Genomic DNA, 45,472 nt, shown 5'->3' with positions numbered 1-45,472 from the left:
CCTGTCATCAGGCGCCCGCAAGCAAGCGGAGCCGACGCCGCCGGACAGAAAACTCAATCCTGTCCCCGCAACCAATCTGCGGTAATCAAACGGCCCGCCTGGCACAAAGAACAAAGCCCGCGGGCCGTTTTGATGTTCGGCTGGGCTGGCCATCGATTGCCCCGGATCAGGCGCCCGCAACAAGGCGAAGCCCAAGCTGCGGGACAAAAAACCCAATCCCGTCCCCCGCAAACCAATCTGCACCAAACAACAGTCCCCCAGGCACCAGCCAGCGGGCCGTTCGCATTCGGGGGACTGCCGAAGCTTCTCGGAATACGCCGGATGGTCCGAAGGCTGCCGTAAGCCGACGCAGCAGCAGACTTCTTGGCTAAGCGACATGGAGAGCGTCACGCCGCGCCCGGAATAGATGCTATCAAAGACAAGATCGTGGCTTCACGCGATAAAGACGCGGCCGGCGGGAGGGCACCACGCGAGCTCCTGGGTGCCGATACTCTAACCACACTCTCCGCGGTTCGCGGCCAAAGGCCGGAAAGGCCCTGCCTAGCCCGTACGGCACCTTGGCGGCCCGCGACCAGCTTCGTCGATCGGAGCCCCGAAGGAGGTCGTGAAATATATTTCAATATGTGAATTATATTGACAACATGCGCCGAGGCTGTAATGTCCCGATCGTCGGCTTTCGGAGGAAGGTCGGCATCATCAAATCCATACGGCAGCGCTCGCTGAGCGTCTGCGACGGTCATTGAGGATGGCTTCGGCCAAGGGAGGAAACTTGCGCAAATTTCTGAGCACGCTCGCAATCGCGGCGGCTGCATCGACCTGCTTTGGGTCGATGCAGGTACGCGCCGAAACCCCCAACCCGTTCAAATGCGAGCCGGGTGAAAAATACGTCATGAACGTCATGGTCTCGGGCGTCGAATACTGGTTCCCGGTCTATGAAATGTTCAAGCAGGCCGGCCAGCAGTTCGGCTGCGAGACCGCCTATACGGGTACGCCGGAATACGACGTCAACAAGCAGATCGCGACCTTCGACCAGGCGCTGGCGCAGAAGCCTGCCGGCATACTGGTACACCCGATGAATTCCGATCCGTTCATCGAGCCGATCAATCGCGCCATCGAACAGGGCACCGCGGTGGTGACCTTCGCCGCCGACTCGCCGAATTCCAAGCGCGTCTCCTACATCACCTCCGACAACAATGCCGAAGGCACCTATGCCGCCGACGCCGTTGCCAAGGCGATGGACGGCAAGGGCGAATATGCGGTGCTGGAGAATCCCGGCCAGGACAACCACGACAAGCGCGTCAACGCGTTCGTTGCCCGCATGGAAGCCAAATGGCCTGACATGAAGCTCGTCGGCCGCGCTGCTTCGAACCAGGATCCGACCAAGGCCTATCAGGCGGTTCTGAGCCTGGCGCAGGCGCATCCTGACCTTGGCGCCGTGTTCATGCCGGAGGCCAACTCGGCCATCGGCGCTGCCCAGGCCGCCAAGGAAGGCGGTGGCAAGATCCGCGTCATGCTCGCCGACGTTAATGCCAAGATCCTCGACATGATCAAGGCCGGCGAGATCTTCGGCTCGGTCAATCCAAACCAGGGCATGCAGGGCTATATGGGCTTCATGCTGTTGTGGATGGCCAAGCATCCCGGCCTGATCGACCCGATGAACGACGCCAAGCGTTCGGGCTTCAACCCGATGAGCGTGCCCTTCGTCGACAATGGCTTCTCCATCGTCTCCAAGGACAATGCGGACGACTTCTACTGGGACAAGTACCTCAAGCGTCGCGGCACCAAGGGCATCGAGGAATAGGCTCGATCCCGCTGCCCGGCCTCGGCATGGCCGGATTAACCGGGAAGGAGGCTTCGGCCTCCTTCCTCCCCCTCAGGTTCATCGCAGGAGCACGGCGTGACCCAGGCGCCCATTCTTGAAATCCGTGGCCTGTCCAAGGCGTTCGGCCCGGTCAAGGCGCTGAGCGACGTACGGTTCGAGCTGCGGCGCGGCGAAATCCATGCACTGTGCGGAGAGAACGGCGCCGGCAAGTCGACGCTGATGAACATGATCGCCGGTGTATTGCAGCCCGACGAGGGCGACATCCTGATCGATGGTGAGCGCATTTCGATCCACTCGCCCGCGGCCGCCCAACGCCTCGGCATTGCGCTTGTCCACCAGGAAATCGCGCTCTGTCAGGACGCGACGGTTGCCGAAAACATCTACATGGCCGCGATCAACAGCCGGCGCGCGCCGCTGATGAATTTCCAAAAGCTCTACGCCGACGCCCAGAAGGTGATGGACCTGCTCGCGCCCATTCCGGTGCGCACCAGGGTTGCCGATCTCTCCATTTCCAACCAGCAGCTTGTCGAGATCGCCAAGGCGCTGACGCTCGACTGCAAGGTGCTGATGCTTGATGAGCCGACCGCGGCGCTGACCGAAAGCGAAGCGCAGCGCCTGTTCTCGATCGTGCGCGGGCTCAAGGAGCGTGGCATTTCGGTGGTCTATATCAGCCACCGCATGGCCGAGATCTTCTCGCTGTGCGACCGCGTCACCGTCTTCCGAGACGGCCGCTACGTGGCGACCGATCAGGTCGCCGCCGTTTCACCTGACGATGTCGTGCGCAAGATGGTCGGCCGCGAAATCACCCAGCTCTATCCCGACAAGCTGGCGCTGCAGGAGCCTGGGCGCCTGCTCCTCTCGGTCGAGGGGCTTTCCGATGGTCGCCGCTTCGCCGACGTCGATCTTCAGCTTCGCGCCGGCGAAATCCTGGGCATTGGCGGCCTGATCGGCGCCGGTCGCAGCGAGATCGCACAGACGGTCTGCGGCCTCAGGCCAATCACCTCTGGAACCGTCGCGCTCGACGGAAAACAGCTCCGGCTACGCGGCTATGGCGATGCGGTCAAGGCGGGACTGGTCTATCTCTCTGAGGATCGCAAAGGCTCCGGCGTATTCCTCGACCTGCCGATCGCGGCGAACATCTCCGCGCTCGACCTTGGCCGGCTCACCGGGCGCCTCGGCCTGCTCGACCGCAAGGCCGAGGATCGTCAGGCGCGGGAACTGACCGGCAGGCTCGGCGTGCGCATGGCCGGCATCGAGGCCGCTGTCTCGACGCTGAGCGGTGGCAACCAGCAGAAGGTCGCCATCGCCAGGCAGTTGTCCGTCAGTCCCAAGGTCATCATCATGGACGAGCCGACGCGCGGGATCGATGTCGGCGCCAAGGTCGAGATCCACCGGCTGCTGCGCCAGCTTGCCGGCAGTGGTGTCGGCGTCATCGTCATCTCGTCGGAACTGCCGGAGCTGATTGGCTTGTGCGACCGCGTTCTCGTGGTGCGCGAAGGCAGGATCGCCGGCGAACTCACCGCCGACGAGCTCGGCGAGGAAGCCATCATCATGCTCGCCTCTGGCGTTCAGGATAGTTCAAATCAAAGGCAGGCCCAGAATGTCGCCTAGGGAATCAGGAGAAGCGCTCGTGCACGCCGAGATCAAGGCCGCCGGGCGGCGCATCAATTTCGCTCAGCTCGCCTCGATGCGCGAGGCCGGGCTGATCGTCATCATCCTGGCGCTGTGCATCGCCATGAGCTTCGCCTCGCCGCACTTCCTGACATGGGGCAATTTCCGCGCCATGCTGATGAGCTTCTCCATCGAAGGGATCGTCGTCGTCGGCATGACGATCCTGCTCATCGTCGGCGGCATCGACCTTTCCGTCGGCTCGGTCGTATGTTTCTCGATGGTGGTCTCGGGTGCGCTGTTCCTCGCCGGCCTCGACCCCTGGACGGCAAGCCTGATCGGCATAGGCGTCAGCGCGCTGATCGGCGCGGCGATGGGCTTCTTCGTGACCGTGATAGGCCTCAATCATTTCATCACGTCGCTGGCGGCCATGGTCATCGTGCGGGGCATGTGCCTGGTGGTCACCGAGGGCACGCCGCTGTCGCTGTTCACACTGCCGCCGGCCTTCAAGGCCATCGGCCAGGGCAGCTTCAACAACATCCCCTATGTCATCCTGATCTTCATCGTCGTGGTGGCGATCTTCGACTTCCTGCTGCGCCGCGCCACCGCCTTCCGCAAGGTTTTCTACACCGGCTCCAACGAGAAGGCCGCGCAGTTCTCCGGCATCAGGACGAATCAGGTGAAGTTCTGGGTCACGGTGCTGTGCTCGACCCTCGCCGGCCTGGCCGGTGTGATCTACATGGCGCGCTTTGGCGCGGCGACGCCGACCTTCGGCGCCGGCATGGAGCTCAACATCATCGCCGCGGCCGTCATCGGCGGCGCCTCGCTGAATGGCGGCTCGGGCACCATCTTCGGAGCGATCCTCGGCATGGCGTTGCTGTCGGTGGTGACGAGCTCGCTTATCCTGCTCGATGTCTCGGTCTATTGGCAGGACATGATCAAGGGATGCATCCTGCTGGCGGCGGTGTCGATCGATCACTTCCTGCACCGCAAGAAGTCCTGAACCTCAAAGGCGGCGAAGCAAGACCATGGCCCCTCCCAACACCCGAGACGACATCGCCGCTGTTCGTCAGATGCACCAGGCGCTTGTCCTGCATTATATCGAAGGCAAGACCCAGGCCGAGATCGCCGGGGAACTCGGCCTCTCGCACGCGACGGTCAACCGGCTGATCAAGCGCGGCCACCAGCTCGGCCTCGTCGAGATCAAGATCAAGTCGCCGATCGACCATCTGGTCGACCTGGAAGCGCGGCTGGTTGCGCTGGGCGGCATCGAGCGGGCGATGGTGGTGCCGTCGGTTTCCGAAAATCCGCACACGGCCCTGCAGCGGGTCGGCGAGGCGGCGGCTGGGCTGCTGCTCGACACCATCAAGGACGGCGACACGATCTCGATCACCGGCGGCAAGGGCGTCAGCGCGCTGGTCGCCGGTCTCAAGCCGGGGCGCCGATACGACGTCGAGATCATTCCCGCAACCGGCCTGGTGCAGGGCAAGCACTATACCGACGTCAACCACGTCGCCTCGCTGATGGCCGACAAGCTCGGCGGCCGCGCTTACCAGATCCATGCGCCGCTGTTTGCCGACACCGCGCAGCAGCGCGAAATGCTGATGGGCATCAGCTCCGTCGCCGACGTGTTTCGCAAGGCGCGCGAGGCGGATGTCGCGGTGGTGGGTGTCGGCTCCATCCTGACCGACGATTCCAGCTACTACGACCTGCATCCGTCCTCGAATGCCGATCGCCAGGCGATCGAGAAGTCCGGGGCGACAGGCGAGCTGCTCGCTCATCTCATCGACCGCCAGGGCAAGCTTTGCAACTACTCGCTCAACCGTTCGCTGGTCTCGTTGACGCTTGACGAGTTCGCGACCATCCCGCGCTCGATCGGCATTGCAAGCGGCCCCAGCAAGGTCGCGCCGATCCTCGCCGCCCTGCGCGGCAACCATCTCGACACCATCGTCACGGACGAGGCCACGGGGCTCCAGATCCTCGAGCTGGCCGAACAGGAGGTAGCATGAATTCTCGACAGATCCAGCGGCAGATCGGCAAGTCCGGCATATCGGCGTCGGCTGTAGGCCTGGGCACCTGGGCGATTGGCGGGTGGATGTGGGGCGGCACCGACGAGAAGGAGTCGGTCAAGGCGATCGAAGCCTCGATCGATGCCGGCCTCAGCCTGATCGACACAGCGCCGGCCTACGGTCTTGGCCGCAGCGAGGCGATCGTCGGCACCGCCATCAAGGGCAAGCGCGACAAAGTGGTGATCGCGACCAAATGCGGGTTGAACTGGCATTCGGGCAAGGGCGGCCATTTCTTCGATCAGGACGACAAGCCTGTGCATCGCTATCTCGGCGCCGATGGCATCGCCTATGAGGTCGAGCAGAGCCTGCGGCGTCTGGGCACCGACTACATCGACCTCTACATCACCCATTGGCAGGATCCGACGACCCCGATCGCCGAGACGATGGCGGCGCTGGAAAAGCTCAAGGCGGCCGGCAAGATCCGCGCCATTGGCGCCAGCAACATCAGCGCCGAGGATCTTGGCCAGTATATCGATGCCGGCCAGCTCGATGCGATCCAGGAGCGCTATTCGATGATCGACCGCGACATCGAGAGCAGCCTGCTGCCGATCACCCGCCGCCATGACATTGCCACCCTCAGCTACTCGTCGCTGGGGTTGGGGCTACTTACCGGCACGGTCGACCCTGAGCGCACATTCGGCGGCGACGACCAACGCAAGGACAACCCACGCTTCTCCACGGCCAACCGGCAGAAGGTCGCAAAGCTGAAAGAGGCAATCGCCCCGATCGCGGAAAGCCACCAGGCGTCGATGGCGCAGATCGTCATCGCCTGGACGCTCGCCCAGCCGGGCATCACCTTCGCCCTGTGCGGCGCACGCAATCCTGAGCAGGCGCTCGACAATGCACGGGCCGGGGAGATCACGCTTGCCGCAAGCGAGCTTGCGGCAATCGACGCCGCGGCAGCCGCACATCTCACCGCGATGGATGCCTGAGAAAAAGGCAACAGCCCCGATGAAGCGTAGTCATACAATCGCCGGTCTGCGCGACCGGCCGGACATTACCGTGCTCGTCATTGGTGGCGGCATCAACGGCATCAGCGTCTTTCGCGAACTGGCCTTGCAAGGGGTCGATGTCGTGCTGGCGGAAAAGGGCGACTATTGCAGTGGTGCCAGTGCCGCCCTGTCGCGCATGGTGCATGGCGGCCTGCGCTACCTCGAAAACGGCGAATTCAAACTGGTGCGCGAATCGCTGCTCGAACGCGACCGGCTGCTGAGGAATGCGCCGCACTATGTGGCTCCGCTGCCGACGACGGTGCCGGTCTTCGACATTTTCTCCGGTCTCGCCAACGGTGCGGTGCGTTTCCTGGGGCTGACGCGGCGGCCCAGCCGGCGCGGGGCGCTGGTCATCAAAGCCGGGCTTGCCATGTATGACCTTTTCACCGCTGCACGGCGTTTGATGCCGACGCACCGGTTCAGGGGCCGCGCCGAAACCCTGAAGACATGGCCGGCGATCAACCCGGCGATCCGCAATTCGGCGACCTATTACGACGCCTGGGTGAGCCGGCCCGAGCGCCTCGGCCTGGAGATGCTGCTGGACGCCACGACGAGCGGGGCGAACGCGCGCGCCCTGAACTACGCTCAGGCGTCGTCGACCGGCGACGGCCTTGCCATTACCGACACGTTGACCGGCGAGAAGTTGCCGGTGCGGGCGCAACTGGTCATCAACGCCACCGGTGGCTGGATCGACCTGACCAACAAGGCCATCGGGGCGACGGCGCAGACGATGATGGGCGGTACCAAGGGCTCGCATCTGATCGTCGACAACAGCGAACTGTTCGACGCGCTCGGCGGCCACATGGTCTATTACGAAAACGAGGACGGTCGCATCTGCATCCTGTTTCCCTATCTGGGCAAGGTGCTGATTGGCTCGACCGACATCCGGGTCGATGATCCAGACCTAGTCCGTTGCGAGGAGGACGAGCAGCGCTACATCCTGCAGTCGCTCGCTTTCGTCTTTCCCTCGATCAAGGTTACCGAAAACCAGATCGTGTTCCGCTTCGCCGGCGTGCGCCCTTTGCCGGCCAGCGAGGACAGTTTTACGAGCCGCATACCGCGCGATCATTTTTGCGAGTTCGTGGAAGCGAGCGGGCATCTGCCGGCGACGTTGTGCATGATCGGCGGCAAGTGGACCACCTTCCGTTCGTTTGGAGCGCTGGCCGCCGACATGGCGCTGAAGCGGCTCGGCCTCGCGCGCAGCCAGGGAACGCAGGACATGGCCATCGGTGGCGGCCGCGATTTTCCCACCGATCCGGACGCCTGGTGCGCATCATTCGCTGCCGAGCATGGCCTGCCGGTCGAGCGCGCGCACACACTTCTGCAACGCTATGGCACGTCGGCCAGGGATTTCGTTTCGCACCCGGCGGGCGAACAGATGCTGCCGCGGTCGGACTATTCGGCAAGCGAGATAGGGCGCATCATCGAGCGCGAGCAGGTCGAGTGCCTCGCCGACCTGTTCCTGCGCCGCACCACCATCGCCATTTCGGGCGGTCTCAGCTTCGACCTCGTCAATGCCGTTCTCGACATGCTGGCGGCGCACAAGGGCTGGAGCGCCAGCGAGGCCGCCATTGAGCGCTCGACCTTCCTCACCTTGCTGGCCTACCGGCACGGCATCGATCTCCAGACGCATCAAAGGAGCGCCCTATGCGCGTAAACAAGAAAGTCCGCATGAACCGTCTGTTCGGCGGCGGCCGCTGTCTCGACGTCGCCATCGATCACGGCGTCTGCAACGAGCCGAGTTTCCTTGCCGGGCTGGAAGACATGGCCAGCGTCGTCAACCAACTGGTCAAGGCCGGCCCCGACGCCATCCAGATGAACTACGGCCAGGCCGACCTGCTGCAGGCCGTGCCTGGCAAGGACAAGCCGGCGCTGGTGATGCGCATCGACATGGGCAATCCCTACAACAGGATACGCCACCGAGCGATGTGGGCGGTGCTGCAGAACGAAGCCGAGCCCTTGCTTGGCGCCATCGAGATGGATGCGGCTTGCGTCGTGGTCAATCTGTTCATGCTGCCCGACGAGCCGGACCTGTTCCGGCAATGCGTGCAGAACATCGCCCGCGTGCGCGCCGATTGCGAGAAATACGGCCTGCCGCTGATGATCGAGCCGCTGGCCATGCTGCCGGTCGCAGAGCATGGCGGCTACATGGTCGACGGCGATGCCGAAAAGATCGTCACCTTGACCCGGCTTGCCCGCGAGATGGGTGCCGATATCGTCAAGGCCGATCCGACCACCGATCCCAACGACTTCCACCGCGTCGTCGAGGCGGCGCGCTGCCCGGTGCTGGTGCGCGGCGGCGGCAAGGAGGATCTGCGTGCCGTGTTCGACAAGTCGGCTGCCTTGATGGCACAGGGTGCGCTTGGCATGGTCTATGGCCGCAACATCTACCAGCATGCCAACCCGAGCGCCGTCGTGCGCGGGCTGATGGCGATCATTCATGACGATGCCAATGGCGGCGTGGCCTGGGATCTGTACAACCAGGCATAGGCTGCGGCCTCGGGAGGCGCCAATGGCAAGCTACATCCTCGGCCTCGATGCCGGCAACACCGTCATCAAGGCCATCCTCTTCGACTTGTCCGGCCGCGAGCTGGCATTCGCCGCCCGTGACGGCCGCTCGTCCATGCCAAAGCCCGGACATGTCGAACGCGACCTCGACGAACTCTGGCGCAACGCGGTTTCGGTCATCGGTCAATGCATTGCTGAAGCCGGTATCGACGCCGGCGAGATTGTTGCCATCGGCTGCGCCGGTCATGGCAACGGGCTCTACGCGCTCGATCGCGATGGTGCGCCATTGATCGGCATCCAGTCGCTCGACACACGCGCGGTCGGCATCGTTGCCGAATGGGCAAAAGAGAATGTCGGCGACCGCACCTATACACATTGCCTGCAACGGCCGTGGGCGGCGCAGACACCGACCCTGCTTGCCTGGCTCAAGCGCTTTTCGCCGGCCTTGTTCGCCAGCATCGGCACCGTCTTCCTGTGCAAGGATTTCGTCGTCAACCGCCTGACAGGTGCGCGCAGCAGCGATACCTCCGACATGTCGGGCTGCGGCCTGCTGCAGATGCGGGATCGGCGTTACGAGCCGGACCTGCTTGCCGCCTATGGGCTCGGCGACTGCGCGGACCTGCTGCCGCCAGTGCTGGAATCGGCCGACATTGCCGGTCATGTCAGCGAGGACGTGGCGGCCCTGACGGGACTGCGCGCCGGCACGCCTGTCGTCGCCGGGCTGTTCGATGTCGTCGCCAGCGCGGTCGGTTCGGGCGTGACCAGAACCGGTGCCGCCTCGGTCATCGCCGGAACCTGGAGCATCAATCAGGTCATCACCGACGAACCGATCCGCGACCCTTCGATCTTCATGCTGTCGACTTTCGATCGCCAGCGCTATCTGGCGATCGAATCCAGTGCCACCTCGGCCGCCAATCTCGAATGGATCGTTCGCGAATTCCTCGAACATGGCGGCGAAGCCGGCAAGTCGCCGTTCGAATTGTGCAGCGAACTGGTGGCGTCAGTCGATCCTAACAGTGACATCCCGATCTATCATCCCTTCCTCTACGGCTCGCAGCAGAATGGCCATGCGCGCGCCGGCTTCTACGGTATCGCCGGCTGGCACAGCCGAGCACATCTGCTTCGTGCGCTGTTCGAGGGCGTCGCCTTCGAGCACAAGCGCCATGTCGAGACCTTGCACAAAGCGGGCGCCGATTTCGACCAGGTGGTGCTGTCTGGCGGCGGCTCGCGCAGCAGCGTCTGGCCGCAGATATTCGCCGATGTGCTCGGCGTGCCCGTCACTGTGGCGCGCAGCCGCGAAACCGGCGCGCTGGGAGCGGCGATCGCGGCGGGCACCGGGGTCGGCATCTTCGCGGACTACAGCGCAGGTGCCGCCGCCATGACTGCGGCCGCTCGACACTTTGTGCCTGACGAGGCGGTTGCCGACGCGTATGCACGGCGGTATCGACTGTACGGCGAGATCAACCAGGCGATGACCCCGATGTGGGAGCGCATCGCCGGACAGCAGGCGCGCACGTGACCGAAGCTCCACCGTCCCCGTTCGGCAGTTACGACTACGTCATCGTCGGGGCCGGCTCCGCCGGCTGCGTGCTCGCCAACCGGCTCTCCGCCGATCCGCGCAACAATGTGCTGCTGCTCGAGGCCGGGGGCAGCGACCGCTATCACTGGGTCGATATCCCGATCGGCTATCTCTTCTGCATGGGCAACCCGCGCACCGACTGGATGATGAAGACCGAGCCGGAAGCCGGTCTCAATGGACGCAGCCTCAACTATCCGCGCGGCAAGGTGCTCGGCGGCTGTTCATCGATCAACGGCATGATCTACATGCGAGGCCAGGCTGCCGACTATGATGGTTGGCGGCAGGCCGGCAATGCCGGCTGGGGCTGGGACGACGTGTTGCCCTATTTCCTCAAATCGGAAGACTATCACGGCGGCAAGAGTGCCATGCACGGCGGTGGCGGCGAGTGGCGGGTCGAACGGCAGCGGCTGTCGTGGCCGATCCTAGACGCCTTTCGGGACGCTGCCGAGGAACTCGGCATTCCGCGCACCGAAGACTTCAACACCGGCACCAATGAAGGCTCGGGTTATTTCGAGGTCAACCAAAGGAAGGGCGTGCGCTGGAACACGTCGAAGGCGTTTTTGCGCGGCATCGCGGGGCGCAAGAACCTGCGCGTGGTGCTCGGCGCGGAGACCGAACGGCTCGAATTCGACGGCCGGCGCGTCACCGGACTGGTTTTCCGCCAAGGCGGCCGCCTACACCAGATCCGCGCTGGACAGACGATCCTTGCGGCCGGTGCCATCAACTCGCCGAAGCTGCTCGAACTGTCGGGGGTGGGCCGCCCCGACCTGCTTTCGAGCATCGGCCTGGATGTTCGTCATGCCTTGCCGGGCGTTGGAGAAAACCTGCAGGACCATTTGCAGATTCGCACCGTCTTCAAGGTCGCCAACACCGCCACGCTCAACCAGCGCTACCACAATCTGGTCAGCCGTGCGTCGATGGGGCTGGAATACGCGCTCAAGCGCAGCGGGCCACTGTCGATGGCGCCGAGCCAGCTCGGCATCTTCGCCAGGAGCGATCCACGCCTCGCAACGCCCGATCTCGAATATCACGTGCAGCCGCTGAGCACCGACCGTCTGGGCGAGCCGCTGCATCGTTTTCCCGCGGTCACCGTCTCGGTCTGCAATCTGCGTCCGGAAAGCCGGGGCAGCGTGCACATGGGTTCAGCCGATGCGCGGGAGGCGGCGAAGATCCGCCCGAACTATCTTTCCACCGAGGGGGACCGCAGCGTGGCCGTCGCGTCGTTGCGCCATGTCCGCAGTCTGATGAAGGCAAAAGCGGTGGCGCGCTTTGCGCCGGAAGAGATGCTGCCCGGCACGCAGTATGACAGCGACGAAGAGCTCATCCGCAAGGCCGGCGATATCGGCACGACGATTTTCCACCCCGTCGGCACCTGCAAGATGGGTTCGGATACGATGGCGGTGGTCGACGAGGCCCTGCGTGTTCACGGGCTTGGCGGGCTGCGCGTGGTCGATGCCTCGATCATGCCGACAATCGTCTCGGGCAACACCAACTCGCCGGTCGTCATGATCGCGGAAAAGGCAGCCGAGATGATCCTGCAAGAGGCCCGCTGACCGCCATCGGCTTCAGGCCGCGGCAACACCGCGCGATCGCCGTCTCTCGGCCGCCGCGAGCAGATCGACGAAGGTGCGCACCTTGGCGGGCCGGAACCTGGCCGGCGGAAAGACCGCGTGGATGCCGCCTGACGGCAGGCTCCAGTCGGCAAACACCGGCACCAGTCGCCCCTCGGCGATATCGTCGCTGACGCTGTAGTCCGGAAAGACGCCGAGCCCGATGCCGGCGAGCACACAAGCCAGGGCGGCGGGGCTCTTGTCGCACATGACGACCGGATTGAGTTCGGTCAGCACCGTTTCGCCGTCCCTGGAAAACAGCCATTGGCCGATGCCGCGCAACTGGGTGTTGCCGACCCAGGCCAGCGATCTTGCCTGGCGCGGCGTCACGTCGGGCGGCAGGCTCGCCGCGAAGCCAGGGCTCGCCACCACGATCTGCCGGATCGTCCCCAGGCGCCGCGCCTGGTTCGAGGAATCGGTGAGCCAGCCGACGCGGATGCCGAGATCGATCTGCTCGTCCACCAGATTGCTGACGGCGTCGTCGAAGATCGCCTCGACGCGCATATGCGGATAGGTTCTGAGATAGGCCGCCATGACCGGAGCCACCATCTTGGTGCCGTAGTCGAGTGGCGCCGTGAGCCTCAGCGTTCCGCTCGGTTCGACGGCTCCGCGCGAGATTTCGCCATAGGCCGCCTCCGCTTCGCGCAGGATGATCATCGCGCGGTCATAAAAGAGGCGACCCTCTTCGGTCGGCGTGACACGCCGGGTCGTGCGCTGCAGCAGCGTTGCGCCCAGCTCCTCTTCGAGCTTGCCGATCTGATGGCTGACCACGGCCTTGGCGACGCCAAGCCGGTCGGCCGCGGCAGTGAACGAGCCGGTTTCCATCACCGTGGTGAAATAAGCCAGCCGATTGAGGTTCAGAAGTTCGGCCAAGCTGGCTGCCCTTTGTATGATCAGATCAGACAGTTTGTATAATTGGGCGCCATTTATCGCAAGGCCGCCGTCTGCCACATACGAGCGACGGCCTCGATGAGTCCGGTGGCCGGACAGGAATGGCAGCGACTATGAGCAATTCAGAAGTGACCTATCTTTTCGATCCGCTCTGCGGCTGGTGCTATGGCGCCACCCCGATGCTCGACCGGTTGCCGGCCGCCGGCCTGAACGTCGAACTGCTGCCGACCGGCCTGTTCTCCGGCGCCGGCGCGCGTCCGATGGATGAAGGTTTTGCCGCCCATGCCTGGGCGAACGACCAGCGCATCGAGCGCCTGACCGGACAAGTGTTCACACCGGCCTACCGGCACAATGTCCTTGGCGTCCGCGGAACCCTGCTCGACTCGCATGCCGCCACGCTCGGTATCAGTGCCGCCGGCCTGGAAGATCCCAGCCGCCGGCTTGCCGCGCTGAAGACGATCCAGCGGGCGCGCTACGTGGATGGACGCGATGTCGTGACGATCGGCGGTGTGGCCGAGGTGCTCGCCGCCGCCGGCATGGCGGACGCCGCCGAGATGCTCAAGGCGCCGACCGAAACATTGCTGACGGCCTACCGCGAGATGGTCGGCCGCGGCCGCGCGCTGTTACAGCGCCTGCATGCCGATGGCGTGCCTTCGCTGGCGGTCATCCGCAACGATGCGCCCCGGCTCATCGGTTCGAACGCACTGTTCGGCAGCTTCGACAATCTCGTCGCCCATATCGCGGCGGCGTGATCCCCAGCAAATCTTCAACAAGGGAACTGAAAGACATGGCAAAAGTCGCTCTCATTGGTGCATCCGGCGCAGTTGGTTCGCGCCTTCTCAAAGAACTCTCCGATCGCGGCCACACCGTCACCGGCATTGCGCGCAACCCGGAAAAGATCGCGGCGCTGCCACGCGTGACGGCCAGGAAGGGCGACGTCTTCGACGAGCAGGGTCTTGCCGATCTGATCCGCGGCCATGATGTGGTGATCAGCACGGTGCATTTTCTGGACAGCGACGCCGACACGCTGATTGCCGCTGTGCGGGCCTCCGGCGTGAAGCGCTATCTCGTCGTCGGCGGCGCCGGCAGTCTCGAAGCCGCACCGGGCAAGCGGCTGGTCGATAGCCCCGACTTCCCGGCGATCTACAAGGCAGAAGCGCAGAAGGGCGCCGACTTTCTCGACAGATTGAAGACGGTCAGCGACCTCGATTGGACGTTCCTGTCGCCATCCGCGATGTTCGTGCCGGGCGAGCGCACCGGCAAATTCCGCCTCGGCAAGGACACGCTTCTCGCCTCCGACAAGGGGAGCAGCATTTCCTTCGAGGACTACGCGATCGTCATGGTCGATGAGATCGAGAAGCCGGCCCACATCAGGCAGCGCTTCACCGTCGGCTATTGAGCGAACGGGTGGTGGCGGCCGGAACTCAATCGAGGCCGGCCGACGCCAGCCGCATCAAGATTTCGCGGGCGGCGACGCCCCGGTAGGTCATCGGTGCCGACGCCATCCCGTCTCGGTGCCTTGGGCAAAGCAAATGCTGGGCTGTCATGCCTGCGATCTCACTTTTCGGGATCATGGTCCGGCCCGGTTCAATCTTGGCGCGGCCGCCACCAGCGCCTTGCCGATGGCTGATTGCGGCGCGCCGATGACGGTTTGGGCATCGCCGTTTTCGGCAATTCGGCCGGCGTCGAGAAGGATGACGCGGTGGGCGACCGACCTGATGACGCCGAGATCATGTGAAATGAAGAGATAGGCGATCTTTTCCTGGCGTTGCAGGTCGAGCAAAAGCTCGAGGATCTCCCCGCGCACGGAGACGTCAAGCGCCGACACCGCCTCGTCGAGCACGATCAGCGACGGCTTCGTGACGATGGCGCGGGCAATGGCGACACGCTGCCGCTGGCCGCCGGAGATTTCATGAATGGCGCGCGGCGCGAGATTAGCCGTCAGCCCGACGCGCTCCAGCAACGCGGCGATGCGGCGCGGGCGCTCGGCGCGGGAGGCGATGCCATGGATGCGCAAGGGATCGTCGAGCACACGCGCCACCGTGGCGCGAGGGTTGAAGGCGGCCAATGGATCCTGGAACACCATTTGCAGGCGTGCGCGGCGTGCTCGCAGCGCGGCGCCGCTCAAGGCCAGGAAATCGTCGCTTTCGAATTCGATGCGTCCGTCGTCCGGCTCGATCAATCGCAGCACCAACCGCGCGATCGTCGACTTGCCGCTGCCCGAAGGTCCGGCCAACGCCAGCGTCTCACCGGGGTCGATGTGAAAGGAGACATCGTCGACGGCAGCGATGGTCTTGCCGCCGCGACGGTAGCGCTTGGTGAGGTTGGACACCGCCAGCAGGCTCATGCGTGGAGCCTGGCTCGGTTCAGCAACGGCCTGGTGTCGAGGCCTATATGGGCGTCGAGCAATGCACGCGTATAGGGCTGGGCCGGGGCGCCGACAATCTGCGCCGTCATGCCAAGCTCGACCAACTGGCCATGACGGAAAACGGCGATGCGCTCGGCAAGCTCGGCCGCCAGCGCGATGTCATGGCTGATGAACAGCAGCGTCATGCCGTCCTCGTTCACCAGTCGTCTGATCAAGGCGACGATCTCGGCCTGCACGATGGTATCGAGCGCGCTGGTCGCTTCGTCGGCGATCAGCAACTTCGGACCGGCCGCAATGGCGGCGGCGATCGCCACACGCTGCTTCTGGCCGCCGGAGAGCTGATGCGGGAAGGCGCGCAAGGCCGAGTCCGGATCTGGCAGGCGGACGCGCTCGAGCAGGCTTTTGGCCCTGGCATAGGACTGGGACCAGGTGAGGCCGAGATGCGTGCGCGCCACTTCGGCGATTTGCTTGCCGATGGTCATCACCGGATCGAGGCTGGCGCACGGGTCCTGGAAGACGAAGCCGATGTCGCGGCCGAGGCGGGGGATTTTGTTGAGTTCGGGTTTGAAAGGCTGGCGTTCCGTCACACCCCCCTCTGTCCTGCCGGACATCTCCCCCGCAAGGGGGGAGATCAGCAGCTTCGCCGACCGCTCCCCTTCCGCGACATTGGTGATTGGCGAAGGCAGAGGTGAGAGCGTAATCTCCCCCCTTGCGGGGGAGATGTCCGGCAGGACAGAGGGGGGTGCCTTGGCGCCCGATGAGGACAAAAACCAATCGATGCGACCTCCAACCTTGGCAGAAGCCGGCAGCAGCCCGGCAATGGCCAGTGCCAGCGTGCTCTTGCCCGAGCCGCTTTCGCCGATGATGGCGAGGCGTTCGCCAGCGGCGATGTCGAGGCTGACGCTCTTCAGTGCCGCCACCTCGCTGCCGTCGCGGCGGTAGGTCACCGTCAGGTCGCGGATCGTAGCCAGGGCGGTCACGAAAGGCCTCTCCTGACTGCCGTCGTCTCGACGATGCCTTCACCAGCGAGATAGACGCCGAGCACGGTCAGAACCAACGCTATGCCCGGGACGATCGACAGGAAGGGCGCGGTGCGCAGCACGGCGCGGCCTTCTGCTATCATGCCGCCCCAGGTGACCCGGTTGGGGTCGCCCAAGCCGAGGAAAGACAAGGCCGCTTCGGTGAGGATCGCGGCGGCGACGATCACCGACGACATCGCCAGCACCGGTGGCAAGGCGTTGGGCAGCACCTCGCGAAAGGCGATCGCCAGCGGGTGCATGCCGATGACCCTGGCCCCGGCGACATAATCGCGTTCGCGAATGGAGAGGACTTCAGCGCGGGCTACTCTAGCCGGTCCGGTCCAGGTGCCGAGAGCGATGGCAATCACGACGACGCCGAGCGACGGTCCGACGACGCTGACGAAGGCCAGCGCCAACAGGAAGCTCGGCACGGTCTGAAAGGCGTCGGTGACGCGCATCAGCACCTCGTCGACGAGGCCGCCGGCAAAGCCGGCCAATGTGCCGACCACCGCGCCGACGACAAGTGCCGCCGCCGCGGCCGCGAGCCCGACGGCCAGCGACGTGCGGGCGCCATGAAAAAGCTCGGCCAGCACGTTGCGGCCAAGCCGGTCGGTGCCGAGCGGCAGCGACCAGTCCTGGAACGGCGGCAGCAGTGCGGGGCCGGCGATGGCTTGGGGATCGCCTGGGAACAGCAGCGACGCCGACAGCGCCATGGCAATCAGCGCCGCGAGGAGGATGGCACCGGCAACCGCCTCAGGCACGCGCAGAAAGCGGCGGAGCGGGCTCATGCGCGGGCCTCGCTCGCGCCGACGCGCGGATCGAGGAAGGCGTAGGCGATGTCGACGAGCAAATTGATAACGATGACCAGGACGGCGCTGGTGAGGATAATGCCGAGCAGAAGCGGGGTGTCGCGGGAGGCGACCGCCTCCTGCGCCAGCCGGCCGAGGCCGGGCACGGAAAAGACGCTCTCGATGACGACGCTGCCGCCGAGCATCTGCGCCGACTGCAGGCCGAGCATGGTGACCAGCGGCAGCAGCGCATTGCGGGCGACGTGGGCGAGCACGATGCGACGGCGTGACAACCCTTTGGCGCGTGCGGCCAGGACGAAATCCTGCCGCCAGACCTCGGCCATGCCGGCGCGCATCATGCGCAGATAGAGCGCCAGATAGATGAAGCCGAGGGCGGAAACGGGCAGGATAAGATGGACAGCGATGTCGGCGACGCGATCAAGGCCGGTCTTGTCAGAGGCCAACGTCTCGATGCCGCCGATCGGCAGCCAGCGCAGATCGACGGCAAAGACGACGATCAGCACCAGTCCGAGCCAGAACCCAGGCACGGCATAAAGCGCCAGCGAACCGATCGACAGGAAGCGATCGCGAAAACTGCCCGGCCGCGCGCCGGCATAGATGCCGAGTGCCGAGCCGAGCCCGAAGGAAAGCGCGGTGGCGCTGACCATCAACAGCAGCGTGTTGGGCAGGCGCTCGAGGATGACGTCGCGGATCGGCCGGGAGAAGGTCACCGACTGGCCGAGGTCGAGATGCAGCAGCGCCCAGAGATAGTTGGCCAGCCGCGTCAGTTCCGACTGGTCGAGGCCCCAGCGATGGCGCAACAGCTCGATCATGCCGGCGTCGCCGCCGGTCGAGACGATATAGGCGTCGACCGCGTCGCCGGGGGCAGCTTCGAGCAGCAGGAAGGTGCCGATGACGACGATCAGCAGCACGAAGATGCTGCCGACGAGGCGACGGCGGATGAGGGTGAGGGGGCGGGTCATGGGAAAAGGACGCCGGCCTGATCGTGAGAGGTGCGGTGTCTGGGCACCCCCCTCTGTCCTGCCGGACATCTCCCCCGCAAGGGGGGAGATTGGATGTCACCGACGGTTTCGCCAATTTCCGAGGTTGCATAATTGGCGGGGCGGACAAATAGCCGATCTCCCCCCTTGCGGGGGAGATGTCCGGTAGGACAGAGGGGGGTGTGAAGGAACTCGGCCTTCGGCCAAATTCCCCTTTTCTCGCAAACTCTCATCCGCGCAATTCTGTCACGATTCCAAATACGTGTCCGCCCAGTTCGACACCGCCCAGCGCGGGTTGTTGGCGATGTTGCCGACAGTGTCGCGCGCGACGCTGATAAAACTCCATTCGGCGACGTTGATCAGCGGCAGGTCGGTGGCCACCTCCTTCTGGAATTCCTTGTAGAGGTCGGTGCGGGCTGATGCGTCGAGCGTCTCCGATGCCTTGGCGATGAGCGCGTCGAGCGCGTCGTTCTTGTAGCCGCCCTGGTTGGAGAACGGCACGCCGTCCGGAATGCCGCTCTGCACCAGGATGGTGGTGGAAATCGCCGGGTCGCCGCGGAACACCGGCGGGCCGACAGCGAGGTCGAAGGCGTGATCGGTGTAGACCGCCTTGATATGCGCGGCCGAGTCGTTGTTGACGAGCTCTGCGTCGATGCCGATGGCGGCGAGCGCCTGGCGCAGATAGTCGCCGAACTGCTTGGTCTCGTTGAAATAGGGCGCAGGCAGCAGTTTTAGCGTGAAGCGCTTGCCGTCCGGACCTTTCTTGTAGCCGGCCTCGTCGAGCAGCGCGTTGGCCTTGGCGACGTCGAAGGCATAGGTCGGCACATCGGCGGTGTAGAATTGCGGATCGTTCTTCGGCACCGGACCGGTGGCCGTGGCGGCATAGCCGAGGAACACCGTCTTGATGACGAAATCCTTGTCGATGGCATGCGCGATCGCCTGGCGTACTTTCAGGTCGGCCAGTTCCTTGCGGCGATGGTTGATCTCGACGACAAGCTGATAGGTCAGCCCTTCGTAACCCTTGGAGATCACCTTCAGGCCCGGCACTTTCGAGATGCGGTCGAGGTCGGCCAGCGGCACGGCGGAAAAGGCTGCGAGCTGGATCTCCTCGGCCTCCAGCGCGCTCGCCGCTGACGTGCGATCCGGCAGCACCTGATAGATGATCTCGTCGAGATAGGGCTCGTCCTTGCCCCAGTAATCCGTGTTCTTCGTCAGCCGGTAATATTGGCCGGCCTTGTACTCGCCGAATTTGAACGGCCCGGTACCGATCGGCGCGTTGTTGGCCGGGTTGTCCTCGATCTTGCCGACCTCGTAGATGTGCTTCGGCACCACGCTGCTCAGCGCCGGCAGCGCGTTGCGGATCAGCTGGAACGGCGTCGGCTTGGCGAATTTGAAGATGGCGGTGAGATCGTCGGGCGTGTCGACGCTGGCCAGATCCTTGAACACAGTGCGGCCGAGATTCTGCAGCGGCTTCCAGATCTGCAGCGCCGAAAAGGCGACGTCGGCCGAAGTGAACGGCTTGCCGTCATGCCATTTGACGCCGTCGCGCAGTTTGAACGTCGCCGAGAGCCCGTCGGCGGCACCTTCCCAGCTCAGCGCCAGCCGTGGTGCAAGCCCGTCCTTGCCGTCGAAGGAGGCTTCGGCCAGCGTTTCGACGATCTTGCTGGAGATGAAGAACACGCCGTTGGAGGCGACAATCGCCGGGTTGAGGTTGCGCGGTTCGGAATCGGCGGCAAGCACCAGCCGCCCGCCCTTCTTTGGCGTCTGCGCCCAGCCCGGTGCCGGCATTGCGGTGGAGGCCAGCAGCATTGCCGAACCGGCAAGCATCGTGCGTCTGGAAATCGTGAAACCTGACATGATCGAACTCCGTCCTCTCCGCGACCCGGTCGGGTGCGCCAATACCCCTCGGACGCCGGCAAGCCCGCCAGCATCCCTTGCGGCGGCAATTATGAGCTTTGCCGAGGGTTTCGCCAGAGACGGAATTGGCGCATCCTCGCTTGGCTTTGAAATTTTCGTCCGCTGGACCAGTTTGGAGGGCGTGGCTCAGTTCGATCAATCTGGTAAGACCAGATTGATTGAATGTGCGACGAATGACAACATAGAGACGTAGAGAGGCGACATTTCATCTCTTTCTGGCTGGACCAGAATGGGCAAAATGGTGCAGATTTGACCACTGCCAAGGGATCGGGAGCGGAACTGCGGCGATCCGGCTATTCAGGGAGAGAGAGATGAACATTGCTCCGGGCAAGAATGCCGTCGGCAATATTCCGTTCGACCAGGCAAGGGTCGACCGGCTGATGGAGGAGGCCGGCATCGATGTGCTGCTCGCCACCTCCAAGCACAACACGCAATATCTTCTGGGCGGCTACAAGTTCATCTTCTTCGCCGCCATGGATGCGATCGGCCACAGCCGATACCTGCCGATCGTCGTCTACGAAAAGGGTGGGCCGGACCATGCCGCCTATATCGGCAACCGCATGGAAGGCGGCGAACATCAGAACAACCCGTTCTGGACGCCGACGCTGCACGCCGCCTGCTGGGGCACGCTCGACGCCGCCAACCTTGCGGTCGAGCATCTGCAGAAGATCGGCAAGGCCGGCGCCCGCATCGGCATCGAGCCTGGCTTCCTGCCGTCGGACGCCTATACGCTGATCCGCAAGGCGTTGCCGGATGCCAGGCTGATCGACGCGACCGACATGCTGGAGCGCATGCGCGCCATCAAGACCGATGCGGAACTGGAGAAGCTGCGCACGGCCTCCGAACTGATCACCGATTCCATGCTGGCGACCATTGCCTGGGCGCGCGAAGGCACGACCAAGGGCGAGATGATCGAACAACTGCGGCGCGAGGAAACCAATCGCGGCATTCATTTCGAATATTGCCTGCTGACGCTGGGCTCCAGCCACAACCGCGCCGCTTCACCGCAGGCGTGGAAAAAAGGCGAGGTGCTGTCAATCGATTCCGGCGGCAATTATCACGGCTATATCGGCGACCTCTGCCGCATGGGCATCCTCGGCGAACTGGATGCCGAACTTAGAGATTTGCTGGCCGAGGTCGAGACGGTGCAGCAGGCGGCCTTCTCCAAGGTCAAAGCGGGCACGCTGGGCGGCGACATGATTTCCCATGCCGAGGGCGTGCTGAAGGCCTCGAAGGTCGCGCCCTACACGGATTTCTTCGCCCATGGCATGGGCCTGATCACACATGAGGCGCCGTTCCTGATGACCAACCACCCGGTGACCTATGAAGGCACCTATGCGGCCAAGCCGCTGGAGAAGAACATGGTGCTGTCGGTGGAGACAACCATGCTCCACCCGACGCGCGGCTTCATCAAGCTGGAGGACACGCTGGCGGTTACCGACACCGGCTATGTGATGTTCGGTGATCGTGGCAGGGGATGGAACAGGGGTGGTGCGGCCTAGCTGGTACTGAAGGGCGCTGCCCCCTCACTCGGATTGCCCCGAATTGCGAAGAGCAATTCGGGGCAATCCGACCTCTCCCCGAGGGAGAGGAGGGAGCCGGCGATGATGCTCGTCTCTTCTCCCCTCGGGGAGAAGGTGGCCGCGAAGCGGCCGGATGAGGGGGCCTCCCAGCAAACGCGGGACGGAGGAAAGATCACTGCCCCGCCGGAAGCAGCCTGAAGTCCGGTAATTCCCGCAAAACCAGTTCGGGCCCTGCCGGCGAATAGACGACGAAAAGCTGCATCGGCCCGTCGCCGGTGTTGAGCGTCGAATGAAAGCGGCTTTCCGGGACATAGATGGTGCAGCCCGGGCCGACTTTTGCGACTACAGGATTGCCCTGCTCGTCCTCGACCATCTGCTCGCCGTTGCCGGAGATGACGAAGATGATTTCCTCGGCACCGGGATGATTGTGGCGTGTGTGGCCCTTGCCGGACGGCAGGTCGACGACGCCGCCGGAAAAGCGGGTCGCGCCATTCACCTCGGGCGCCACGTCAACGCCAGCCTACCCCAGTCGAAGGCGAAGGCGCTGACTTCCTCCGGGTACACGAACACTTTGCTTTTGTCGGTCATCTCTCATCATCCCTTCTTTTTCTTCGTGGTCTTCTCGCCACCAAACGTCACCGATTTGAAATCAGCGGTCTGTCTGGCGATCGCAGCTTCCGCCGGCAGCCGTTCCATCGAGCTTGCGCCATAGAAGCCGTGCAGGCCCTTGCAGCGGTCGAGAATGTAGCGGGCGTCGTCCGGCATAGAGATCGGGCCGCCATGGCAAAGCAGGATGACATCCTTGCGCACCGAGCGGGCCGCGTTGGCAATGGCGTCGATCTCGACAACGCAGTCGTCGAGCGACTTGGCCGACGTCGCGCCGATCGAACCGCCGGTCGTCACACCCATATGAGCGACGACGATGTCGGCGCCGGCTTTGGTCATGGCGCGCGCTTCGTCGGGGTTGAAGACATAGGGCGTGGTCAAGAGATCGAGCTTGTGCGCCGAGGCGATCATGTCGACCTCGAGGCCGAAGCCCATGCCGGTTTCCTCGAAGCTTTGCCGCATGCTTCCGTCGAACAGACCGATGGTGGGAAAGTTCTGCACGCCGGAAAAGCCCATGGTCTTCAGCTCGGCCAACAGCAGCGGCATGATGACGAACGGGTCGGTGCCGTTGACGCCGGCAAGCACAGGCGTGTGTCTGACCACCGGCAGCACCTCGTAGGCCATTTCCTTGACGATCTCGTTGGCGTTGCCATAGGCGAGCAGGCCGGCGGCCGAGCCGCGCCCGGCCATCCGGTAGCGGCCGGAATTGTAGATGATGATGAGGTCGATGCCGCCGGCTTCCTCGGCTTTCGCCGACAGGCCGGTGCCGGCGCCGCCGCCGACGATCGGCACGCCCTTGTCGATCATTCCCCTGAATTTCTTCAATATGTCCTTGCGCGGTATGCCGGGCATTTTTTGGATCTCTCACTGTCTGGCGATGTCGAGGAAGGCTGATGTTGCAGCCTTTGCGAATTCGGGATCGTTGATGTGCAGCGGCAGGCGCGTCACGCGGCGCTTGCTGTTGGGCTTGATGGTGCGCTCGATGGCATCGAACAGAACGGCGTCGGCTTCCGGGTCGAAGAAGGCGCCGCCTTCGATGTCGAGCGCCGAGACGCCTTTTTCCGGGATGAGAAAATGCACCGGCCCCCCGCAGCGGGCGAGCCTGGTGCCGATCCACTCGCCGATCGCACGGCATTCGTCCGCCGTGGTGCGCATCAGCGTGACATTCGGATTGTGTTCGTAGAACAGCCGATCGCGATAGTGCTCCGGGATGGTCGAAGGCGCCCAGAAGTTCACCATGTCGAGCGCGCCGACGGAGCCGACATAGGGCAGCCCCGTGCGAGCGATGGCGCCGAAACGATCGTCAGTCGCCGGCAGCACACCGCCGAATAGCAGGTCGCAGACTTCGGTCGTGGTGATGTCTACGACGCCGGACAGCAAGCCGCTGTCGGCCAGCTTTTCCATGCTGCGGCCGCCTGTGCCGGTGGCGTGGAAGACCATGCAGTCATATCTAGAACGGAGCTGCTCGGCGATGGCGGTCACGCAAGGCGTGGTGACGCCGAACATGGTGAGGCCGATCGACGGCCGGCCGTCGGGCGGTGGCGCCGGCCTTGCCGCCATGCCCGATATCGCCTGGGCGGCATTGTGCAGCACGACACGGGAGAGCCGGTTCAGTCCGGCCATGTCGGTCACAGCAGGCATCATGATGATGTCGGAAACGTCGACGTAAGGCGCGGTATCGCCGGAAGCGAGCGTCGAGACCATGATCTTGGGCAGGCCGAGCGGCAGGGCGCGCATGCCCGACGTGATGATCGATGTGCCGCCACCGCCGCCGATGCCGATCATGGCTGCGATGTCGTTGTGCGATTGGGCAAAGCGGGCGAAGGCGATGCCCATCGCGGCGACCGCGGCGCCACGATCATTGCCGCCGAGCACGGCGTCACGGCCGCCGGGATGATGGTCGGCGATTTCCCTCGCGCTGATATCGACGGGGATGGTTGCATCGCGCGTTCCGACATCGACACGACAAACGATGGCGCCCGCAGCAGCGATCGCATCGGCCAGGAAGTCGAGTTCCTCGCCCTTGGTGTCCGCGGTACCCACCACATAGATACGCTTCATTGCGCTCCCCCAATCCTGGCAGGCGCGATGCCGCCTCCATCGCTCATTGCCCGGGCTGCTCGACGATGCGGACGCCATTGCAAATTTTTGAGACGCGCGTATCGTATTGGCATGAATGTCTCACGTCAACAATCCGCTGCGAGCGACGACGCTGAACGGGCAACCGGTCCAGTGCCCGAACGTGGGCCGCGCGCGCGGACGAAACGGCTGATGCTGGAGACGGCAACAAGGCTGATGCAGGCGGGCGTCACACCTTCGGTCAGCGAGGTCGCCGAGGCCGCCGAGGTTTCCCGCGCTACCGCCTATCGTTACTTCCCGAGCCAGGCGGTGCTGGTGCAAGCGGTGGTCGACGAGGGGCTGGGGCCGATCCTCACCTGGCAATCGACCTCCGCCAATGCCGAGCGCCGGGTCGCCGATCTGTTCGATACGGCCATGCCGCGCATCGAGGCCTTCGAAGCCACGTTCAAGGCAGCACTGAAGCTGTCGCTCGATCAATGGGCGCGACGTCAGGCCGGCACGCTGGGCGGTGAGCCCGCCTTTACGCGCGGCCATCGCATCGACTTGCTGAAAGATGCGATCGCGCCGCTCAAGGGCCGTTTGCCGCCGCGCGACTTCAAGCGGCTGGCGCAGGCGCTGTCGCTGATCTTCGGCGTCGAGGTGCTGATCGTGCTCAAGGATATCTGGGGGTTGGACAGCCGCCGGACGATGTCGGTCGCACAGTGGGCGGCAGGCGCGCTGGTGCGTGCGGCAGTCGCGGAATCGGTCGATGAAGGAGGCAGCCTCGATCCGAGGCCAGCCATGAAATAGGCCCTAACTGGTTCGACCAGATTGGCATGCACACTACCGATATTAGTCGTTGGGTGGGGTATCGGACAATACCCGATCATATCACTGAGTAGGAAAATCTTGGTAAAACAGGCAGATAAAGTAGGAATCCGATAGTAATGGCCACGTGAGGCCGCCAAGAAAGGGCTTGACGTGCATGCAAAATTGGTAATACCAGATTGGATCAGAAATGCGGATCGAAAGTGAGGGCTGCGATCCATTTTCCGGCGGGGCGAGGAGGCTCGAAACCGGAAAGGTGCGATCACGGGAGGAACTACCAGGGCCGGCCACGTTGCCGGCTCGCACGATAAGGTAGAACGCGCACAAGGGAGGAAATCATTATGCGCAAGTTAGTGACCAGCGTACTTGCTGGTATCGGCTTAACGCTTGCCTGCGGAACGTCCGTTTACGCGCAGGAAAAGTCACTCACCATCTTCTGGGCTGAATGGGATCCCGCAAACTATCTGCAGGAACTCGGCAACGAGTACGAGAAGCAAACCGGCGTCAAGATCACGGTGGAAACCACCCCGTGGGCCGATTTCCAGACCAAGGCCTTCACCGAGTTCAACGCCAAGGGCAGCGCCTATGACCTGGTCGTCGGCGACTCGCAATGGCTTGGTGCCGCCTCCGAGGGCGGTCACTATGTCGACCTCACGGACTTCGTCAAAGAGAACCAGGTTCTCGACAAGATGGCTCCGGCGACGGTCAAGTTCTACTCCGAATATCCCGGCAACAGCGGCAAATACTGGTCTATCCCGGCCGAGGGCGACGCAGTGGGCTGGGCCTACCGCAAGGACTGGTTCGAGGACCCGAAGGAAATGGAAGCGTTCAAGGCCAAGTATGGCTACGAACTTGCCGTTCCCAAGACCTTCAAGGAAATGACCGACATCGCGGAGTTCTTCAATAGGCCCGACCAGAACCGCTACGGCATCGCCATCTACACCCAGAACCAGTATGACGGCCTGGCGATGGGCTTCGAGAACGCGCTGTTCTCGTATGGCGGTGAGCTCGGCGACTTCGGCACTTACAAGGTCGACGGCATCATCAACTCGGACAAGGCGGTAGCCGCGGCAGAAAACTACCGCAAGCTGTTCGGCTTCACGCCTCCGGGCTGGACCAACGCCTTTTTCGTCGAGAACAACCAGGCCATCACCGAAGGCCTGGCGGCGATGAGCATGAACTACTTCGCCTTCTTCCCCTCGTTGATCAACGAGGCGTCGAACCCGCATGCCAAGAACACCGGCTTCTTCGCCAACCCGGCAGGTCCAGGTGGTGAGCAATTCGCCGCGCTCGGCGGCCAGGGCATTTCCGTCGTCTCCTATTCCAACAACAAGGAAGAGGCGATGAAATTCCTGAAGTGGTTCATCCAGGACGATACGCAGAAGAAGTGGGCAGCCCTCGGCGGCTACACCTGCAACAAGGCCGTGCTGGAATCGGCCGAGTTCCAGAACGCCACGCCCTACAACAAGGCCTTCTACGACACGATGTTCAAGGTCAAGGACTTCTGGGCGGTGCCGGAATATGCGGAACTGCTGCAGCAGCTCAACCAGCGTGTCTATCCGTACATCGTAAACGGCGATGGTACGGCCAAGGATATGCTGGATGCGCTGGCGAAGGATTGGGACGCCACGTTCAAGAAATACGGCCGCGGCCAATAACCGACATGTAGTGCGGAGGAGGCCTGTGCCTCCTCCGTTTTCTTTTTCAGGAATGGGAGCAGGTCTTGGCGACCACAATGATCACACCGCTGAATACCTCCTCCAGAGCCGCCTCTCGCGGCCTCAGCGACATTTCGATACGCAACCTCTTCATCATCCCGACGATCGTGTTCCTGATCGTCTTCAACATCTTTCCGTTGATCTATTCGCTCGGCTATTCCTTCACCGACTTCCGCGCATCGACCAATGCGCCGGCCAATTTCGTCGGACTGAAGAACTATCGCGAGCTCCTCAGCGACCCTTACATCTGGAACAATTTCGCGGTGACCGCGAAATACGTCATCGTCTCGGTTGTCGGTCAGGTTGTCGTCGGCTTTGGAACGGCGATGCTGCTCAATCGTACCATTCCGCTCAAGGGCCTGATCACGACATTGCTGCTCTTGCCGATGATGCTTTCGATGGCGGTGGTCGGCCTGTTCTGGAAACTGCTCTACGATCCGTCCTGGGGTGTCATCAACTACGTGCTCGACCTCGGCAAATTCCAATGGCTCGGCGATCCGAAGATGGCGCTCTACGCGGTCGCGTTCACAGACATCTGGATGTGGTCGCCCTTCGTCATGCTGTTGTCGCTCGCCGGGCTTTCGGCGGTGCCGAAGCATCTTTATGAAGCTGCCGCGATCGACCGCGCCGGGCCGTTCTATACCTTCTTCCGCATCACGCTGCCGCTGGTCGCGCCGATCCTGATGATCGCGGTCATCTTCCGCACCATGGAAGCCTTCAAGACTTTCGATCTTGCCTATGTGCTGTCGACGCAGCCGAGCACCGAGGTGATTTCCATCCGTCTCTACAAGATGGCTTTCCAGGAATGGCAGACAGGGCGCTCCTGCGCGCTTGCCTATATCGTGCTGATCATGGTGCTGGCGATCACCAACATCTATGTGAAATACCTCAACAAAGTTAAGGAGCGCTGAGATGGCGGCCGTCCAGACTTCGGGTGAACGGGCGCTCAACAAGGTCGCTATTGTCGCCGTTCTTTTGGTGACGATCATCTTCCTGGCGCCGATCTACTGGATCGTGGCGACCTCGTTCAAGCCACGCAACCTGGCCACGACGATCCCGCCGACCGTGATGTTCGAGCCGACCATCTCGCCTTTCGTCAAACTTTTCACAAAGCGCTCACAGTTGCGCAGCCCGCCGTCGGCCGAAGAATATGCCGCCGCCCCGTGGTGGGAGCGCGTCGTGTTCGACGGCGGCGAGAAGATCGTGCGCGACGGCAAGGGCCAGGTGCAATGGTCGGGATATCCGAGCCGCTTCCTGAATTCGCTCATCATCGCCATCACCTCGACGGTGTTGGCGGTCGGCATGGGGACATTCACCGCCTATGGCTTCTCGCGTTTCAAGGTGAAAGGGGAGGCGGACCTGCTCTTCTTCATCCTGTCGACGCGCATGTTGCCGGCGGTGGTGGTCGCCATTCCGATGTTCCTGATGTACCGGGCAGTCGGGCTCAACGACACGCATCTGGGCCTGATCATTCTCTACACCGCCTTCAACCTGTCCTTCTCCGTTTGGCTGATGAAGGGTTTCATGGACGAGATCCCGAAGGAGTATGAGGAGGCAGCGCTTGTCGACGGCTACACGCGCATGGAGGCGTTCTTCAAGATCGTGCTGCCGGAGGCCGCCACGGGCATCGCCGCCACCGCCGTGTTCTGTTTCATCACCGCGTGGAACGAATACGCCTTTGCGCTGATCATGACCAACCGCCGCGCCCAGACCGCGCCTCCTTTCATCCCGAGCCAGGTCGGTTCGGGCCTGCCGGACTGGACGGTGATCGCCTCCGGAACCTTCCTGTTCCTGCTGCCGGTCGCCATCTTCACCTTCCTGCTTCGCAACCATCTGTTGCGCGGCATGTCCTTCGGAGCGATCCGCAAATGAGTTTTCGCGCCATCAACCAGAAATACCTCGAGCCCGGATCGCAGATCCTGATGGTGCTCGGCATCATCGCGCTCTGCCAGCCCTGGAGCATGCTGCTGCACACCTATGGCCTGACCATCATCCTGATCGGACTCGTCGGCTTCAACGTAACCTCCAAGATCGCGCCCGAGGAAAAGGCCGGCACCGGCCAGGTGCGCAATCCGGGAGCACAGCATTGACCCAGATCGAGCTTCGCGGCGTCCAGAAATTCTTCGGCGCCGTCCAGGTCATCAAGGACCTTAACCTCAAGATCGCCGACAACGAGTTCATCGTGCTGCTCGGCCAGTCGGGCTGCGGCAAGACGACAACGCTGCGCGCCATCGCCGGGCTGGAAACCATCGACGAGGGCGACATCTTCATCGACGGCAAGCCGGTACAGCATTTGAAGGCCGCCGACCGCGACATCGCCATGGTGTTCCAGTCGTTCTCGCTCTATCCGCATATGAGCGTCTACGAGAACATCGCCTTCCCCTTGCGTGCCACGCGCAAGAGCAAGACGGAGATCGACAGCGAGGTTCGCTCCGTGGCCAAGACGCTGCAGATCACCGATCTGCTGGACAAGAAGCCGTCGGCCCTCTCGGGTGGCGACATGCAGCGCGTCGCCATCGGCCGGGCGCTGGTGCGGCGGCCGAAGGCCATGCTGATGGACGAGCCGATCGGCGCGCTCGACGCCAAGCTGCGCGAGGAGATGCGCGCGGAAATCAAGCGGCTGCACATCAAGCAGGGCTCGACCACCATCTATGTCACGCACGACCAGATCGAGGCCATGAGCCTGGCCGACCGCATCGTCATCATGCACGCAGGCGTCTTGCAGCAGGTCGGCACGCCGGACGAGGTCTATTCGCAGCCGGCAAATCTGTTCGTGGCGCAATTCGTCGGCAGCCCGGTGATGAATGTCACCGATGCCGCAGTCGCCGAGACCGGATCCGCGGTCTCGGTAACGGTCGGCGGCGCGGCTTCCGGCTTCGAATTTCCGCAGGCATTGCTGTCGAAGCTCAACGGCCATGCCGGGCGGCAGCTCGCGCTGGGCATCCGCCCGGAGGGCGTGCTCATTCGGCGCGAGGCAACCGAGGGCTTCGTGCCTGTCGACACGCATATCGTCGAGCCGCTCGGCTCCTTCGACATCGTCGATCTCAAGGTGGGAACCGAGTTGCTGCGGGCCCGCACCAAGAGCGGCTTCGTTGCCGGACCCGGTGAAAGGGTCTTCGCCAGGATCGACCCGACCCAGGCGCACTTCTTCGACAAGGCAAGCGGCAAGTCGCTTGAGGTGAGACTCTGATGGCCCATATCCAGCTCAAGAACATCTCGAAGACCTTCGGCAACCACACTGCGCTCACCGGGCTCGATCTTGATATTGCCGATGGCGAGTTCTTCGTGCTGCTGGGCGAGACGGGCGCCGGCAAGACGACGACGCTGCGGCTTATCGCCGGCCTGGAAAAGCCGAGCGAAGGCCAGGTCTTCATCGACGGCGTCGACGTCGCCGACTGGGGTGCGGCCGAGCGTGACGTGGCGCTGGTGCTGCAGCAATACTCGCTTTATCCGCGCTACACGGTGCGCGAAAATCTAGAATTCCCGCTCAAGCCGAAAATCCGCCGGCTGCCCGACGCCGAGATCAAGGATCGCGTCGACCGTGCCGCCCGTACGCTGCGGATCGAGCATCTGCTCGACCGCAAGACGGATCGGCTGTCCGGCGGCGAGATGCAGCGCGTCTCGATCGGCCGCGCCATCGTGCGCAAGCCGCGTGTGTTTCTGATGGACGAGCCGCTGTCGGCGCTCGACGCAAAGCTGCGCGAGGCGCTGCGGACTGAACTGAAGAACCTGCAGATGCAGCTCGGCGCCACCTTCCTGTTCGTCACCCACGACCAGATCGAGGCGATGTCGATGGGCGACAAGGTGGGCGTGCTCAACCATGGCCGCATCGTCCAGACCGGTACGCCGCACGAGATCTACAACAACCCGCGCGACACCTATGTGGCAAGCTTCGTCGGCTCGCCGCCGATGAACCTCATCGACGGCAAGCTTGTGAACGGCCGCGCGGTGATGGCTCCGTTGAACTTCGAACTGCCTTTTTCGCAGGGCGCCAAGACTTTTGGGGGGCTAAAGGCGGGTGCGGCGACCGACGGTCGCCCGCTCGTCTTCGGCATTCGTCCCGAGGACGTCTATCTCGAGAGCGGCGCGCCGGTCGAGGCGCGCGTCCACGACGTCGAGAATCACGGCGTCGAAAAGATCCTGACGCTGCGCGTCGGCGACGCGACGCTGCGTGCCACCGTGCCGGCCAGGACTGACGTCGCCATCGAGCAGGCGGTGCGCTTTGCCTGGAACCCCGACAAGGTGGTGCTGTTCGACAAGGGCAGCGGCGTCAGCTTGCGACACGCCTCATAGGCTGCATCCCAGCCTATTTCTGGAAGTAGGTTTCGTAGGGTGTGTCGTTGATTAGCAGGATCACGCATTCCGTGTCGGAGACGCAGGCGTCGTCATGCATCTCATCGGCCTTCTGGGTCCAATAGGATCCAGGAGGCAGTTCGACCTTGGTCGCCTCGCCGCCATCCATCTGCCAGTGCGCCCACAGCCCCTTTATAACCACCGCGCGATAATCCGCGGTGTGCGCATGGACCGGTGCACGCCAGTTGCCGGGAACCTTCAGCAACGTGCCTGCCGGGCCCTTGGCCCGCTCGCCCCACAATGGGCCAAGACGATGCGGCTGGTCGGGTACTTCCGCCACATAGGGGATCTTGTCGGCCGGCAGGTAGCTGTCCTCGAGGGCAAAGGCGCGCCCGGGAACCGCAAGCATGACGGCGAGTGCGATGACCTTCGGATAATTTGGCATTGGTTCTCCTCTTCGGACCGACTGGACGCCGGCCTCTCGCTGCTTGGTTCTGGCAAGCTATTACATGCGGGTGGCCCGGCAATGGCATTGCGTCCGGAAGGCTTGGCAATTCATCCAGACCCGGCAATTCATCCAGACCCGGCAATCCACGGCCGCGGATCCGGGATCGCCTCAGCGGTTTTCGGAGGTGCCGTCGACAGTGCGCAGGTGGCTGGGCGCGATGCCTATGATGCGCTTGAACGCCCGGCTGAACGACGCTTCGGAATCGTAACCCAGTCTGGCGGCGACCACTGATACCCGCATCCGATCGTCGATCAGCCATTGCCGCGCCTGGTGCATGCGTATGTGGGCGACATATCTCGCCGGTGTTTCGCCGACGATGGCCGTGAAGCGTTCGGCGAAGGCCGATCGCGAGGCGCCCATTTCGCGCGCGAGCGCTTCGACGGTCCAGTTCCTGTCGGGTTGCAGATGAATGGCGGCAAGTACGCGGCCGATGTCGCGATCCTTGATCGCCGCGATCCAGCCTCTGGTGTCGCCGCCACTGTTTTCTACCCAGGAACGGATGATGCTTGCAGCCAGCACGTCGGCCAGTCGCGCCAGCATGCCGCCAGAGCCGGCCCGGTTCATGGTGATTTCGGCGGCCATGGCTTCCAGCAGATGCGGAATACCTGGCTCGCCAGCCATCAATTCCTTGGCGCGCATCATGTCCGGCATCATGCCAGCAAGGGGTGCGACCCGTTCAGGTTGAAGTGCATGCTGCCGCAAAACAGCAAGGTTTTCGGGCCGTGGCCGCCGTTGGAGACATTGAAGACATTGTCCTGCAAAGGCTCGACAGTGTAGCTTTCGATCGGCACGGCCGGAATGCCAGGCGCGCTGGCAACGACATGCTCGGCACCGCGCGGCAAGAGCAATGCATCGCCGGGTGTCAGCTCAATCCATTCCCCGGCTGGCGAAAACAGCCAACATTGGCGGCGGCCGATAAAGTGAAACCTTGCTGCCTTCTGGGCAGGAAACAACACGGCCCATGGGTCTGAAAGTTCGCAGCGGCCATAGTCGACGCCATCAAGCCGCAATCCGCGCAAGATGTCGGTTAGCGGACCGTCCGAGGCCGGGAAGGCAGTCTTGGGCGAGGTGAAAACCATGCTGATTTCTCTAGCCTGGAATCACCAGTCCGTCACGGCCTCCATGCGTCAGCTCAGGGGCAACAAACTCGGGCCAACGGGTTCCTCCGCCGGGGCGTCGGCTGACGTAGCATCAAACGCAAAACCCACCTGTGCGGCGGGTCACTGGCGCAAATCAGCACCATGGGCAAAAATGTAGCATAGCTGAGGTCACCGAGTCAAGAAAAAATTCCTATCGCGAAAAGCTGCCGGCAAAAAAACTGCCGGGACCGCCGAACTGGGTGCTGCCTTTGTCAAGCTGAGTTCGGAACCCTGTGCGTCAGCTGGCCTGGCGGATATCGGCCTGTTCCTCGGCCCGGAGATGGCTGGGCGCCGAGCCGATGACGCGCTTGAAGGCGCGGCTGAAGGCGGCGTCCGATTCATAGCCGAGACGCGCCGCAACGACGGAGATCTTAATCCGGTCGCGGACCAGCCATTGCCGTGCCTGATGCATTCTGACCTGGGTGACATATTTTGCCGGGGTTTCGCCGACGATGGTGGCGAAGCGATCGGCAAATCCCGATCGCGAGGCGCCCATCATCCTGGCCAGCGACTCGACCGTCCAGTCATGGTTTGGCTCGAGATGGATGGCGGCCAGCACGCGGCCGATTTCCGGGTCCCTGACGGCGGCGATCCAGCCGGAGGCGTCGCCGCAGCCGCGCTCGACCCATGAGCGGATGACGGTGGCGGCCAGTACGTCGGCCAGCCGCGCCAGGATGCCGCCGGAGCCGACGCGCTCCATCGTCACCTCACGCTCCATCGATTCCAGCAGATGCGGAATGCCGGGCTCATAGGCTTCCAACTCATGCGTGCGCATCACATCCGGCATCATGCCGAGCAGGGGGTGCAGGCCATCGAGATTGAAGTACATGCTGCCGCAAAACAACAGGGTTCCCGGCCGGCAGCATTCCGACATGCCTTCGTTCGACGTGCAGTAGACGTCCTTGCAGACCTCCTCGACTTCGTAGCCGTGGATCGGCCAAGCCTGGGCGCCGGGCTCGCTGGCCAGCACGTGCGCCGCACCGCGCGGCAGCAGCACCGCGTCGCCTGCCTTGAGTTCCACCCATTCGCCGGATGGCTGCTTCAGCCAGCAGCCTTTGCGGCCGATGAAATGAAACCGCGCCGCTGGCTGGGCTGGAAACTGAATGCCCCAGGGTTCCTTCAGTTCGAAGCGGCCGTATTCGACGCCATCGAGGCGCAAGCCACGCAAAATGTCGGTGAGCGGGTCGCCAGTGATCGGAATTTTGGACGAATTGTCAAGCATGATGGGGTTTCTAGCATGGAAGCTCCAGGTGGTCACTCCCTATGTTGCGTTGCAGCCAAATGCTGCGCTGCAAAACAACTCGGAGACTGACCATGGCCGAACAGGCGACAGGCGTCATCGAGGCCACACTTTTGAACCCTGCGGACTCCGACGAACGAACCGAGCCGGCCTGGGGCGCCGTTGTTTCGCTGGCACTTGGTGTTTTTGGCCTCGTCACCGCTGAATTTCTCCCCGCCAGCCTGCTGACGCCGATGGCGCGTGATCTCGGCGTCAGCGAAGGCGTGGCCGGACAGGCGGTGACGGCAACCGCGATCGTCGGAGCCATTGCCGCACCCACCATGGCCATCATCACCAGGCGTATGGATCGCAGGCTGGTGATGTGGATGCTGACCGTATTCCTGATCCTGTCCAATCTTCTGGCCACCTTTGCCTCATCGCTGCCCGTGCTTCTGCTTGCCCGTGTCGTGCTCGGCGTAGCACTTGGCGGCTTCTGGGCGATGTCGGCAGCGATGGCGCTGCGGCTGGTGCCGATGCGATTGATGCCGCGCGCCATGTCGATCATCCTGACCGGCGTCTCGCTGGCGACCGTCTGCGCGGCGCCGGTCGGCGCTTACGTTGGTGACATCTGGGGCTGGCGCACGGCATTCATGATTGCGACCGTCGTCGCCGCCCTGGCGCTGCTGGTGCAGCTGGCCACCATTCCGAAATTGCCCCCCGTGGGTGTTGCAAGCTTCCGCACCTTGCTCGACGTGCTGAAGCGTCCGTCGATCAGGGTGGCGCTGCTGGTCGTGCTGCTGGTCGCTTCTGGACACTTTGCCGGCTTCACCTATGTCCGTCCCTTCCTCGAGAAGGTCCCCGTGCTCGACATCGAGACGATCTCGCTGGTGCTGCTGGCCTATGGCATTGGCGGTTTCTTCGGCAATGTCGCCGGCGGTATCCTGGCCGAGCGCAGCCTCAAGGCAGCCGTTGCGCTGGCGCCGTTGCTGATCGCACTGGCCGCCGCCTCGATGCTGGGTTTCGGGGCTTCGCCGACGATCGCCGCTGCCGCCGTCGCGGTCTGGGGCTTTGCTTTCGGCGCGGTGCCGGTCGGGCTGCAGAGCTGGCTGGTGCGGGCCGCGCCCGATCAGGCCGAAAGCGCCGGCGGGCTGATGGTGGCGACGTTCCAGGTGGCGATTGCGCTCGGCGCAGTCTTCGGCGGTCTGCTGGTCGACCATACCGGCGTGGCCAGCGCCTTCGCCTATTGCGGCGCGGCGACACTGCTGGCGGCCATCGTGGTGTTCCTGCGCGGCCCGAAGCGCGCCGAGTAGCCTGGACGCGATCAGGCTTCCCTGACACTGCGCGTCGGCCTGAGAACTGTCACGGTTCTCGGGCCGCTGCCGTTGTGATGGCAGGGGCGAACAAACTCAGGCCGACCGCCCGTCGAAATCGAAAACCGACAGGGTCGAGGGGTCGAGATCGGCCACGCAGTTGATGTTGATGTAGGCACTGCGTTCGCTGCCTTCGCGGACATCCTCCGCAAAGGGATGGATGCCGCAGGCCCGGCAGAACCGGTGCGCGATGGCATGATTGCCGAATGTGTAGGTGCCGAGATCGTCGCCCCAGGCCAGGACCTGCAAGGTCCCGTGCGGGATGGCACACAACAGGGCGCCCTTGCGCGAGCAGATCGAGCAATTGCACCGCAAGGCGCCCGTCAGTTCGGCCTTGAATTCGAAGGCGACCTTGCCGCAGTGGCAGCTGCCTTTGTAGAGCATCGGATTTTCCTCGCATTAGACAGGGTGCAAAACCGCCTGCGCCGGGTTAAGTCTCGGCAAGCCATGCCCCAAGGACGTTCAAGGCGTTCGGAGTCCGACACCGAAAATGCAATCCGTTCGTGATCATCTGGAAACCATTCTCGCGCGCCTCGCCGCCCGTGCCGGCGAAGAGCGCGTGTTCACGAAGCTCTATGCCGAAGCCGCACGGGCCGCGGCTGATGCCAGCGATGCCCGCAAGCGGGCAAGTGTGACGCTAGGGCCGCTCGACGGCACCATCGTCTCGATCAAGGATTTGTTCGATGTCGCCGGCGAGCCAACCACGGCTGGCTCGCTGATGCTTAGGACCGCAGCACCTCCGCTGCGCGATGCCGTGATCGTCAGCCGGCTGCGGCAAGCCGGCGCGGTCATTATCGGCAAGACCAACATGACCGAATTCGCCTTCACCGCGATCGGCGACAACCAGCACTATGGCACGCCCGGCAATGCCGTGGACACCAGCCGCATTCCGGGCGGTTCATCCTCAGGCGCCGGCGTCTCGGTCGGTGAGGCGACGAGCGAAATATCGATCGGTTCCGACACCGGCGGTTCGATACGCATTCCGGCTTCACTCAACGGTGTCGTCGGCTTCAAGCCGACTGCGCGGCGCGTGCCTCTTGCCGGCGCGTTCCCGCTGTCCGCCACGCTGGACTCGATCGGTCCGCTTGCCCGAACCGTCGCCCAATGTGCCGCCGCCGACGCCGTAATGGCCGGTGAAGTGCCGACCGCGCTGACGCCGATTGCCCTTGCAGGGCTTCGCGTCGGCATTCCGCGCGGCATTCTTTTCGAAGAGATGGAAGACGAGGTGGCGACCGCGTTCGACCGCTGCCTTGGCAAGATCGAACAGACGGGCGCGCGGATCGCGGGCTTATCGATCGATGATCTGCTTGCCGATTTGCGGGCCGCCACCAAGCATGGCTCGATTGCTGCCATGGAAGGGGCCGAAGTGCATGCCGACTGGCTGGCGGCTGGGGCTTCGGTGCCGGTCGACCCGCATGTCAGCGGACCTTTGTCGCGGGCGGCAATGCTGCCGACGCCTGTCTACATCAGGGCAATGCGCCGCCGCACAGCGCTCGTTGCCGCCATGGACGAGCGGCTGGCATCGGTCGATGTGCTGGCTCTGCCGACCACGCCGGTGACGGCGCCGACCATCGTTTCGATGTCTGACGATGCCGAGTTGCGCGACCGCACCGAAGGCCTGCTGCTGCGCAACACGCAGGTCGCCAACCAGTTCGATCTCTGCGCAATCTCGCTGCCGATGCCGGGCACTCCGCTGCCCGCCGGATTGATGCTGGTGGCGCGCAACGGGCATGACCGGCGCCTGCTGCGGATTGCGGCTGAAGTGGAGCGGCTGCTTGGCGCGTGACCAGGGCTGAACCGACTATTAATGCGACGAACAGTGCTTGCGTTCGCTGTCCTTGGCGGTGCGTACGATACTGGTCGCGACCAGCCAGGGCAGATTGTACTCCTTGCCGGTGATCGACTGGGTGCGTTGCTCGAGCGAGCCCCTGACGACGATCTTTCCGGCATAAAGCGCGTCGGAAAGATCGGTTATCGCCTTGTCGGCCCGAGGCAATCCGCTGGGGTCGATCGACACGCCCTTGATGATCGTCCCGGTGGCAAGGTCGAGTGCGCTGTTGGATGGGCAGGGCGCCTTGAAGCAGCGCAGCCCGTTGTCACAATAGACATAGCTGCTTTCGGCCGCGAATGACGGCATGGCGCAGAGCGAACACACGACGGCTACCAGGGATGCGAGGCGTGGATCGGACATGGCTCTCAACGTCGCGGAGAATTGGGGCGAAACCGCGATGTGTTACAGGCTCGCCGGAAACCGCCGCCGGTAGTGATCGACCACTTCCGGATTGCGCAGATTGACCGGCAGCTTGCCCGCCAGCACCAGCAAGGCTTCACCCGCCGCGCCGACGCCCATGCGCATCATCGATTCTTCGGTGATCCCGGCCATGTGCGGCGTGATGATGACATTGTCGAAGCCGAAATAGGGATGGTTCGACGGCAGCGGCTGCGTGGCAAAAACGTCGAGCGCGGCACCGCCGATACGGCGTTTCTGCAACGCCTCGATCAGCGCGTCGTCGTCGATGACCGGTCCGCGCGACACGTTGATCAGCAGCGCCTGCGGCTTCATGCGGGCGATCCGCTCACGGTTGATCAGGCCGCGCGTTTCCGGGGTCAGCGGACAGCACAGCACGATGATGTCGCTCTGCTCGACCAGCGCGTCGATCGACAGGAAGCCGACCTTGTCCGGCGCCGGCTGCATGCTGCGCGTCGTTGCCACCACCTTCAAGTCGAAGCCGTGCGCGGCGATATGGCCGACCGCCTGGCCGACGGCACCAAGGCCGACGATGCCGATCGTCTTGCCGGCAAGCTCGCTGTTGGCATTGGCATGCTCGCGGCCGGCGAGCCAGCCTTTGGTGCGCAGGTCGCGGTCGACGACGCGGAAGTTGCGAAGCAAGGCAAGGGCCACGAACATGACGTGCTCGGCAACCGAGCGGGCATTGACCGCCGGCACGTTCGCCACCAGCACGCCGGCGGTGGTCGCTGCTTCCATGGGGATCATGTCGAGCCCGGCGCCATGACGGATTGCCGCCCGCAGCAGCTTTGCGCCGTCGAAAAGCTGTGGTGGCAGCGACGCGCGCACGATGACGATGTCGGCATTTTTAGCCTCGGCGGCCAGCGTGGCCGGATCGATGGCGGAGGCGACGACGAGTTCGCCGGCGCCTGAGAGCATGGCCGAGGCGCGCGGGTGCAGGGCGTGGGTCGTGAGGATACGGGCCATGTCGATCAGGCTCTTTCGAGCGCCGGGCTTTGCGGCTCCTCGCCATGGCCCTCGATCAGGCCTTTCCAGTAGCTCTCAGCCCCTTGAAGATGGGCGCTCATCAGCGCCTGGGCGAGATTGCCGTCGCGGCGCAGCAGCGCCTCATAGATCTGGATATGCTCGGCATGCGAGCGCAGGTTGCGCTCGGGGTCGTTGAAATAGATCGGCAGGCGCTGCTCGCCCATCATGTAGTAGACGCTGCAGACATTGTGGAAGACGCTGTTCTTGGTGGCGCGCACGATTTCGAGGTGGAATTCGCGGTCTTCCCTGGCAAGCCCTTCGCCGGCGGCGATGCGCTCTTCCGAAGCCTTCAGGATTTCGCGCAGCCGCTCGAAATTCTCCTCCGTGGCACGCGAACAGGCAAGTTCGGCCGCCTTGATCTCGTGGATCTTGCGCAGTTCGACCGTCTCGTAGATCTGGATCGGGTCGAGCGGCAGGCCTGCGCGGGCAAAAAGCGCCATGGCCTCCACACTGGCCTGCTTGGTGTCGATGTAGATACCGGACTTGGCCCGGCGCTCGACGATGCGCATGGCCTCCAGGATGGCCAGCGCCTCGCGGATCTGACCGCGGCTGACGGCGAAATGCTCCGCCAGTTCGCGTTCCGAAGGCGTTCGGCCGCTCTCCTTGTCCGAATGGGAGAACAGGTAGGCAGCGAGTTCTGCGAGGAGGTTCTTTTCTTTCATCGTCAACCGCGTTGCGCGTGCGCCTCCAGGAACCGCTCCGAAATGGTGAATCCCAGACCCGGTTTTTCCGGGATCGCTATCATACCGTCCCTGGCTTCGACAGTCTCTTCGACCAGATCATGGATCATCGGGTTGGCGCCAAGCGAATATTCGACGGTGAAACTCGACGGCGAGGCGGCGCAGACATGCAAGCCTGCGAAAAAACAGGGCGCGCCGGCCCACAAATGGGGTGCAAAGCGCAAATTGAAGGCGCTGGCGATGGTGCCGATCTTCATCGCCTCGCTGATGCCGCCGCAGAAAGCGGGATCAGGCTGGAAGATGTCGGCGGCTTTGAGCACGGCAAGGTCGCGGAAGGCATAGCGTGTCGCCTCGCTTTCGCCGGTGGCGATCGGGACGGCACCTGACGCCCGCACTTCAGCCATGCCGGGCTTGTCGTCAGCGATAATAGGTTCCTCGAACCAGGCGAGGTCCAAATCGTTGACAAGGTGGATGAAGCGCTTGGCCTCGGCCACCGTGTAGGTGCCGTGCGCGTCGACCATCAGTTCGACATCGGGGCCGAGCGCCTGCCGTGCGGCCCGCACGCGGGTGGCGGAAATGTGTGCCGCGCCATCCATGGCGCCAACGCGCATCTTCAGTGCCTTGAAACCGCCCTTGGCGATATAGGACTTCAACTGCTCGCCGATGGCGTCGGCGGCCGCCCAGCCGCCGGACGCATAGGCCGGCATGCGATCGAGCTTGCGGCCGCCGAGCAGCCGCCAGACCGGAACGCCAAGCGATTTGCCAAGAATGTCCCACAGCGCGATGTCGACGGCGCTGATGGCGGCGATGCTCATGCCGCGCCGCGCCAGTTGCGGCATGGCGTGGCCGCCACGCGCGGCGCTGTCGTGGCGCACGCCATTGTAGAGCATCTCCCATATGACGCCGATGTCGGCCGGATCGCGGCCGACCAGTTGCGGCCCGACCTCATGGTTCAGCATGTGGACGAGCGCACCGTAGCTGCCGGCACTGCCAGCGGCGTTCTTGCCTTCGCCCCAGCCGACCAGCCCGTCATCGGTCTCGATGCGCAGGATGGCGGCGTCGAAGGTCGTCACCTGACCGAAGTCGCTGCGGTGCTGCCGAGCGGCTTCGATCGGAACGCGGATCCACCAGGCTTGGACGGACTTGATGCGCATATTCTTCCCCAGCCCCGCCGCCGGTCAGGGCGGAAGGGCGAATTTCCCAGAGGCAGTCGGCTACTTGATCAGCGGCAGCAACGTCTCGGCGTTGATGCGCATCTGGTCGGTGTAGAATTTCTCGGTGAGCACGCTGGAGCCGTGGTCCTGGATGAACTTCAGCTGCTCGGGCGAGATGTCGACCGGATTGCGCTCGACCATGTCGGGATAGGGGGCTGCCGGCGTCCGGTCGACGGGCGCGACGAACTCATTGGTCAGCGCGCCATCGTAGCCGATCTCGCGCAAGGTGGCGACGATCTTCGGCCAGTCGATCTGGCCGAGGCCGGCGGCAAACCGGTTGTTGTCGGCGACATGGAAGTCGAACAGGCGCTTTCCGGCCTGCCGGATCGCGTCATAGACGTTAAATTCTTCCATGTGGATGTGATAGGCATCGAGGCAGACGCCGCATTCGGGGCTGACCGCGTCGGCCAGAGCGAGTGCCTGGGCGCCGCGATTGAACAGATAGGTCTCGAAGCGGTTGAGCGGCTCTACCGCGATCTTGACGCCGACCTTCTTGGCGTGGGTGAAGCATTCACGGGTGGCGTCGACGACCCACTTCCATTCCTCTTCTTCGGTCCCGTCAGGCACAACCTTGCCGACGGTCGCCGGAACCAGCGTGATGATCTCGCCATCGAGTTCGCTGACCATGGTCAGCACGTCCTTGACATATTGAACGGAACGCTCGCGCTGGCCCTGGTTCCTGGCGGCAAGGTTGCGCTCGCCCAGCATCAGGGTCACCGCGCCCCAGCAGCGAATACCATGCTCCTTCAGCAGCGCCCGGGTCTCCTTGGTCTTGTACTGCTCGGGCTCGCCGGAAATCTCGATCGACTCATAGCCGAATTTCTTGATGCGCTTGAGCGTCGTCTCCAAGGGTTCCGCGCGCATCCAGTTGTGCGTCGAAAGATGCATGGTCTGTCCTTCCCAAATCGTCTCTATGGTTCGCCTGCGACATGCATCGCCAAAAGGCGACACAAAGGTTCCTCCCCAAGGCGTTCCCAGCCTTTTCTCGCAAACTGGTTCGACCAATTGGGCCTGAAGCGAGGTCTACAGCAAATTCTCTAAATCGGCAAGAAGCGCTGGGATGCAACTTTCGCTGTGGATTATTTGCTTGATTATATTGAGATATATAGGCCTGCACCGGGTGATTTTGGGGTCTTGGTGGCGCATTGCATGGCTTGACCAAATTTCCACATTTGGTAATACCAGAATGGCGGTGCGTGCAAGCACCCGTTGAGAAAAGACCAAAGTGGCTGGCCCTGTTTCCAATCGGCGCTATGCTCGGTCGAGAGAAATGAGGGAGGATGCCGATGCCGACGACAATGAAGGGCCCTGGGCTGTTTCTGGCGCAGTTCGCGGGCGACGCCGCGCCGTTCAACTCACTGGCGTCGATCACCAAATGGGCGGCCGGTCTCGGCTACAAGGGCGTGCAGATCCCGACCTGGGACGCGCGGCTGTTCGACCTCAAGAAGGCGGCTTCCTCCAAGGCCTATTGCGATGAGGTGAAGGGCATCTGCGCGGATGCCGGCGTCGAGATCACCGAACTGTCGACGCATCTGCAGGGGCAACTGGTGGCGGTGCATCCTGCCTATGACGCGCAGTTCGACGGCTTTGCGCCGGCTTCAGTGCACAACAATCCCAAGGCACGGCAAAAATGGGCGGTCGAACAGATGGAGTTCGGGGCCAAGGCCTCGAAGAACCTTGGCCTCAAGGCCTCGGTCAGCTTCTCGGGAGCGCTGGCCTTTCCCTACCTCTACCCCTGGCCGCAGCGGCCGGCCGGGCTGATCGAGGAAGCGTTCGCTGAGCTCGGCAAGCGCTGGAAGCCGATCCTCGATGTCTATGAGGATAATGGCGTCGATATAGGCTACGAGATTCATCCCGGGGAAGACGTGTTCGACGGCGCCACCTTCGAGATGTTCCTCGATGCGGTCGGCGGCCACAAGCGCTGCAACATCAATTACGATCCGTCGCATTTCCTGCTGCAGCAGCTCGACTATCTCGAATTCATCGACATCTATCACGAGCGCATCAAGGCGTTTCACGTCAAGGACGCAGAGTTCAACCCGACCGGCCGGCAAGGCGTCTATTCCGGCTATCAGAGCTGGACCAACCGTGCCGGCCGCTTCCGTTCGCTGGGCGACGGACAGGTGGATTTCGGCGGCATCTTCTCCAAGCTGACACAGTATAATTATGATTCCTGGGCGGTGCTGGAGTGGGAGTGCTGCCTGAAGCATCCGGAGGACGGCGCGGCCGAGGGCGCGCCTTTCATCGAGCATCACATCATCCGAGTGACCGAAAAGGCATTCGACGATTTCGCCGGTGGCACCACCGACAAGAAGTTGCTGCGCGCCATGATGGGAATCTGACGCGGTTTCCCCTCCCCCTCGAGGGGAGGGTGGCCCGAAGGGCCGGGAGGGGTCGGTTCATGCCGAGCTCTACGTCCGGCAACCCCACCCGATCCGCTGCACGGATCGACCTCCCCTCAAGGGAGGTGAGACAACGAGGGAGAAAGACATGGTCGGCGCATCAAAGTCGGAAACGGGAGGCGGCCCGATCCGCTACGGCATGGTCGGCGGCGGGCAAGGTGCCTTCATCGGCGCGGTGCATCGGATCGCGGCGCGGCTGGACAACGACTTCGTGCTGGTTGCCGGCGCTTTGTCAGCCGACCCGGCCCGTGCCAAGGCATCAGCGGCCGAACTGGGGCTTGATCCCGCACGCAGCTATGCATCCTATGCCGAGATGGCCAAGGCGGAGGCGAAGCGCCCCGACGGCATCGAGGCAGTGGCCATCGTCACGCCCAACAATGTCCATGTGCCGGCGGCAAAAGCCTTCCTCGAGGCCGGCATCCACGTCATCTGCGACAAGCCGCTGGCGACGACGCTCGCCGAAGCAAAAAAGCTTGCGGTGATAGTCGAGAAGACCGGCAAGGTGTTCGTGCTGACGCACAACTACACCGCCTATCCGATGATCCGGCAAGCACGCGAAATGGTCGCCAAGGGTGTGCTCGGGGACATCCGCATCGTGCAGTCCGAATATCCGCAGGACTGGCTGACCGAGGATTTGGCCGCGACAGGCCAGAAGCAGGCGGCGTGGCGCTCCGACCCCAAGCAGGCAGGCGCCGGCGGTGCGCTGGGCGATATCGGCACGCATGCCTACAACCTCGCCCGCTTCGTCTCGGGGCTGGAACTGGACTCCCTGTCGGCCGATCTCGACGCCTTCGTGCCGGGCCGGCTACTCGATGACAACGTCAACGTCATGCTGCGCTTCAAGCCGGTCGGCAAGACGCATCCGGCCAAGGGCATGATCTGGGCAAGCCAGGTGGCGCCCGGCCATGAGAACGGGCTGAAACTGCGCATCTACGGTTCGAAGGGTGGGCTGGAATGGGTGCAGGCCGACCCGAACTATCTCTGGTACACGCCGTTCGGCCAGCCGAAGCAACTGATCACCCGCAACGGCGCCGGCGCGCTGCCGGTGGCGGGCCGTGTCAGCCGCGTGCCGTCAGGTCATCCGGAAGGCTATCTCGAAGGTTTCGCCAACATCTACCAGGAGGCCGCGCGCGCCATCCGCGCGGCACGCCGCAAGGGCGGCAAGCCGGCCAAGGACGTCGTCTTCCCGACCATCCAGGACGGCGTCGAGGGCATGGCCTTCATCGAGGCCTGCGTGAAGTCGTCGAAGAAGAATGGGGCGTGGACGAAGCTCTGAAATAGAGGCGGTCCGGGGGATCCAAGGGGAGGGGGGCGTCGATGAAAATCGGCATGTGCATGTTCTTATGGACGACGGCCGTGTCGAAGGCACACGAACCACTGCTGCGCGATATCAAGGCAACCGGCTTTGATGGCGTCGAGATACCGATCTTCGCCGGCGCGCCGGACGATTATAAAAAGCTCGGCGATCTGCTCGACCGCATCGGGCTGGAGCGGACCGCGGTTTCGGCCATGGGCGATCCCCGGATGAATTTGATCTCGGCCGACGCGGCGACGCGCAAGGCCGGTGTCGACTACATGAAATGGGCGATCGACTGCGCGCAGGCACTTGCCGCAAACACGCTGAGTGGCCCGCTGCATTCGACGCTCGGCGCCTTTTCCGGCTCCGGACCGACCGCTGCCGAGAAAAAGCGCTCCGTCGCCTCGCAGCGGGCGATCGGCGACCATGCCGGCAACAAGGGCGTCACCATCGGGCTCGAGGCGCTGAACCGCTTCGAATGCTATCTCCTCAACACGATGGCGGACCTGTCGGAGCATATCGACGCCATCGACCGGCCGCACATCAAGGCGATGTACGATACTTTCCACGCCAATATCGAGGAGGCCGACCCGATCGATGCCTACACAAAACACCGCAGGAATGTCGTTCATATCCACATCTCGGAAAACGATCGCGGCGTGCCGGGGCGCGGCAACATTCCGTGGAAGGAAACATTCTCGGCCATCCGCAAGAGCGGCTATAACGACTGGCTGACGATCGAAGCGTTCGGCCGTTCGCTGAAAGATTTGGCGGCGGCGACCAAGGTGTGGCGCGATTTTTCCGAGACACCGGAAGCGGTCTATCGGGAAGGGTATAAGCATATCAAAAATGGGTGGAAGAAGGCGGCGTAGGCGCCTTCCTTATAGTGGGACTGAGCGAAGCCGCCCAACACCTGCCGCCGCGTTCCTTCACACCCCCCTCTGTCCTGCCGGACATCTCCCCCGCAAGGGGGGAGATTGGCGGTTCCGCTGGCGGCGCCTTCCTTCCAACGCTGGAGACTAGCGAAGGCCGACGGACATCTGATCTCCCCCCTTGCGGGCCTGTTGCAAAATTGTGTGGATGTGGTTCCCTGTTTTTGAACCAGGGATCTTGCGATGACGACGAAGCCGAGCGGTCAGTTCAGTTTTGTGGAGGCTCTGCTGCCGCAGGG

Annotated in this window: 42 protein-coding genes and 2 pseudogenes; 25 read left to right on the top strand and 19 right to left on the bottom strand. The window is 63.5% G+C overall.

The window, feature by feature from the left end; translation table 11 throughout:
• The first annotated feature begins 769 nt into the window (after positions 1-769).
• The 9 genes from NKI69_RS31485 to NKI69_RS31445 all read left to right on the top strand — a co-directional run bounded on the left by NKI69_RS31485 (position 770) and on the right by NKI69_RS31445 (position 12,131).
• A complete protein-coding gene (locus tag NKI69_RS31485; RefSeq protein ID WP_013529471.1) occupies positions 770-1,801 on the top strand; it encodes a substrate-binding domain-containing protein in 1,032 nt (343 codons plus the stop codon).
• A gap of 96 nt (positions 1,802-1,897) precedes the next feature.
• Positions 1,898-3,433, top strand: coding sequence for a sugar ABC transporter ATP-binding protein (locus NKI69_RS31480; protein ID WP_352723260.1), 1,536 nt, complete (start codon positions 1,898-1,900; stop codon positions 3,431-3,433).
• A 76-nt stretch (positions 3,434-3,509) separates the two neighbouring features.
• A complete protein-coding gene (locus NKI69_RS31475; protein WP_352723263.1) occupies positions 3,510-4,433 on the top strand; it encodes an ABC transporter permease in 924 nt (307 codons plus the stop codon).
• Between the two features lie 25 nt (positions 4,434-4,458).
• Positions 4,459-5,439 (top strand): sugar-binding transcriptional regulator, encoded by a 981-nt coding sequence (locus NKI69_RS31470; protein ID WP_023812425.1) that lies wholly within the window; start codon positions 4,459-4,461, stop codon positions 5,437-5,439.
• Complete coding sequence (locus NKI69_RS31465; RefSeq protein ID WP_023812426.1) at positions 5,436-6,431, top strand: aldo/keto reductase; 996 nt, start codon at positions 5,436-5,438, stop codon at positions 6,429-6,431. Before NKI69_RS31470 ends, NKI69_RS31465 begins: the two co-directional genes overlap by 4 nt.
• A gap of 19 nt (positions 6,432-6,450) precedes the next feature.
• Positions 6,451-8,148, top strand: coding sequence for a glycerol-3-phosphate dehydrogenase/oxidase (locus NKI69_RS31460; protein ID WP_023812427.1), 1,698 nt, complete (start codon positions 6,451-6,453; stop codon positions 8,146-8,148).
• Complete coding sequence (locus tag NKI69_RS31455) at positions 8,139-8,981, top strand: class I fructose-bisphosphate aldolase (protein WP_023812428.1); 843 nt, start codon at positions 8,139-8,141, stop codon at positions 8,979-8,981. The genes NKI69_RS31460 and NKI69_RS31455 overlap by 10 nt, the downstream gene beginning before the upstream one ends.
• Positions 8,982-9,003: 22 nt before the next feature.
• The gene (locus NKI69_RS31450; protein ID WP_352723258.1) at positions 9,004-10,518 is read left to right on the top strand and encodes an FGGY-family carbohydrate kinase; all 1,515 of its coding nucleotides are present in this window, start codon (positions 9,004-9,006) and stop codon (positions 10,516-10,518) included.
• Positions 10,515-12,131, top strand: coding sequence for a GMC family oxidoreductase (locus NKI69_RS31445; protein WP_352723256.1), 1,617 nt, complete (start codon positions 10,515-10,517; stop codon positions 12,129-12,131). Before NKI69_RS31450 ends, NKI69_RS31445 begins: the two co-directional genes overlap by 4 nt.
• Before the next feature lie 12 nt (positions 12,132-12,143).
• Here the strand turns inward: NKI69_RS31445 and NKI69_RS31440 are convergent, their stop codons facing one another.
• Positions 12,144-13,061 carry a LysR family transcriptional regulator gene (locus NKI69_RS31440; protein ID WP_352440802.1) on the bottom strand — a complete coding sequence of 306 codons (918 nt, stop codon included), beginning with the start codon at positions 13,059-13,061 and terminating at the stop codon, positions 12,144-12,146.
• A 131-nt stretch (positions 13,062-13,192) separates the two neighbouring features.
• Here NKI69_RS31440 and NKI69_RS31435 point away from each other — a divergent pair, with 131 nt between their 5' ends.
• Positions 13,193-13,831, top strand: a complete 639-nt coding sequence (locus NKI69_RS31435; RefSeq protein WP_352440803.1) for a DsbA family protein — start codon at positions 13,193-13,195, stop codon at positions 13,829-13,831.
• A gap of 35 nt (positions 13,832-13,866) precedes the next feature.
• On the top strand, positions 13,867-14,478 hold the full coding sequence (locus tag NKI69_RS31430) for an NAD(P)-dependent oxidoreductase (RefSeq protein WP_352440804.1): 612 nt from the start codon (positions 13,867-13,869) through the stop codon (positions 14,476-14,478).
• A 171-nt stretch (positions 14,479-14,649) separates the two neighbouring features.
• Here NKI69_RS31430 and NKI69_RS31425 read toward each other — a convergent pair whose 3' ends face one another.
• From NKI69_RS31425 to NKI69_RS31405, 5 genes are all read right to left on the bottom strand, one after another.
• Complete coding sequence (locus NKI69_RS31425; protein WP_352440805.1) at positions 14,650-15,426, bottom strand: ABC transporter ATP-binding protein; 777 nt, start codon at positions 15,424-15,426, stop codon at positions 14,650-14,652.
• Positions 15,423-16,427: an ABC transporter ATP-binding protein gene (locus NKI69_RS31420; RefSeq protein ID WP_352723254.1), complete on the bottom strand. Its 1,005-nt coding sequence runs from the start codon at positions 16,425-16,427 to the stop codon at positions 15,423-15,425. The genes NKI69_RS31425 and NKI69_RS31420 overlap by 4 nt, the downstream gene beginning before the upstream one ends.
• Positions 16,424-17,254, bottom strand: coding sequence for an ABC transporter permease (locus tag NKI69_RS31415; RefSeq protein WP_352440807.1), 831 nt, complete (start codon positions 17,252-17,254; stop codon positions 16,424-16,426). Before NKI69_RS31415 ends, NKI69_RS31420 begins: the two co-directional genes overlap by 4 nt.
• Positions 17,251-18,237: an ABC transporter permease gene (locus NKI69_RS31410; protein ID WP_352723252.1), complete on the bottom strand. Its 987-nt coding sequence runs from the start codon at positions 18,235-18,237 to the stop codon at positions 17,251-17,253. The genes NKI69_RS31415 and NKI69_RS31410 overlap by 4 nt, the downstream gene beginning before the upstream one ends.
• Before the next feature lie 264 nt (positions 18,238-18,501).
• The gene (locus tag NKI69_RS31405) at positions 18,502-20,112 is read right to left on the bottom strand and encodes an ABC transporter substrate-binding protein (RefSeq protein ID WP_352723251.1); all 1,611 of its coding nucleotides are present in this window, start codon (positions 20,110-20,112) and stop codon (positions 18,502-18,504) included.
• Between NKI69_RS31405 and NKI69_RS31400 the strand changes: the two genes are divergently transcribed.
• Together NKI69_RS31400 and NKI69_RS31395 are read left to right on the top strand one after the other, a co-directional pair.
• Positions 20,111-20,365, top strand: a complete 255-nt coding sequence (locus NKI69_RS31400) for a hypothetical protein (protein ID WP_352723249.1) — start codon at positions 20,111-20,113, stop codon at positions 20,363-20,365. The two genes, NKI69_RS31405 and NKI69_RS31400, sit on opposite strands and share 2 nt — an antisense overlap.
• A 118-nt stretch (positions 20,366-20,483) precedes the next feature.
• Positions 20,484-21,674 carry a M24 family metallopeptidase gene (locus NKI69_RS31395; protein ID WP_352723247.1) on the top strand — a complete coding sequence of 397 codons (1,191 nt, stop codon included), beginning with the start codon at positions 20,484-20,486 and terminating at the stop codon, positions 21,672-21,674.
• A 193-nt stretch (positions 21,675-21,867) separates the two neighbouring features.
• Here NKI69_RS31395 and NKI69_RS31390 read toward each other — a convergent pair.
• From NKI69_RS31390 to NKI69_RS31380, 3 genes and pseudogenes are all read right to left on the bottom strand, one after another.
• A pseudogene (locus tag NKI69_RS31390) lies at positions 21,868-22,283 on the bottom strand (cupin domain-containing protein).
• Between the two features lie 6 nt (positions 22,284-22,289).
• Positions 22,290-23,153: a phosphoenolpyruvate hydrolase family protein gene (locus NKI69_RS31385; RefSeq protein ID WP_352723246.1), complete on the bottom strand. Its 864-nt coding sequence runs from the start codon at positions 23,151-23,153 to the stop codon at positions 22,290-22,292.
• A 12-nt stretch (positions 23,154-23,165) separates the two neighbouring features.
• Positions 23,166-24,362 carry a Tm-1-like ATP-binding domain-containing protein gene (locus tag NKI69_RS31380; protein WP_352723245.1) on the bottom strand — a complete coding sequence of 399 codons (1,197 nt, stop codon included), beginning with the start codon at positions 24,360-24,362 and terminating at the stop codon, positions 23,166-23,168.
• A 111-nt stretch (positions 24,363-24,473) separates the two neighbouring features.
• On the opposite strand from NKI69_RS31380, the gene NKI69_RS31375 reads away from it, so the two are divergent.
• The 7 genes from NKI69_RS31375 to NKI69_RS31345 all read left to right on the top strand — a co-directional run bounded on the left by NKI69_RS31375 (position 24,474) and on the right by NKI69_RS31345 (position 31,198).
• Positions 24,474-25,169 carry a TetR/AcrR family transcriptional regulator gene (locus tag NKI69_RS31375; RefSeq protein ID WP_352723242.1) on the top strand — a complete coding sequence of 232 codons (696 nt, stop codon included), beginning with the start codon at positions 24,474-24,476 and terminating at the stop codon, positions 25,167-25,169.
• 359 nt (positions 25,170-25,528) lie between these two features.
• Complete coding sequence (locus NKI69_RS31370) at positions 25,529-26,845, top strand: ABC transporter substrate-binding protein (protein WP_352612884.1); 1,317 nt, start codon at positions 25,529-25,531, stop codon at positions 26,843-26,845.
• 65 nt (positions 26,846-26,910) lie between these two features.
• The gene (locus NKI69_RS31365; RefSeq protein ID WP_013529495.1) at positions 26,911-27,816 is read left to right on the top strand and encodes a carbohydrate ABC transporter permease; all 906 of its coding nucleotides are present in this window, start codon (positions 26,911-26,913) and stop codon (positions 27,814-27,816) included.
• A gap of 1 nt (position 27,817) precedes the next feature.
• The gene (locus NKI69_RS31360; RefSeq protein ID WP_013529496.1) at positions 27,818-28,777 is read left to right on the top strand and encodes a carbohydrate ABC transporter permease; all 960 of its coding nucleotides are present in this window, start codon (positions 27,818-27,820) and stop codon (positions 28,775-28,777) included.
• On the top strand, positions 28,774-28,995 hold the full coding sequence (locus NKI69_RS31355) for a hypothetical protein (RefSeq protein ID WP_127293505.1): 222 nt from the start codon (positions 28,774-28,776) through the stop codon (positions 28,993-28,995). Before NKI69_RS31360 ends, NKI69_RS31355 begins: the two co-directional genes overlap by 4 nt.
• Positions 28,992-30,095, top strand: coding sequence for an ABC transporter ATP-binding protein (locus tag NKI69_RS31350; protein WP_023812449.1), 1,104 nt, complete (start codon positions 28,992-28,994; stop codon positions 30,093-30,095). The genes NKI69_RS31355 and NKI69_RS31350 overlap by 4 nt, the downstream gene beginning before the upstream one ends.
• Positions 30,095-31,198, top strand: coding sequence for an ABC transporter ATP-binding protein (locus tag NKI69_RS31345; protein WP_128304526.1), 1,104 nt, complete (start codon positions 30,095-30,097; stop codon positions 31,196-31,198). The genes NKI69_RS31350 and NKI69_RS31345 overlap by 1 nt, the downstream gene beginning before the upstream one ends.
• Positions 31,199-31,211: 13 nt before the next feature.
• Here NKI69_RS31345 and NKI69_RS31340 read toward each other — a convergent pair whose 3' ends face one another.
• The 4 genes and pseudogenes from NKI69_RS31340 to NKI69_RS31325 form a co-directional block, all read right to left on the bottom strand.
• Positions 31,212-31,643 carry a DUF4437 domain-containing protein gene (locus NKI69_RS31340; protein WP_128304525.1) on the bottom strand — a complete coding sequence of 144 codons (432 nt, stop codon included), beginning with the start codon at positions 31,641-31,643 and terminating at the stop codon, positions 31,212-31,214.
• A 171-nt stretch (positions 31,644-31,814) separates the two neighbouring features.
• Positions 31,815-32,066 carry a helix-turn-helix transcriptional regulator gene (locus NKI69_RS31335; RefSeq protein ID WP_352723262.1) on the bottom strand — a complete coding sequence of 84 codons (252 nt, stop codon included), beginning with the start codon at positions 32,064-32,066 and terminating at the stop codon, positions 31,815-31,817.
• A 183-nt stretch (positions 32,067-32,249) separates the two neighbouring features.
• Positions 32,250-32,785, bottom strand: a pseudogene (locus NKI69_RS31330) (cupin domain-containing protein); the annotation flags it as partial.
• Between the two features lie 298 nt (positions 32,786-33,083).
• Positions 33,084-34,067, bottom strand: a complete 984-nt coding sequence (locus tag NKI69_RS31325) for an AraC family transcriptional regulator (protein ID WP_352612890.1) — start codon at positions 34,065-34,067, stop codon at positions 33,084-33,086.
• Positions 34,068-34,159: 92 nt separating this feature from the next.
• Between NKI69_RS31325 and NKI69_RS31320 the strand changes: the two genes are divergently transcribed.
• A complete protein-coding gene (locus NKI69_RS31320) occupies positions 34,160-35,374 on the top strand; it encodes an MFS transporter (RefSeq protein ID WP_352723239.1) in 1,215 nt (404 codons plus the stop codon).
• Positions 35,375-35,470: 96 nt separating this feature from the next.
• Here the strand turns inward: NKI69_RS31320 and NKI69_RS31315 are convergent, their stop codons facing one another.
• On the bottom strand, positions 35,471-35,818 hold the full coding sequence (locus NKI69_RS31315; RefSeq protein WP_023812455.1) for a GFA family protein: 348 nt from the start codon (positions 35,816-35,818) through the stop codon (positions 35,471-35,473).
• 106 nt (positions 35,819-35,924) lie between these two features.
• Between NKI69_RS31315 and NKI69_RS31310 the strand changes: the two genes are divergently transcribed.
• Positions 35,925-37,220, top strand: a complete 1,296-nt coding sequence (locus tag NKI69_RS31310; protein WP_352723238.1) for an amidase — start codon at positions 35,925-35,927, stop codon at positions 37,218-37,220.
• 18 nt (positions 37,221-37,238) lie between these two features.
• On the opposite strand, the gene NKI69_RS31305 is transcribed toward NKI69_RS31310, so the two are convergent.
• From NKI69_RS31305 to NKI69_RS31285, 5 genes are read right to left on the bottom strand one after another with little or no spacing between them, the layout of a single operon-like run.
• On the bottom strand, positions 37,239-37,625 hold the full coding sequence (locus tag NKI69_RS31305) for a hypothetical protein (protein ID WP_352723236.1): 387 nt from the start codon (positions 37,623-37,625) through the stop codon (positions 37,239-37,241).
• 42 nt (positions 37,626-37,667) lie between these two features.
• On the bottom strand, positions 37,668-38,648 hold the full coding sequence (locus tag NKI69_RS31300) for a hydroxyacid dehydrogenase (protein ID WP_352723235.1): 981 nt from the start codon (positions 38,646-38,648) through the stop codon (positions 37,668-37,670).
• A gap of 5 nt (positions 38,649-38,653) precedes the next feature.
• Positions 38,654-39,370, bottom strand: a complete 717-nt coding sequence (locus tag NKI69_RS31295; RefSeq protein ID WP_023812459.1) for a FadR/GntR family transcriptional regulator — start codon at positions 39,368-39,370, stop codon at positions 38,654-38,656.
• 2 nt (positions 39,371-39,372) lie between these two features.
• Positions 39,373-40,542, bottom strand: a complete 1,170-nt coding sequence (locus NKI69_RS31290; protein ID WP_023812460.1) for a mandelate racemase/muconate lactonizing enzyme family protein — start codon at positions 40,540-40,542, stop codon at positions 39,373-39,375.
• 60 nt (positions 40,543-40,602) lie between these two features.
• A complete protein-coding gene (locus NKI69_RS31285) occupies positions 40,603-41,490 on the bottom strand; it encodes a sugar phosphate isomerase/epimerase family protein (RefSeq protein WP_023812461.1) in 888 nt (295 codons plus the stop codon).
• A 398-nt stretch (positions 41,491-41,888) separates the two neighbouring features.
• Here NKI69_RS31285 and NKI69_RS31280 point away from each other — a divergent pair, with 398 nt between their 5' ends.
• From NKI69_RS31280 to NKI69_RS31270, 3 genes are all read left to right on the top strand, one after another.
• A complete protein-coding gene (locus NKI69_RS31280; protein ID WP_128304518.1) occupies positions 41,889-42,944 on the top strand; it encodes a sugar phosphate isomerase/epimerase family protein in 1,056 nt (351 codons plus the stop codon).
• Between the two features lie 148 nt (positions 42,945-43,092).
• Positions 43,093-44,280: a Gfo/Idh/MocA family protein gene (locus NKI69_RS31275; RefSeq protein WP_352723234.1), complete on the top strand. Its 1,188-nt coding sequence runs from the start codon at positions 43,093-43,095 to the stop codon at positions 44,278-44,280.
• A gap of 41 nt (positions 44,281-44,321) precedes the next feature.
• Positions 44,322-45,173: a sugar phosphate isomerase/epimerase family protein gene (locus NKI69_RS31270; RefSeq protein WP_128306077.1), complete on the top strand. Its 852-nt coding sequence runs from the start codon at positions 44,322-44,324 to the stop codon at positions 45,171-45,173.
• Positions 45,174-45,472 lie beyond the last annotated feature (299 nt).

This window comes from Mesorhizobium sp. M0491, from assembly GCF_040321265.1.
Classification (GTDB): Bacteria; Pseudomonadota; Alphaproteobacteria; order Rhizobiales; family Rhizobiaceae; genus Mesorhizobium.
Note: the sequence above shows the minus strand (reverse complement) of the source record. Positions and strands in the feature narration are given on the sequence as shown.

Excerpts from the sequence above, each read along its gene's own strand:
- NKI69_RS31475 (WP_352723263.1), top strand. The coding sequence starts at position 3,510 with ATGCGCGAGGCCGGGCTGATCGTCATCATCCTGGCGCTGTGCATCGCC.
- NKI69_RS31470 (WP_023812425.1), top strand. The coding sequence starts at position 4,459 with ATGGCCCCTCCCAACACCCGAGACGACATCGCCGCTGTTCGTCAGATG.
- NKI69_RS31465 (WP_023812426.1), top strand. The coding sequence starts at position 5,436 with ATGAATTCTCGACAGATCCAGCGGCAGATCGGCAAGTCCGGCATATCG.
- NKI69_RS31460 (WP_023812427.1), top strand. The coding sequence starts at position 6,451 with ATGAAGCGTAGTCATACAATCGCCGGTCTGCGCGACCGGCCGGACATT.
- NKI69_RS31455 (WP_023812428.1), top strand. The coding sequence starts at position 8,139 with ATGCGCGTAAACAAGAAAGTCCGCATGAACCGTCTGTTCGGCGGCGGC.
- NKI69_RS31450 (WP_352723258.1), top strand. The coding sequence starts at position 9,004 with ATGGCAAGCTACATCCTCGGCCTCGATGCCGGCAACACCGTCATCAAG.
- NKI69_RS31435 (WP_352440803.1), top strand. The coding sequence starts at position 13,193 with ATGAGCAATTCAGAAGTGACCTATCTTTTCGATCCGCTCTGCGGCTGG.
- NKI69_RS31430 (WP_352440804.1), top strand. The coding sequence starts at position 13,867 with ATGGCAAAAGTCGCTCTCATTGGTGCATCCGGCGCAGTTGGTTCGCGC.
- NKI69_RS31425 (WP_352440805.1), bottom strand. The coding sequence starts at position 15,426 with ATGAGCCTGCTGGCGGTGTCCAACCTCACCAAGCGCTACCGTCGCGGC.
- NKI69_RS31415 (WP_352440807.1), bottom strand. The coding sequence starts at position 17,254 with ATGAGCCCGCTCCGCCGCTTTCTGCGCGTGCCTGAGGCGGTTGCCGGT.
- NKI69_RS31410 (WP_352723252.1), bottom strand. The coding sequence starts at position 18,237 with ATGACCCGCCCCCTCACCCTCATCCGCCGTCGCCTCGTCGGCAGCATC.
- NKI69_RS31400 (WP_352723249.1), top strand. The coding sequence starts at position 20,111 with ATGATCGAACTCCGTCCTCTCCGCGACCCGGTCGGGTGCGCCAATACC.
- NKI69_RS31405 (WP_352723251.1), bottom strand. The coding sequence starts at position 20,112 with ATGTCAGGTTTCACGATTTCCAGACGCACGATGCTTGCCGGTTCGGCA.
- NKI69_RS31395 (WP_352723247.1), top strand. The coding sequence starts at position 20,484 with ATGAACATTGCTCCGGGCAAGAATGCCGTCGGCAATATTCCGTTCGAC.
- NKI69_RS31385 (WP_352723246.1), bottom strand. The coding sequence starts at position 23,153 with ATGCCCGGCATACCGCGCAAGGACATATTGAAGAAATTCAGGGGAATG.
- NKI69_RS31380 (WP_352723245.1), bottom strand. The coding sequence starts at position 24,362 with ATGAAGCGTATCTATGTGGTGGGTACCGCGGACACCAAGGGCGAGGAA.
- NKI69_RS31375 (WP_352723242.1), top strand. The coding sequence starts at position 24,474 with ATGAATGTCTCACGTCAACAATCCGCTGCGAGCGACGACGCTGAACGG.
- NKI69_RS31370 (WP_352612884.1), top strand. The coding sequence starts at position 25,529 with ATGCGCAAGTTAGTGACCAGCGTACTTGCTGGTATCGGCTTAACGCTT.
- NKI69_RS31360 (WP_013529496.1), top strand. The coding sequence starts at position 27,818 with ATGGCGGCCGTCCAGACTTCGGGTGAACGGGCGCTCAACAAGGTCGCT.
- NKI69_RS31355 (WP_127293505.1), top strand. The coding sequence starts at position 28,774 with ATGAGTTTTCGCGCCATCAACCAGAAATACCTCGAGCCCGGATCGCAG.
- NKI69_RS31345 (WP_128304526.1), top strand. The coding sequence starts at position 30,095 with ATGGCCCATATCCAGCTCAAGAACATCTCGAAGACCTTCGGCAACCAC.
- NKI69_RS31340 (WP_128304525.1), bottom strand. The coding sequence starts at position 31,643 with ATGCCAAATTATCCGAAGGTCATCGCACTCGCCGTCATGCTTGCGGTT.
- NKI69_RS31335 (WP_352723262.1), bottom strand. The coding sequence starts at position 32,066 with ATGGGCGCCTCGCGATCGGCCTTCGCCGAACGCTTCACGGCCATCGTC.
- NKI69_RS31325 (WP_352612890.1), bottom strand. The coding sequence starts at position 34,067 with ATGCTTGACAATTCGTCCAAAATTCCGATCACTGGCGACCCGCTCACC.
- NKI69_RS31320 (WP_352723239.1), top strand. The coding sequence starts at position 34,160 with ATGGCCGAACAGGCGACAGGCGTCATCGAGGCCACACTTTTGAACCCT.
- NKI69_RS31315 (WP_023812455.1), bottom strand. The coding sequence starts at position 35,818 with ATGCTCTACAAAGGCAGCTGCCACTGCGGCAAGGTCGCCTTCGAATTC.
- NKI69_RS31310 (WP_352723238.1), top strand. The coding sequence starts at position 35,925 with ATGCAATCCGTTCGTGATCATCTGGAAACCATTCTCGCGCGCCTCGCC.
- NKI69_RS31305 (WP_352723236.1), bottom strand. The coding sequence starts at position 37,625 with ATGTCCGATCCACGCCTCGCATCCCTGGTAGCCGTCGTGTGTTCGCTC.
- NKI69_RS31300 (WP_352723235.1), bottom strand. The coding sequence starts at position 38,648 with ATGGCCCGTATCCTCACGACCCACGCCCTGCACCCGCGCGCCTCGGCC.
- NKI69_RS31295 (WP_023812459.1), bottom strand. The coding sequence starts at position 39,370 with ATGAAAGAAAAGAACCTCCTCGCAGAACTCGCTGCCTACCTGTTCTCC.
- NKI69_RS31290 (WP_023812460.1), bottom strand. The coding sequence starts at position 40,542 with ATGCGCATCAAGTCCGTCCAAGCCTGGTGGATCCGCGTTCCGATCGAA.
- NKI69_RS31285 (WP_023812461.1), bottom strand. The coding sequence starts at position 41,490 with ATGCATCTTTCGACGCACAACTGGATGCGCGCGGAACCCTTGGAGACG.
- NKI69_RS31280 (WP_128304518.1), top strand. The coding sequence starts at position 41,889 with ATGCCGACGACAATGAAGGGCCCTGGGCTGTTTCTGGCGCAGTTCGCG.
- NKI69_RS31275 (WP_352723234.1), top strand. The coding sequence starts at position 43,093 with ATGGTCGGCGCATCAAAGTCGGAAACGGGAGGCGGCCCGATCCGCTAC.
- NKI69_RS31270 (WP_128306077.1), top strand. The coding sequence starts at position 44,322 with ATGAAAATCGGCATGTGCATGTTCTTATGGACGACGGCCGTGTCGAAG.